Origin of the sequence: Nocardia cerradoensis NBRC 101014 (genome assembly GCF_000308535.1) — a bacterium.
GTDB lineage: Bacteria > Actinomycetota > Actinomycetes > Mycobacteriales > Mycobacteriaceae > Nocardia > Nocardia cerradoensis.
This window is the reverse complement of record NZ_BAFW01000097.1, coordinates 1-41,369: the sequence shown is the minus strand read 5'-3', so window position 1 is coordinate 41,369 and position 41,369 is coordinate 1. Positions and strand designations below refer to the sequence as shown.

Here is a 41,369-nt window from a genome sequence, read left to right as displayed (position 1 = left end):
CCCGAGCCGTCCGCACCGGCGCCGTCGGCCCGGGCCCGCGCCTCGCGCACACCCAGGGTCGCCGCGCCGCGGTCGATCGCTTCGAGTTGCTCCTTGATCACCTTCAGCGGCAGATACTGATCCCGCTGCGCGGTCAGCACGAACTTCAGCCGCTCGACATCGGCGACCGAGAATCTGCGATATCCCGAAGGCGTGCGCTCCGGGCGGATCAGCCCCTCGGATTCGAGGAAGCGGATCTTGGAAATGGTGATGTCCGGAAAATCCGGACGCAGCAGGTCCAGCACGGAGCCGATCGACATTCCTCCGCGTGTCCATTGCGCTGCGCCAGTCATCAGTGGAATCCGCCTCGGCCGTTTATGCGCTCGGCTCGTTGACCTGCGGCCGCGGTCCGGTCAGGAAGACCAACCGGAACTTGCCGATCTGTACCTCGTCGCCGTTCTGCAGCTCCGAGGAATCCACCGGCTCGCGGTTGACGTAGGTGCCGTTCAGGCTGCCCACGTCGACGACCTGGAAGGTGTCCTCGTCCTGCCGGAACTCCGCGTGCCGACGGGACACGGTGACATCGTCGAGAAAGATGTCGCTGTCGGGGTGACGGCCCGCCGACGTGGTGGGCTGATCCAACAGGAACCGCGACCCCGCGTTGGGACCGCGCTTGACCACCAGCAGGGCGGCACCCGCGGGCAGCCCCTCGACCCCTTGCACCGGCTGCTCGCCGGTCTGCTCACCGGAGCGCGACGCGTCGACCTCGTTGAGGAAGTCAGCGCGGAACACCGAAGTCGTTTCGGCCGCGCTCTCCCCGTATCCCGGGTCTTTGTTCTCGCTCACCCTTGCTCTCCTCCTCGAACCGATTTTCCGTACCGGTATCCGGCGCCAATTCCGAGCGCACTGCCCTCGACCCGCGCCACCCATCGCGACCGGCTGTCGCGCTGTCAGGTGTCACCGGCAAGTTCCGGCAGAGTTCCCGGCACCGGCCGCCGGCACATCTGTTGGCATTGACCGTACCCTGCTGGGCCGCACCCGTGCAGGTAGAACTGGGAAGGCTGACTCAGCCCTCGATAACTCCTTGGTAACCTGCGGCATCGAGCAATGCGCCGAGGGCGGTTTCGAGTGCCTCCGCGTCGTCGATCTGCAGCTCGAACATCCAGCCGTCACCATAGGGATCGGTGTTCAACGACTCCGGCTCGGAGTCGAGATCCTCGTTCGCCGCAACGACTTTCGCGTTCAGCGGAGCGTAGATCTCCGAGACGCTCTTGGTCGATTCCACCTCGGCGATCGCCTCGCCGGCAGACACCACGGTGTCGACCGCCGGCAGCTGCACGAACACCACATCACCGAGCTGCGACTGGGCGTAGTCGGTGATACCGACCCGGACACGGTTCGGCGCGATCCGCTGCACCCATTCGTGTTCCTCGGTGTAGCGAAGGTCCTCGGGAAGGTTGGTCACAGGCTGATTCCTCTCACGGGGCGTCCTTTCACGGGCGTCGGCCAACCGGCGTTCGGCACAACTCTATCGACCCGGACCGACACCGCGGATCGCCACACCCGCTACGAAGTTGCTCGCGGCGCAACAGGTATGGTCCGGGCGACCGCGAAGGCCTTGCGCAGATACAGCAGACCCGTCCACACGTAGACCGCGGTTCCCCACCACAGCAGCGCCCAGCCGAAGGCCCGGCCGAAACCGGCGGCCGCCCAATCCATCTGGCCGGCCAGCATCCACGGCAGCGCCGACATCAGCGCGAAAGTGGCCGCCTTGCCGAGGTAGATGACCTCCGGCGGATCGAGGTTGCGGCGGCGATAGATCGGCAGCGTCGCGCTCAGGATCAGGTCGCGCCCGATCAGCACGACCACGAACGGCCACGGCAGGATTCCGCGCACCAGCAGACCGAGCACGGTGGCGATGAGATACAACCGGTCCACCAACGGATCCAGCAGCGCGCCCAGCCGCGAGTACTGGTCGAGCAGCCGAGCCAGTTTGCCGTCGAGGTAGTCGGTGACGCCGCTGGCGACCAGGAGCGCGAACGCCCAGCCGTCGGCATGCAGGACCAGCAACAGCCACAGGAAGACCGGCACGCCGATCAGCCGCAGCACACTCAGCACGTTCGGCACGGTGAGAATGCGGTCGGTCTCCGTGCCGGCCGCGGGGTCCGCGGGTTCGCGCGCGGGCTCCGAATGCTCGGAGGCCTGATGGTCGGGGCCGGACCCGCCGGCCGGTCGGTTGCTCACGCCTGTTGCTTACCCGAACCGGTCGCGCCGCGCCATTCGGGCACGCCGCGACGCGCGCGGCGGCACGATAGGTTTATCAGTCGCATCCGGCCGGGTGGCACACTAGCGAGTGACACAATGAGTCGTAAATCGTTTCATTGTGAATGCGGGGACGAGAGGAAGACATGCCCGACTTCGACTACGACGTGGTAGTGATCGGCTCCGGTTTCGGTGGCAGTGTCAGTGCGCTGCGCCTCACCGAGAAGGGCTATCGGGTGGCTGTGCTGGAATCCGGCCGGCGCTGGCCCGCGGAGTCCATTCCGAAGTCGAATTGGAATGTGCGCAAGTCGATCTGGGCGCCGCGCCTGGGCCTGACCGGCCCGCAGCGGATCAGCCTGCTCGGCAAGTGCGCGGTGTTCTCCGCCGCGGGCGTCGGCGGCGGCTCACTGATCTACGGCAACACCCTCTACGAACCGCTGCCGAACTTCTACACCGACAAACAGTGGGCTCATATCGCCGACTGGCGCAGCGAACTGGCACCCTATTACGACCAGGCCAAACGGATGCTGGGCGTGGCGCCCAATCCGCGCGTGACGCCCGCCGACGAAGTGATTCGTTCCATCGCAGACGATCTCGGCGTGGGTGATACCTATCACCCGACCAACGTCGGCGTGTTCTTCAACGAGGAACAGCCCGGTGTCGAGGTCGACGACCCGTACTTCGGCGGCGCCGGCCCGCGCCGCAGCGGCTGCATCCACTGCGCGCGCTGCTTCACCGGCTGCCCGCACAACGCCAAGAACACCACCCCCACCAACTACCTGTATCTCGCCGAACAGGCCGGTGCCAAGGTCTTCGAGCTGACCACGGCGACCCGCGTCCGGCCGATGGTCGGCGGCGGCTACGCGATCGAGACGCAGCGCGCGGACCGCTGGGTTCGCAAGGGCCGCAAGACCTTCACCGCCGAACAGGTCGTCTTCGCCGCCGCGGCGCTGGGCACCCAGAAGCTGTTGCACAAGATGCGCGACGACAAGGTGCTGCCGAACCTCTCGCCCCGGCTCGGTGAGCTCACCCGCAGCAATTCCGAGGCCATCCTCAATGTGGTCAGCCGGCAGCGGCGCGATTTCGCCGAGGGCATCGCCATCACCTCCTCGATCCACCCCGAGCCCGACACCCACATCGAGGTCTGCCACTACGGCAAGGGGCAGAACGCGCTGTTCCCGATGTCGGTGCCGATCGTCGACGGCGGCGCGTTCCGATTCCTGCGCTTCCTGCTGGCCATCGTGCTGCACCCGCTGGTGTTCGCGCGCAGTCTCAACGCCCGCCATGCCTCGGAGAAGTCGGTGATCCTGCTGGTGATGCAGTCGCTGGACAATTCGCTGACCTCGTTCCGCCGCTGGGGGCAGCTGAAGACCAGGCAGGGCACCGGCCGGCCGAATCCCACCTGGATTCCGCTCGCGCACGAGGTCGGCCGCCGATTCGGCGAGAAGGTCGACGGCGACGTGCACGGTCTGGTCATGGACGTGTTCGACATCCCGGCCACCGCCCACTACATCGGCGGCTGCGTGATCGGCGAAGGTCCCGAAAGCGGTGTGGTGGACCCGTATCAGCGCGTCTTCGGCCACCCCGGACTGCATATCGCCGACGGATCCGCGGTCACCGCGAATCTCGGGGTGAATCCGTCGCTGACGATCACCGCGCAGGCCGAACGCGCGATGGCGTTCTGGCCCAACAAGGGTGAGGCCGATCCGCGCCCGGAACTCGGCACGGCCTACCGCCGCATCGACCCGGTCGCCCCGTACTACGCCACCGTGCCGGACAGCGCGCCCGGCGCGCTGCGGCTGCCCATCGCGCCGATCGATCCCGCGCCCGCCGAACGCTGACCGCCGACACCGGCGCGTCGAAGTCTCCCCCGGACCCGTAGTGCCCCTTATGCTTTCCGGTATCGAGTGTCGACGGAAGGGCGGTCGCCAATGCTCGTGCGAGTGCAGAACGCGGCCGGAACCCTGGCCGAGCGCAACCTCATCGATTGGTTGCGCACCTGGAAGGGGCCGGGCGACCCGCAGGGGGTGGCAACGGTCAACTGCAGTCTGTTCTACGCCGACCGGTTGCATCAGTTCGACGCGGTGATCTGGACGCCGACCACCTGCGTGGTGATCGAGGCCGAGGCCTTGATCGAGCGGGTGAGCGGCGACCTCGAGGTCCCGTTGAACGGTCCGTGGCGGGTCGGCGGGCATGTGGTGAGTTTCGAGGGCGGCGAGCGCGGCACACCGCTGGACCGCTCCCGCGAACACACGCACGCGCTGCAGAACTGGCTGGCCGAACGCGGACTGGGCCAGCGCGTGGTGCAGGGCGTGGTCGTGGTGGTGCCGCCGCACGGCGCGAACCCGACGATCCGCCAGCTGTGGAACGATCCCGGCTTCCAGGTGGTGCTCGGCGACGACCCCAGACGGCTCGCCGACTGCCTGACCGCGCTCACCTCACAGGGCCGGGCGCAGTGGACGGTGAACGAGGTCGCGCTCACCTTCCGCGGATTGGGGATCCTGCCGTATCTGCCCGCCCCGCAGGATCTCGTCGCCGAGGGTTTCGGCGGACCGGTGGACACCACGCTGTGGTACGGCGGCCCGCAGCAGGCGCAGGCGGAAGCGTTCCTGGAGGAACAGGCCCACGCCGATCAGTCCTACGGGCTCCCGGCCGCGATCACGATGCCCTGGTACAGCCCGTGGAATCTGTATCCGAAGGAGGCCGACCGGATCGATCCCGGGCGGGCGGTGCTGCGCATCCTGCTCGCGATCGGCATGCTCGTCGGTGCGGCCTGGGTGGTGTGGTTCGTGATCTCGCTGGTCCTGAACTTCGGGCCCGGCTGAGCCGGACCGGCTGCGCCCGCCGACTCAAGCCGCGGGCGTGCCCGCCGTGCGATCGGTGTCCCCGACGGCATCGTCGCCACCCGATTGCGCCCGTCCACCGGTTCCGGTCTCGTCGGCGATCCGTGCCCGAAGCCGCCGGTTCTCGTACCGCAGGCGCAGTGTCGTGGTCACCGTCCAGCACGCGGTCACCGCCGCGATCGCGAACGCGGTGCCGCCGACGACATCGGTCGGATAGTGATAGCCGCGCCCGACCATCCCCACCGCCACGGCCGCCAGCGCGAGCGCTGCGAGCACGCCGATGACGATGCGCCAACGCACGGTGGCGGCGACGAGGAGCACACCCGTCGCGATGGCGACGAATTGGACGGTGTGCCCGCTCGGATAGGCGAGGTAGTGCTGTAAATGCCTGTCCCACAGCGGTTTCAGCGCCCACGTGTTGATCGCGACCACCAACTCGGGGACGACCACCAGAAATCCGGCACCCCACCGGTCGCGCCGCCGGACGCAATAGAGCACGCCGATCAGCAACAGCGGCAACACGATATAGGCGTCGCTCGGCACCACCAGCGCGTCGTAGACACCTCGATGCGCGTCCAGGCCCTCGTGCACCCGATCACCGATCGCGCTGTCGAACGTGGTCGGTCCCCCGCCGGCAGGAAAGCTCAGGGGGAGCGTCACGGTGATCAGCAGGCCGATCAGGGTGACGGCGGCGGCAACGAGACGCGCTCGATATCGAGCGACCGGCGGTGGAGCGGACACCTGTCGACCATAGCCGCGTCCGGCGACTGCCCCACTCTCACCGGCCGCCGACAGCGAGCACGGGTTCACGCGCCCTGGTGCACGCTCGCGTCGTCGAGCATCGCCGCGCGCAACATGGCCTCCGGCACACCGAGTGCCTCGACCAGTGTGGCCGACTCCGGTCGCAACCGGTCCACGAGTTCGTTGACACCGCGGCGCACCGACTTGGCCCTATCCACCGACATGAAGCGGTGCATGATGTACCAGGCCTGATTCTGTTCGATGGTGGAGTACACGAACAGATCGCAGACCGTGTCGGCCAGCGCTCGCGCGTCCGGATCCTCGATATCGGCGATGCCCTCGATGAACGCCTCCAGCACCAGCCGATCGATATGCGCCTCACCAGCGGCGAGGATGTGGTCCTGCGCGTTGTTGAACGCCTCGAACGGGCCGGTCTCCTCGGCCCGCGCGCGCAGCCGGTGCGCGGCGGTGCGGGTCAGATAGTCCTCGCGGTCGGCGAACAGCTGCAGCTGCACCGAACGCCGGGACAGATCGCCCTCGTCGACGCCGTCGTCGGAGCGGTCGCGCAGGCGCTGGATGAGCTGGCGCACACCCGAGGTCTCGCGCACCACGTCGCGGGCCATGGTGGCCGCGAACTTCACCCAGCCGAGGGCGTCGAGATCCCGCACCTCGTCGGAATAGGCGGTGAGCAGTTCCTTGGCTACCAGCTGCGTCAAGACGACGTTGTCGCCTTCGAAGGTGGTGAACACGTCGGTGTCGGCCTTCAGGGTGACCAGCCGGTTCTCGGTGAGATAGCCTGCGCCGCCGCAGCATTCGCGGCATTCCTGGATGGCTCGGGTGGCGTGGCGGGTCTGCGCGACCTTCAGGCCAGCGGCCCGCTTCTCCAGCGCGCGCTGCGCCTCCGGGTCCAGATTCTGCCCGGTCTGTATCAGGTGCATGCGCCGCACCAGATCGTTCTGGGCGAACGACAGGGCGAACGCGCGCGCCACATGCGGAAACAGCCGACGCTGATGGCTGCGGTAGTCCAGCAGCAGGGTTTCGCTGCCGTCGTCCGGATCGGAGAACTGGCGGCGCTTGTCGCCGTAGCGCAGCGCGATACTCAACGCCACCCGCGCACCGGCGGCCGCCGCGCCACCGACACTGATCCGCCCGCGCACCAGCGTGCCCAGGGTGGTGAAGAACCGGCGGCTCGGGTTCTCGATGTCGGAGTGGTAGGTCCCGTCGGCGTCGACGTCGGCGTAGCGGTTGAGCAGGTTCTCCCGCGGGATCCGGACATGGTCGAATTCGATGCGGCCGTTGTCGACACCGGGCAGACCGCCCTTGAGACCGCAATCCGAGGTGGTCACGCCGGGCAGGTCGTTGCCCTCCTCGTCGCGAATCGGGACGAGGAAACAGTGCACACCCTTGCTCTCGCCGCCGGTGATCAGCTGGGCGAAGACCGCCGCCATCCGGGCGTGTTCGGCGGCGCCGCCGATGTAGTCCTTGCGAGCGGAGGCGGTGGGGCTGTGCACCACGAATTCGCCGGTCGCCGGATCGTAGGTGGCGGTGGTCTCGAGATTCGCCACATCGCTGCCGTGCCCGGATTCGGTCATCGCGAAACAGCCGAGCAGATCCAGCGACAGCAGTCGTTTGACGACGTCGGTGTGGCGATCGGTGCCGAGATTTTCCACCGCGCCGCCGAACAGTCCCCACTGCACGCCGGCCTTCACCCACAGCGACAGATCGGTGTAGGCGAGCATTTCCAGGCCGGTGACGGCACCGCCGGGATCGCCGGTACCACCGTGTTCCAGGCTGAACCCCTTTTCGGCATAACCGAATTCGGCGATAAGGCGCATCTGTTCCAGCACCCGCGCACGGGCCTGGCGGTAGTCGAGATAGGGATCGCCGAACAACCGGTCGTCGGCCAGCTGCCGGCGCGCCTGCTCCCTGACCTCACGCCACGGGCCGTCGAGCGCGGCCCCCAAATGGTCGGCGGTCGACTTCCCGGTCTTCGATGGTCCGGTCTTCGATGTCCCGGCCTCCGGCTGCGCGGAGTTCGATCTCACGGAATCTGCTGCTTCGGTACCCGTAGCCGTATCGGTGCCCATGGTTATCGACTGTAGCGGGAGTGCGGACACGCCGGTGATAACCAGCAGATTGCCCCGCTCGTCACTCCCGCCGGGGAGAGGGAGCTGACCCGCGACCGCGTATCGGCGCCGACTACCGTGTGTCGTGTGACAGATGAGTTGGAGCCCGAACTCGTCCGCACGGGGCCGGAGACCCAGCCCAGTTCGTTGTGGCATCGGGCGATGGGAGCGGTAACCGATCGGCTGGTCGCGCAGCGGCGCGCCACGGTGGACTCGGTGGTCGAGGCGCCGGCCCCGCTGAAGCCGATCGATCTCACCGACGACGCCGCGGTAACCGAGGTACTCGACCTGGCCGAACGGGTCGGCGAGGTGGTGCTCGCCTCGGGCACCGCCGTGACCGACACCAGCACGCAGGTCGAATTCATCGCCGCGACATACGGTTTGGCGCAATGCGATATCGACGTGACCTACAACTCGATTCGCATCTCCGCCGACCGGGGTCCGTCGCTGCCACCCGCCAGCACCATGCGGGTGGTGCAGTACCGCTCGCTGGACTTCACTCGCCTGACCGCCGTCGACCGTCTCACCCGCCGGATTCGCCGCGAGGTGGTGCCGCCCCAGGAGGCGCACGCCGCGCTCGACGCGATCACCACCGCGCCGCACCCCTACAACCGGTGGATCGCCACCTTCGGCTGGTCGCTGCTGGCGGCGTCGATCGCGCTGTTGCTGGGCGGTGGGGTGCTGGTCGCGACCGTGAGTTTCGCCACGACGTTGCTGATCGACCGCTGCAACCGCGAACTGAACAAGCGCGGCCTGCCCTTCTTCTTCCAGAACATGATGGGCGGCATCATCGCCACCCTGCCCGCTATCCTGATACAAACCTTCGGCGAGGGTTTGGACACCAATCCCAGTCTGATCGTCGCGGCCGGAATCACCGTGCTGCTCAGTGGTTTACAGCTGGTCGGCGCGGTCGAGGACGCGATCACCGGCGCACCGATCACCGCCGCCGCCCGCATGTTGGAAGTACTGGTCATGACCGGTGCGATCATCGGTGGCGTCGGTTTGGCGCTGCGTGGAGCCCAGGCCTTCGGCGCCCAGGTGCCGCCGATCGACATGTCGCCGTCCTACGACATCACCAATCTGCCGCTGAAGATCACCGCCGGTGCGGTGGCGGCGGCGGCATTCGCCCTGGCCTGTTATGCCGAACGCCGGGCTCTCACCGTCGCCGCCCTCAGTGGTGCGGGGATCACGGTGTGCTATCTGTTCGTGCAGCACGCCGGTTTCGGACCGGTGATCGCCGCCGCGGTCTCGGCGACCGCGATCGGTCTCGCCGGTGGTCTGCTCGCCCGCCGTGCGGTGACGCCCCCGCTGGTCGTCGCGATCGCGGGCATCACTCCGCTGCTTCCCGGTCTCAAGGTCTATCGGGGCTTGTTCGCGCTGATCAACGACGATCTGCTGGTCGGGCTGAATCAGATGTTCGCCGCGCTGGTGGTCGGGTGTGCCCTCGGCGGCGGTATCACGCTCGGTGAATGGTTCGCCCGGTGGCTGCGCCGGCCGCGGATCCTGCGGCGGGTCACCGGGGTGCGCCCCGACGACTTCACCTGAGACCGCCGAGTGCGCGGCCCCGAGCCGGAGGATCGGTGTCGCCCGGGATGCCTCAGGCCGCGAATCCGATGGAGCGGGCCAGATCGGCCAGCGTCGCATCGAACAGGGCGTCCGGATTACCCACCGGCATCGGGTAGTTGCCGAACACTTCGAGCGTGACGTGCCCGTACAGCCGCGCCCAGAACTGGATCATCAGATAGGTGACGCCCAGGTCCAGCTTCTCGGCCGGGAATTTCTGCCCCGATTCGGCGAGCACGGCCAGCAGTTCGGTCTGGAATCCGACGAGGTCTTCGCGCAGCGCGTGCGGGATCACGTCGGTCGGCGGGGTGACGATGTCGTAGGTGGTCAGCAGCCGGCCCGCCGCCTCCAGGAAGATGCGGCCGAACGGTTCGTCGAATTGCCGCATCGCGCTGGCCGAACCGCCGGCGGGCGAGGCGAAGACGAGGGTGAACTCGTGGGCGTGGGCCAGGGCCCACTGCCGGAAACCCTTGCAGATGGCGAACAGCTGGACCATGCCGTCCTCGGGCAGCTCGGCCACCTGCTCGGCGAGCTCGTGGGCCAGGTCGGCGCAGATATCGCTGCGCAGCGCACCTACCAGATCGTCGCGGGAGGCGTAATACCGATACAACGCGGGTGCGGTGATACCCAGCTCACGCGCGATGGCGCGCAGGGTCACCGCCTCGGGTCCCTGCTCCACCAGGAGCGTGCGGGCCACGCGCCGGATATCGGCGTCGCTGACCGCGGGCATCCGGCCCCGTCGTGCGGCTGTCATGCGTCGTCCTTCGTCGCATGCGCACCGGCCCCGACGTCACGGGTACGTCGAGGCCGGTGCGCACACTGTGTCCTGGGCCGCCGGAGACCGGGGTCGCCGAGGGCGCTGCCCCGGCGGCCGCGGCGCTCACTCGTAGGCGACCTGCCAGCTCTTGATTCCGTTCAACCAGCCCGAGCGTAGCCGGACCGGCTCGGAAACCTCACGCAGGTTGGGCATCACGTCGGCGATCGCGTTGAAGATCAGATCCAGCTGCAGCCGGGCCAGGTTGGCGCCGACGCAGTAGTGGGTGCCGGTGCCGCCGAAACCCACGTGCGGGTTCGGGTTTCGCATGATGTCGAATTCGAACGGCTTGTCGAAACGTTCCTCGTCGAAGTTCGCCGAGGAGTAGAACAGGCCGACCCGCTGGCCCTTCTTGATGGCCTGGCCGCCGATTTCGGTGTCCGACAACGCGGTTCGCTGGAACGCGATCACCGGGGTCGCCCAGCGCACGATCTCGTCGGGCGCGGTGCGCGGCCGCTCGGCCTTGTAGAGCTCCCACTGCGCCGGATTGTCCACGAACGCCTTCATGCCGTGCGTGGTGGCGTTGCGGGTGGTCTCGTTACCGGCCACGGCCAGCAGGATGACGAACCAGGCGAACTCCTCCGAGCCCAGCGCCTCACCCTCGATATCGGCGTTGAGCAGCTGGGAGACGATGTCGTCGGCCGGGCATTTGCGCTTCTCTTCGGCGAGATTCCACGCATAGCCCATGACCTGAGCGTTGGCCATCTTGTAGCTGTCGGCGTACTCGGGGTCGTCGTAGCCCATCATCTGGTTGGACCACTCGAACAGCTTGCCGCGATCCTCCTGCGGCACGCCGAGCAGTTCGGCGATGGCCTGCAGCGGCAGCTCACAGGCCACCTGCTGGACGAAGTCGCCGCCGCCGGTCTTCTTCGCCTCGTGCACGATCCGCTCGGCGCGCTCGCGCAGCGCGGCCCGCAGGCTCTCCACCGCACGCGGGGTGAAACCGCGCGAGATGATGCGGCGCAGTTTGTCGTGCGCGGGCGGATCGGTGTTGACCAGCATGGCCCGCTGGATCTCGATCTCCTCGCGGGTGATCTCGCCGTTGAAGCGGATCACCGCGGTGTTCTCCTGGGTGGAGAAGACCTCGGAGTTCTTCGAGATTTCCTTGATGTCGTCGAGCCGGCTGACCACCCAGTAGCCGCCGTCGTCGAAACCACTCACTCCGTTGGGCTGGTCGACCCACCACACCGGGGCGGTGCGGCGCAGTTCGGCCCATTCGGCCACGGGCAGGCGCTGCGACAGCAGATCGGGGTCGGTGAAATCGAAATCGTGACTGATGGACGGCAGAGACGGCGCGGACACGGTACCTCCTTTGGAACACGTTCCTAGGAGTGAACCACACCACAGCCCGTTTTGTGAACACCTATTAGTAAATAATGTTCACGAGCTTGTTCCGGCGCGCGAGCAAATCTCCGGCACCACCTCCGAACAGCGCGGACAGCCTCCGGGCCGACCCCGACGCGAGGTCGAGGGCCGGCCCGGAGGGAGCGCTCAATCCAGCTGTAGTTGCGGAGAATACAGCTCCAGCCAGGTGTGCAGATCGATGATGCGATCCAATCCGGCGCGCACGGCGCTGTCGAGACCCGCCGGGTCGAGGGCAACCGCCCGCTGCAGCCACTGCCGGTCGATCAGGTCGAACAGCCGTGAATCACTCTCGGCGAGAACGTGTTTCGCCTGCTGCTGCAGCACCGCCGCATAGCCCGGATCCTGTGTCGACGGATACGGGCTCTTGACCCGCTGGACGACCGATTGCGGCAGCACATGCTCGGCCGCATGCCGCAGCAGGCTCTTCTCCCGGCCGTCGAACGTCTTCAACGACCACGGGGTGTTGTAGACGTATTCGACCAGGCGGTGGTCGCAGAACGGGACCCGCACTTCGAGGCCGACCGCCATGGACGCGCGGTCCTTGCGGTCGAGCAACGTGCGCACGAACCGGGTCAGGTGCAGGTGGCAGACGGTCCGCATCCGGTGTTCGACCTCGGATTCGCCGTCGAGATGCTCGACCTCGGCCACCGCCGCGCTGTACTGGTCGGCGACGAACTCCTCGAGCCGCAGCCGTTCACGCAGGGCCGGGTTCAGGATCTGCCAGCGAGAGTCGCCGGTCAGGGCGCTGTTGAACGCCAGCCACGGAAAGTTGTCCTCCTTCAGCGCCACCTCGTCGTGGAACCAGCGATACCCGCCGAACACCTCGTCGGCCGACTCGCCCGACAGTGCCACGGTCGACTGCTGCCGGATGGCCGCGAACAGCAGATACAGCGAGGTGTCCATATCACCGAAACCGACGGGGATGTCGCGGGCGGTGACCACCGCGCGCCGCGCCGCCGGATCGGCCAGATCGGCCGGATTCAACATCACGTCGCGATGGGCCGAACGCACCAGCGCCGCCACCTCCCGCACGAACGGCGAATCCGGGGTGTCGCGCATCTCGTCCGGTACGAAGTTCTGCTCCTGGTTGGCGAAATCCACCGAGAACGTGCGCAACTGCTCGCCGTCGCGGGCCAGCCGTGCCGCGGCCAGCCCGGTGATCGCGCTCGAGTCGAGTCCGCCCGACAGCAGCACGCAGCGCGGCACATCGGAGATCAGCTGACGTTCGACGATATCGGTCAGCAATTCGCGCACCCGCGCGACCGTCTGTTCCTGACTGTCGGTGTGCTCGACGGCTTGCAGCCGCCAGTAGGTGCGGGCGCGAATTCCGTTGCGGTCCACCGTGACCAGCGTGCCGGGCAGTACCTCTTCCATGCCCTTCCACAGCGACCAGCCGGGCTGTTTGGTCATGGCGAACAGCTCGCGCAGGCCGTCGAGGTCGACCGCCTCGGCCGCGAGCGGGTTGGCGAGGATCGCCTTGGGCTCGGAGCCGAACAGCACGCCGTCGGGGGTCGGGTAGTAGTAGAACGGTTTGATACCCATCCGGTCGCGCACCATGACCAGCTTCTGATGGCGCTCGTCCCAGATCGCGAAGGCGTACATGCCGTTGAGATGGTCGACGACCGACTCGCCCCACTGCAGGTAGCCGTGCAGCACCACCTCGGTGTCACTGTCGGTGTCGAAGGTGTGCCCGAGGGCGCGCAGTTCGTCACGCAGTTCTCGGAAGTTGTAGGCCTCGCCCGAGTACACCATGCCGACATCGCCCGCCGGTGTCGGCACGGTCATCGGCTGCGCTCCGCCCGGCAGGTCGATGATGGCCAGTCGCCGGTGTCCCAGTGCCGCGTGTTCACGGACGAAGGTGCCTCGCCCGTCCGGCCCGCGACAGGCCATGGTCTCGGTCATCGCATCGATAACCCCCTGCTGCCGGGTGAGGTCGTTCGAGAACGCCACCCAGCCCGCGATTCCGCACATTCCGCCGCCTCTCCAAAATTTAGTTAGCTTAGTGAACGATGCGTAAAACCGTTGTAACACAAGGAGTCTCGGCCGCGCCACCACGCGCCCGACTTGTCCGAGCTTGTCCGAACTCGCCGCTTTCGCCCGAATAGTTCTCTTCGCGCGCGGCCGGCAAACGTCGGGAAATCGGCCGGTTCCGCCGGACCGGACTGGCCCGGCCGAACGCGCCGCCACTCCTATCGTCACCCCGCCCCTACTTCCGCTACCGGCCGGATTGCCCTCCGGTAGCCCACCGAGCAAAGGAGAGCCGCGGGTCACGGTCTCGACGTCGGCGACCGCCATCACCGAATTCAGCGCGAGGAAGTCGAAATGCTCTGTCGACGGTGCGATTACGACTTCGGCACCGGCCGCGCGGACCTGATCGGCGAGCGGTATCCGACTCGCCTCCGGCGCCCACACCAGCCGATAGCCCAGCCGCTCCGCCAGCCGGCGCACCTGAGCGATATCCCAGTCGAGACACGGCGACTCCGGATGCACCCACCCCAGCGCGACCGGGAGCGCATCCCTCACGACCGCCGACCCCTGCGACGCACCTCGCCACGCAGTGGAACGCGTACCAGCGCGACGGTCAACACGAGCAATCCCACGGCGAGCAGGAACAACATCCACATCGCACATACCCCTCGTTGTCCGGTTCGGAATGCCGCGGCGTCGGGAACCACAGCTCTCGCGGCTGCGACCAGATTCGCGCAGACCACGGCCGCTGGGCGACGACGAAAACGGCGTCAATCGGCACACAAACGGGGCGACATTCAGGCGTCATTGCTTTATGGTGGGCGCATGGGAGCGCCGAACGTCGCCTTGCGCGCCGCCCGCACGGCACGACTGCTGAGCCAGGACGATCTCGCCCGCATGCTGCGCGAGGCCGGATGTGCCAGCGCGACGAAACGACTCGTCCAGCGATGGGAATCCGGCGCGACCGCCAATCCCCGCCCGTCGCATGCGCGCGCCTTGGAGCAGGTGATGCGCCTGCCCATCGAAAGCCTCGGATTCGGCGCGGTGATGGCCGGACGCAGCCTGTCCGGGGACGACACGGGCGGCCACGAAGTCCACTCGGCCATCGGCGATGTCCCACGCGAGCGCCATCCCGGCCAGGCCGCACCGCAGCCCAATGCCGGCACGTACTCCGGAATCTGGTTGTCCCGCTACGAGTACTACTCCTCCGGCCGCGAACAGACCTTCACCTCGTCGCACTACGTGGTCGTACTCCAGCACGAACAGCGGCTCACCGTCCGCAGCCTGCCCAAGTCGGCCGCGGGCACACTCGAACTCGACCTAACCCTCGACGGGCATATCGCGACGGGCACCTGGTCGGAAACCACCGCACCGAGCGGCTACTACAAGGGCGCACGGTATTTCGGGGCGATCCAGCTGCTGTCGGAACTCACCGCCACCCGGCTAGCGGGAAAGTGGGTGGGCTTCGGCAAGAACTTCGACGTGAACGTGGGCCCGTGGGAACTGGTCCTGCAGGACCGATCGACATCGAAAGCCACGATCGAGAAGTTCGACCGCCCACCCCAAAGCGATTGACCTGCAAGGGGTTTACCGCGCCACCGGCATCGCATGCCCGCACCGCCCGAGCGGGAATACCGCGCCCACGAACGATCCGTGTCCATCACCGAGCGCCGATCCGCAGGGGAACACGGGGCCGGCGGCAGTTGTGCTGAACTTTTCGTGCAAACCTCCGCGAAACAGGCGGAAAACTCGCAAAGCCGGTGAGGTTTGCACGATTTGTTCACCGGTCCACCGCCGACGACGAAACGGCAGTTCATCGACCACCGCCAGTCGCCGCGCACACAGCCGCGCGATTTCTCGTCCGACGATTCGGTGGTGGCGCTGCCACCGAGCCCCGCGGAGCCGAGCTCGCGCGCCGCACCGCGGCTGTACAGGCGCCTATTCCGGCGCCGCTGTAGTCCGTTCCACCCAATCGACGTAGGTATCGAGGCACCACTCCACCGGCGTCGCGGTCACTTCGGGACTGTCCCACGGATGCAACTCCCGGATCCGCCCCGCGAGCCGATCCCGCGTCGTTGCCGCCGTCCGGAACGTCACCCGCCATTCCTGACCCTCACCGAGCTCGCCCAGATGCCAGAACACCGACACCGCCGGCCCGGTAATCTCCGCTCCCGCCGCCAGCCGCTCACCGACCACTGTTCGGGCGATACCTCGCGCATCATCCTCGGTCGGCGTCGTCGATGTCACTGCCCATACCCGCGCTGTCGCCATGCGGTCACCATATCGATCAGCGTTGCGCCGCTGAGTGATTCACGTCGCCAGCCGAGTGCACAACTCGCTGTAATAAGTCATCAGTGGTGATGAAACAATCGAGCATATGACCATCGCGCCCCGGATGACCCCCGGGTCCTGTGGCAAGTCAGAGGAGCTGGGGGCGGGAAGACCGCGCCCACGAACGACTCCGTGTCCGCCGCCGCCACCGAGCGTCGACCCACAGGGAATACACGGTCGCAGGCGGTGGTGCTGAACTTTTCGTGCAAACCTCCGCGAAAATGGCGGAAAACTCGCAAAGTCGGTGAGGTTTGCACGATTTGTTTACCCGCCCGCCGCCGACGACAGATGCCAGTTCATCGGCAGCCGCCGGTCGGCGCGCACGTGGGCGCGCGCGGGTTTCTCGTCCGAAAGTTTGATTCCGTCGCGCTCGTCGCCCGGTATCGTCGGAGGCGAAGTTAGGTTACCCATACTTGTCGTCCCACGAAGCGAGGAAATCAGGATCATGCCGGACGCCACCTCTACCGAGCAGCCCGTGCCGTTCTCCGCGCAGATCCGCTCCGCCACCGCCGAACAGCACGAGCGCGCCGAGAACTCCACCTTCATGAGCGACATGCTGGGCGGTGCACTGGACGTCAGCGCGTTCTATCGCTACACCGGCCAGCTCTGGCACATCTACCAGGCACTCGAGGCGCACTGGGACGTGCTCGCCGCCGATCCGGTCGCGGGTCCGTTCATCCGGCCCGAACTCGCGCGCCTGGCCCATCTCGAGGACGATCTGGCACATCTGGGCGGACCGGAGTGGCGCGACGACATCGCCGCCCTGCCCGCGACCGCCGAATACGCCGCCCGGATCACCGAGTGCGCGCTGCACTGGCCCGCGGGCTATGTGGCCCACCACTACACCCGCTATCTGGGTGATCTGTCCGGCGGGCAGGTCATTCGTGGCACGGCGGCGAAGCTGTGGCAGCTGCCCAAGCGTGGCGACGGGGTGCGCTTCTACGTCTTCGATCAGATCGCGAATCCCGCCGCTTTCAAGCGCGGCTACCGCACTCTGCTCGACGAACTGGCCGTCGACGATCTGGAGAAGCAGCGGGTGCTCGGCGAGTGCCGGCGCGCCTTCGATCTCAACAGTGCCGTATTCGCCGATCTGGCAAGCGAATTCCCGGTCCGCCGCGAGGGCTGAACCCTCCCCCGACACTTTTGGACAGCCGACCGGGAGTTTGCTGGTCGGTAGCCAGATGCGTCTCCGAGTTACATCAAAATCGTTGTTACACATACCGATCGGCGCTCCCACGTGGTGACAAGTCCCACACCACATGGGGCGCCGTTTGGTTGCGGGCACAAGTCGCCGCCAGCTAAAGTTACTCACCAGTTAGGTACGCAGGGGTTCCTACAGCGCCCTCGATTCTGATAGAGGCCGCTTCGTTCAGTCCGCATCCACCGACGCATGTCGGACGAACAGCGTTGTGCGACAACATGTTCGACATGCAAGGAGGGGTTATGGCCACCTATATCGTGACCGGTGGAACGGGTTTTCTGGGACGGCGCGTGGTGGAAGGACTGCTCTCCGCCGATACCGACGCCGTGGTGCACGTGCTCGTCCGTGAGGCCTCCGCGGCAAAACTGGCCGAGCTCGCGGCTCGATGGAATGCCACCGACCGGGTGTTTCCCCTGGTCGGAGACCTGACGGCCGACGGTCTGGGGCTGGCGGACGAACCGCCGGCCGCACAGCACGTGGTACATCTGGGCGCGGTCTACGACATGACCGCCGATGAGGAATCCGCCTATGCGGCGAATGTGAACGGCACTCGCGCGGTGATCGCGCTCGCCACCGGACTGGACGCGATGCTGCACCACGTCTCGTCGGTGGCCGTGGCCGGCGACCATCGCGGAAAATTCTTCGAAGACGATTTCGACCTCGGCCAGAACCTCGAATCTCCTTATCACCGAACGAAATTCGCTGCCGAGCGACTGGTTCGCGAGAGCACGGGGCTGCGCTGGCGGGTGTATCGCCCGGCGATCGTCGTCGGCGATTCGCGCACCGGCGAGATGGACAAGATCGACGGTCCGTACTACTTCTTCCCCGCCATCGCGCGACTGGCCGCACTGCCGGGCGGGCTACCGCTGCCGCTGCCGGATCTGGGCGCGACCAATATCGTGCCGGTCGACTACGTCGCCCAGGCGATGGTCGAACTCATCGGCCGCCCGGGTTTGAACAAGCGCACCTTCCACCTGGTCAATCCGCGCCCGCAGCCGTTCACCGAGATCTACAGCGCACTCTCGCGGGCCGCCGGCGCACCCGGTGGCGTGGGCCCGGTTCCGGGTAGTCAGACCGCACTGGCGACGCTGAACCGCCTGCCCGGTGTCACCGCGGCGCGTGATTTCCTGTTGAGCCAGTTCGGCATTCCCGCCGAGGTCGCCCCGCACACGTCGTTCGCGTCGGAATTCGTCTCCGATTCCACCCGGGCGCTGCTGCGCCGCACCGACCTCGAGGTCCCCGCCTTCGACACCTATGCCGAGAACCTGTGGCGGTACTGGCGCGCACATCTGGATCCCGACCGGGCACGCCGGCACGGCGGCGGCGACCGGCTTCGCGGCCGGATCGTGCTCATCACCGGCGCCTCCTCCGGTATCGGCCTGGCGACCTCGCACGCGGTGGCGCGCCGCGGTGCGACGGTGCTGATGGTCGCGCGCGGTATCGCCGAACTCGAGGCAGCGGCGGCCCAGGTGCGCGAGCAGGGCGGTGACGCCTACAGCTATTCGTGCGACATCACCGACGAGAAGGCGGTCGAGCTGCTGGTCAAGCAGGTGCTCGCGGATCATCATCACGTCGACTACGTGGTGAACAACGCCGGGCGCTCGATCCGTCGCTCGGTGCTGAACTCCACCGATCGCATGCACGATTTCGAGCGGACGATGGCCGTCAACTACTTCGGCGCGGTGCGGCTGATCCTGGCCCTGCTGCCGGCGATGCGGGAACGCCGCTTCGGACACGTCGTCAACATCTCCTCGATCGCGGTGCAGACCAAACAGCCGCGTTTCGCCGCCTACGTGGCGAGCAAATCGGCGCTGGACACCTTCAGCGAGATCGCGGCGGTCGAGAACGCCGACGCCGGCATCACCTTCACCTCGGTGCGGATGCCGCTGGTGCGCACACCGATGATCGCGCCGACCGAGATGTACCGATCACTGCCGGTGCACAGCCCCGAACAGGCGGCGGCGATCGTGGTGCGCGCCCTCGAGGAGCGGCCCGCGCGCATCGACACACCGATCGGCACCTTCGCCCAGGTCGTCGACACGGTGATGCCCTCGGTGAAGAAAGCCATTCTGCACCAAGGGTTCCGGCGGACCGGCGAATCCGCAGCGGCCCGGCACGGCCGCACCGCCTCGAGCGATACGGCCGAGACCGGCGGCCGCAGCCCGCTGCTGGCGCTCGCACCGGTGGTGCAGCCGCTGATGGGCTTGCCCACCCCCGCGGCGCGGATCATCAACCGGTTGCCCGGCCTGCACTGGTGAATCCGCACCTACCACAGGACCCGATGTCCGGTGGTAGGTTTCGCCGGTGAAACGCAGGCTTCTGCTCGGCGGCGCGCTCGTCGTCGTCCTCGCGGCGGTGCTGTCGATCGGCACCTACGTCCTGATGAATTCGCGGACGTTCCAGGTCGCCGGCCGCTTGGTCCATCGCGTCGACACCGCCGGAAAGGTCGTCGCGCTGACCATCGACGACGGCCCCACCGACCGCACCCCCGCGATTCTGGAAACACTTGCCGCTGAACACATTCCGGCAACCTTCTATCTCGTCGGCCGTGACCTGGCAGCCCATCGCGACTACGGTGCGCAGATCGCGGCCGCCGGACACGAGCTCGGTAACCACAGCTACACCCATCGGCGGCTCGTGTTCGTCGGTCCCGCCACGGTCCGCGACGAGGTCGAGCGCACCGATGCCGAAATCGAGCGCACCGGATACCACGGCCCGGTGACCTTCCGCCCGCCCTACGGCAAGAAGCTGGTCGCGCTGCCCTGGTATCTGTCCCACCACGATCGCACCACCGTGATGTGGGATGTCGAATCCGATTCCACCGGTGGCGCGAGCACCGATGTCATAGTCTCGGACACGGTGAACCGCGCCCGGCCGGGATCGATCATCTTGTTGCATGCAATGTACCAACCGGCCGCAGCGGCGGCGATTCCGCGCATCGTCGCGGAACTCCGTTCGCGCGGTTACGGTTTCGTGACCGTCTCGCAACTGATCGCTGGCACGAAACCCACCGGAATGTGACCGAACTCCCCGGCCGTTTCACCCAAAACTAGAACGTGTTCTAATAGTCTGTAGGTATGGAGCGATTGACCGGGCTGGATGCCAGCTTTCTGTACCTGGAGACCGACACCCAACTGCTGCACGTGTGCGCGCTACTGATTCTCGACCCGCCCGCCGACGGGACGGACTACGAATTCAGCGCATTGAAGGAGGAACTGGGCCGCCGCCTGCACCTGATCCCCTCCATGCGCCGCCGCGTCCATCGAGTCCCGTTGGATCTCGACCACCCGGTCTGGGTCACCGACACCGGCTTCGACATCGACCGCCACGTCCGCCGCCTCGGGCTGCCCTCCCCCGGGGGGCCGAAGGAACTGGCCGAACTGGTCGGCGACATCGCCGCGCAGCCGATGGACCGTGACCGGCCGCTGTGGGAGATGTGGGTGATCGAGGGGCTGGCCGACGGCAAGGTAGCCGTGGTCTCGAAATACCATCACGCCGCCGTCGACGGCGTCACCGGCGCCAACATGATGGCGTATCTGTGCGATGCCGAACCGGGTGTGCGCTATCCCGATCCACCGGCCGAGACCCACACGGAGTCCGACGAGCCCAACGATCTCGTCCTCGCCGCCGAGGGGCTGGTGCGGATGCCGGCGAAACTCGGCGTGGTGGGCATGGTGCCGAAGACACTGGGCAAGCTCGGCGGGATGGTGCAGCGCCGGCGTGCCGACAAACAGGGCATGGCCCTGCCGTTCACCGCGCCGCGCACGCCGTTCAACCGCACCATCACCCGCCATCGCAGCGTCGCCTTCACCACCGCCCCGCTCGCCGACATCAAGGAGATCCGGGCGGCGTTCGATGTGAAGATCAACGACGTGGTCCTCACCGTCATCGCGGGGGCGCTTCGGCAATATCTGAGCGAACACGACGAACTGCCGGAGACCTCGCTGATCGCCTCGGTCCCCGTCTCCACCCACGAGACCTCACGGCACGAACGCGGCGTCAACAAGGTGTCGACCCTGTTCGCTCAGCTCTACACCGACGTCGAGGATCCGGTGGAACGGCTGCGGCTCATCGCGGAGGCCAACGTCGGCGCGAAGGAGGAACACGAAGTCCTGGGTGCGGACTTCCTGCAGGACTGGGCCGAATACGCCCCGCCCAACACCTTCCGGATCGCGGTGCGCGCCTATTCGTCGTTCAAACTCGCCGAACGCCATCCGGTGGTGCACAACCTCGTGATCTCCAATGTGCCCGGACCGCAGCAGCCGCTGTATTTCCTCGGCCACCGCATCGACTCGCTGTTCCCGTTCGGCCCCGTATTCCACGGCGCGGGCCTCAATGTCACGGTGCTGTCGGCCAACGGCGACCTCGATTTCGGCTTCATCGCCTGCCGTGAACTGGTCCCCGATCCGGACCAGATGGCCGACGCCGTCCACGACAGCATCTCCGCGCTCCTGAAGGCGGCACACGCCCAGCGCTGAGCGCGTCAGCTCTCCCGCCGAGCGGCCACCGCCGCGCAGGCCTCGAGGAGCACAGGGACAAAGGCGTCCGCCTCGAGTACACAGGCCGCATGCCCGGCCGGTACGAGGAAAATCTCCGCTCCGGCAATCATTTTCGCCATCTCCAGCTGCCGATAGACCGGCAGCGCGCGGTCGTGTGTCGTGATCACCACGCCCGTGGGCACATCCAGACTCGGCAGCCACGGCGAGGAATCGAAACGCCCCAGTTCGGCGATCGCCTGCGTCATCGCCCACCCGCTGGTGGTGCGCAGCTCGGCCAGCGCCCACCGATCCATTCGCCCTGTCTCCCAGGATATCTCGGGCATAATCGGCAGCTTGGTCGCCGCCTCCGCCACCCGGCGCCCGGCCGTCTCGGTCATCACCCCGGCCAGCAGGGCCATACCGCCGTGGAACAGCCGCTCCCGCCATTTCTCCCGGAACCGGTAGGTCGTCGCGCACAGCACCAGGCCGCCGACGAGGTCCGGTCGCCGGTGCGCCACCGATTGGGCGACGATACCGCCCATGGAGTACCCGGCCAGGATCGGCCGCTGCACGCCGGTCACCTCGGAGACGGCGACAACGTCGTCGGCGAGATCGTTCAGATCGAAACGCGGCGAACGGATTCCGTGCCCGTGCCAACGCTGGTCGAACAGCACCACCCGATAGTGCTCGGACAACTCCGCCAGCGCCGGGAACCAGTTCAGCATCGCCGTGGTCACCAACCCGTGCAACAGGATCACCGTCGGCGCGCCCTCGGGCCCGGGGATATCGACCAGATAGGTCCGCCCGCGCCCGGGCAGATCCACCATCCGGCCGGCCGGCACCGAGTTCGTGCGCGAGACGCGCGTACCGAAGCGCCCGCCGGCCGCCCCGCGACCGTTGCCCGCCGTCTGCCGCTCTGCCGCCATCGCAACCTCCCGCAATCCCGGCCCGGTCATGAATTAGAACACGTTCCAATTCGATGGTACCGGGTGCCGTGCGACCGCCGGCGCGGTCACCGAACTCCGGGGAGCAGCACCGCCGCCCCGGCGAACCGGCCGTGCGACAGATCGGCCAGAGCCCGGTCGGCGGATTCGAGCGGATAGGGATTGATGCGAACCTGCATCCGATGCTGGGCGCAGAATTCCAGGAACTCGCGTCCGTCCGCGCGGGTATTGGCGGTGACCGAACGAATCTCGCGCTCCTGGAACAGATGGCGCTGATAGTTCAGCGCCGGGATATCGCTGAGGTGGATGCCGGCGATCGACAGCACACCGCCACGATCCAGCCCCGCCAGCGCGGGCAGCACGAGATCACCTACCGGCGCGAACAGGATCGCCGAATCCAGCGGCACCGGCGGCGGGTCGGCCGCACCCTGCGCCGACGCCGCGCCCAGCGCCAGCGCCAGCTCCCGCGCGGCGGCATCGCGGGTCATCACATGCACCTCGGCACCCTGAGCCAGAGCGACCTGCGCGGCCAGATGCGCACTGCCGCCGAAACCGTAGATGCCGAGCCGTCCTCCCGGCGGCAGCGACGCCCGCCGCAGCGCCCGGTAGCCGATGATGCCGGCGCAGAGCAGCGGGGCCAACTCCGCATCGGCGTATCCCGAGGGCAGCGGATACACGTAATCGGCAGGCGCCGTGGCATATTCGGCATAACCACCGTCGGCGTCCCATCCGGTGTACCGCGAATTCGGGCACAGATTCTCCGCACCGCGCCGGCAGTACGCGCACACCCCGCACGTGCTGCGCAACCACGCGATACCGACCCGATCACCGGGCGCGACGGCCGTCGCGCCCGCGCCCACCGCGACCACCTCCCCGACGACCTCGTGGCCGGGCACCACCCGCTGCCGATGCACCGCCAGATCCCCCTCCGCGACATGCAGATCGGTGCGGCACACCCCGCACGCCAGCACCCGCACCAGCACCTCCCCCGCGGCAGGCTCCGGAATCGGGATCCGGGTGCGGACCGGCGGGGATTCGTCGATCGGGCCGGGCCGCACCACCTGCCAGGCGGCCATCGTCGCAGGATTCATCGCACTCCTTCCGACACCGGAACGCCCGCGCCGCGGCGGGAAGATCGATGGTAGTCGTGTGCGCCGACGAACCCGGCCAATCCGGCCGCCGAGGCGGTCACGAGCACCGGAACCCGGCGTTGATAGCGTCGCTGCGTGCCCGCGCCGTCGACCACCTTCACCCTGCCCATCGGACGGGTGCATGCGATCGTCGACCTGGCGCGCCGGCGCGGCTGGGACACCGGGGAACTGCTCGCCGAAGCCGGGATCGCGCCGCAACTGCTCGAGCAGGGACGTGCCCGCGTCACCGTCGGACAGGCCGTGCACCTGGTGCAGCAACTGTGGCGCAGCACCGACGACGAACTACTCGGACTGGGCCGCCATCCGATGCCGCGCGGCACCTTCCGTCTGGTGTGCTTCGCCCTGCTCGGTTCGCGCGACATCGCCGCCGCATTGCAGCGGTTCCGGATGTTCGAGAAGGCCCTGCCCGGATTTCCGCCGCTGCGGTTCGGCACCGACGCGGGCGAGGCGCGAATCGCGTTCGACCTCAGCGGTATCCGCCATCCGCACAGCCTGATCATCGACACCATGCTGATGGTCGTCTACCGCTTCCTGGACTGGTCGGTCGGCGGCTCGCTGCGACTGCTGCGCGTCGAAGTCCCTTATCCACCCAACGATCTCGACGACTACGACCTGATCTTCGGTGCGCCGGTACGCTTTTCGGCACCGCATCCGGCCCTGGTCTTCGATGCCGCCGTCCGCACCGCACCCCTCGTGCGCGACGAGGACGACCTGCTGCGCTTCCTGCGCAACGCACCCGAGGCCGTGATCGGCCGCGGCGACGATGCGGTGTCCACGGCGGCGCAGGTGCGCCGGATCCTGGAACGCGGCGGACCACGGCACTGGCCCGGCGTCGAGCAGATCGCCGGCGAACTGGCCGTCAGCCCCGCGACACTGCGCCGCAAACTGAGCGACGAACACACCTCACCCAGTCGCATCCGCGAACAGATCCTGCGCGATGCCGCGATCGCGGCCCTGGTGCGCGGCGAGACGGTGACGGCGGTCTCGCGACGGCTCGGCTTCTCCGAACCCAGCGCCTTCTCCCGCGCCTTCCGCCGCTGGACCGGCAGCTCTCCCGGCTCCTACCGCGGCACCCCCTGAGCGATCCGGTCACAAGGTCGAGCGCTGCGGTCATTGGCCGGCGCGCGGCGCGCTCCTACCTTGGCGAACGAACACTGTATTCGACCAGAGGAGTTCCCCCGTGCCGGTGCATCGGTCCCCGTGGATGGACGAAGATCTCGACGCGCTCACCGATTTGGCGCGCCGATTCTTCGAGAAGGAATGCGCACCGAACGAGGATCGCTGGGGACGCCAGCACCACGTCGACCGCGAAATCTGGAATCGCGCAGGCGAATTGGGCCTGCTGTGCATCTCCATCCCCGAGGAGTACGGCGGTGGCGGCGGCACCTTCGCCCACGAAGCCGTGATCGCGATCGAGCAGACCCGGGCCATGGCGCCCAGCCTCGGCAACCCGGTGCATTCCACGATCGTCGCGCACTACATCAACGCCTACGGCACCGAGGAACAGAAGCAGGCGTGGCTGCCGAAGATGGCCTCCGGCGAGATCGTCGCCGCCATCGCCATGACCGAACCGGGCACCGGCTCCGACCTGCAGGGCATCCGCACCCGCGCCGTCGCCGACGGTGACCACTACGTCATCGACGGCGCCAAGACCTTCATCTCCAACGGACTGCTCGCCGACCTCGTGATCGTCGCCGCCAAGACCTCCGAAGGCAAAGGCGCGGAATCCGTTTCACTGATCGCCGTCGAAACCGACCGCGAGGGATTCCGCCGCGGCCGCAACCTCGAGAAGGTCGGCCAGCACGGCCAGGACACCTGCGAACTGTTCTTCGACAGCGTGCGCGTCCCGAAGACCAACCTCCTCGGCGCCACCGAAGGCACCGGCTTCATCCAGCTCATGCAGCAACTCCCCCAGGAACGCCTCATCCTGGCCGTCGCCGCCGCGGCAGCGATCGAGAAGACCGTCGAAATGACCGTCGCCTACACCAAGGAACGCCAGGCCTTCGGCAAACCCATCTTCAACTTCCAGAACACCCAGTTCACCCTCGCCGAATGCGACACCATCGCCTCGGTCGCCTGGGCCTTCCTCGACGACTGCGTCGCCAAACACCTCCGCGCCGAACTCGACATCCCCACCGCCGCCAAGGCGAAATGGTGGCTGACCGAACAACAGTGCCGCGTCGCCGACGAATGTCTGCAGTTGTTCGGCGGGTACGGGTATATGGCGGAATATCCGATCTCTCGGGTGTTCACGGATGCGCGGATTCAGAAGATTTACGGGGGGACGAACGAAATTATGAAGCTGATTATCGGGCGTAGTCTGTAGATTGCCTGGTGAGAGGCGGTTTTCGGGGTCAGATAGCAGTGGCGCTCCCGTCTTCCTCCCGTCTGTCGTCGAAATCCACCTCAGAATTTTCCGGTACCCCCCTGGGGTTATCTCTATTCGGGTGGAAGATGTCGTCGATCGCGGAGATCGTGTGGGAGTCGTGGTCGGGCCACAGATGGGTGTAGACCTGCAAGGTGACGTTCGCACTCGCGTGGCCCAGCCGTGCCTGCACGGTCTTCACCGAGGCGCCCTTGGCGATCAGCGCGGAGGCGTAGAAATGCCTCAAGTCGTGCCAGGTGAACCCCCGCGGTGCCCCTGCCTTGGCAGCGATCTCGCGGAACCGCTGGCCCATTCCATCGGCAGACCACGGCCGACCCGCCTTGGTATAGAACAGCAAGTCGCTTCTCCCACGCTCCACCGTGGCGAGGAAGGCGCTGAGTTCACGATGGGCTTCCGCCGGCAGCGGCACGGTGCGCTTGCTTCGCGGCGTCTTCAGTCGCGCTGTCGGGGCTTTTCCGCGAAAGTGGTTGGCCTGCTGCACCACAAAGATCTTCCTGCGAAGAAAATCGACATCGCAGACCCGTAAGCCTGCAACCTCGCTCGGACGAAGACCGGTCTGCGCCGTTAGCAGCATCATGCAGCCGGTCTGCCTGTTCGAGTGGCGGATCAAAGAACGGATCTGCTCAACCGTCAGCAACTCCGCAGGCGACTTTTCCGCGTCCGGACGACTCGGCCGTTCGACCTTCCGGCACGGATTCGCCACGATGACACCATCTTCCGCGGCGATGTTCAACACGGTGAAGAGGAACTGAAACTGCAGCGCGACCGAGTTTTCTCCCAACGCGCGTCCCTGACACCAGGGCCGGCCCAACCGAAGGTGGTCGAGCCAATCCCGGATATCCGAAGGCCGGATCGCGCCGATCGCCATCGAAGCCAGGTCGCCGAGGTTGTTGGCGAAGTTCTGCCGCTGGTAGCGAGTCGTCTCTGTTCGCGCTCGCCGAATCCACTTGTCCACTTCGACTTTCAGAAGAACCTTCGCCAGATCTGGGTCGACGTACATGCCGCGAGCCATACGCGTCTCCAACTGATGCTTGTAGTACTCAGCAGTCCCCGGTTGGTCGTAGCGGCCGCGTTTTGCGAATGACTCCGAGCGTTCGACGCCGTCGGGATCCACCCAACGAACCACGTAGCTCACAGTTCGCCCCCAAGCACGTCGCTGAATGTGTGCCATACCCTTCCGTCCCTTCGCGATTGCGGGCTGCAAATGATTGGACGGCTCCAACCAAGCCTGCCCGGTGATAGATTTCAAGATCATTGGTGTTGCTGGAAAATAGCTGCAGTCTCTGTAAGCTGGCGTGCGCTAACCGCCTGAGAGATCAGGAATTGCCTTCGAGTTGCGTCTGCTCCCACGCGATGAGATCCACGACTCTGTAGCGGCGGTACCGCCCCATTCGTACGTACCGTGGCCCCCGGCCCAGAGAGGCCCAGACCGCGAGCGTCTTCTTCGGGATCTTCAAGCGCGCCGCAACTTCGTCTGTTGTGAGCCAGACGTCGTCTTCCGTCATCGCGAGATCCCCATGGAAACCGGTGTGCGCCTTCGCAATCCAGGCTTTCGACACGCCGGGTTGCGAAGGCGATGGCGATAGCTTGACAGCCAGCCTGGCGAACAGGGCGAGGCCGATGGGAAGTTCGCGACCCTATTCCAGAATGCGGGACCAACTTTCCCGCCGCGAGAGCAGAACACGGACATTACATGCCTCCCGACATGTCATGAGACCGTTCAGTTCCTCGCGACCGCCACCATACGCTCGACGCTCATTCCAGGCAGCGAGGAGACGCAACCGTTACTCGCATCGAGCGCGTTCCTGACGTCGAGCGAAGGGCCTCTCCTGAGCAGACAGCGCACGTCCGACGGTTCGCCGCTATCCGATCGCGACGCGGAACCCGCTGTGGGGCAATCGGGTCCTCGTCTCGCGACATACAACACGGGAACCACGGACGTACCAGCCGGCCCGAACGGATTTCGAACCATACGCCGGACAACTATCCTCACCGCCGCGACACAGCGGCAGTTTGCGGAACGACAGATGCAGTCGCCACGGCCCTCGAGCCCTGCGCACCCTCGGCGATGGCCCGAGGATGTCGGTGCCCCGGATTATGTTCGCCCCATGACCGATGTCCAGATCTCGACGTCGCTGTTGGACTCTTTGTCGTCCGACTTCGACGTCTTGGCGGCCGCCTGCTGGTCCGAGGTCGAGGACACTGCATCACCGGAGACCCTCAGTGCCCTGCACAGCCCGCAACTGCGGCACGCACGCGCCGACGGCTTGCACTACGTGCAGACGATACTCGAGGGCGAGTTGCAAATCCTCACGCTGTCCCACAAGCGGCGCGAACGCGAAACCGTCACCCGCGCGCACCAGCGAGCCCAGGCGTTGCGCGTGGCAGCGATCAAGGAGCTGCGCGCGGAGCGAGGCCATCGGCACCGAGCCGACCAGCCGCCCCGAGACCTCGACCTCATGTCAGCATGGCTGCTGAAACTCGTACTGCCCGAAGACTATTCACACCAATTCGACCTCGCCATGGCATCCACCGGCATCGCACCGGAACGCGGACGATTGCCCAACCATGAGTGGTGGGCATGGGCAGTCGAGCACGGATGGATGGCCGCCGAGATCTCCCCGGATGCGGATCGGCTACTCGCGCTCGCCGACGACGAATTCGACCGGACCGTACGACGCTCCCTCACTGTGGAATACGTCGCCGGCCTCGACGAGAACCCCGTCATCGAGCGGTGGCGGCGCGCACTAAGTCGCGTCGAGGTCCGTGTACGGACCGATATGCAGCGCATCGGCGACCGCGCCCGGCAAGCCCGTCCCAGTCCCTGCCCGGGCCAGTTGAGCCGAGTGCGGGAGTTGTATGAGGAATTCGCGTCACTGCGGGTTCACCGCAGCGTCGCGCAACGCCTGTACAACGAACTCCGTGACGCTGTGGCTACCAATGTGAATGCTGCCGATGCCGGTCTCGTCGACCAGTGCCACGTCCGTGCTGCGGCAGCGCTCGCCGAGGCGAATCCAAGTCTCTGGCAGAGCATTCGAGAAGTAGTAACCGCCCATCGCGCCCGGTGGGAGCGCGACGACTTCGACTTCAGTATGGCAGCCGAACTAGCCGAGGAACTGCTCGCCGAAATACCGTGGGCCACCCCTCATCTCACACCCGCAGACACGAAGGTGACTAGCACTGCCCTCGACAACGAAACCCGGGAGCCACTCGAGGTCGCCGTAGACGCATCAGGCTACGCGGCCACCGGCGGTTACGGCTGGACCGCAGCCGACGGACGCACCGGCAGCGGCCACTCCACGGCGGCGAACTCCGCCACTGAAGGCGAAGTCATCGCGATCTGCGAAGCCGTACTAGCACCCGAGCTCCGCACGCGGCCGCTGCACATCCTCTCCGATTGCACCGCAGCCGTCGACGCAGTGACCAGCGCACTCGCCACCGGATCCGCGGGCGCATTTCCGATCTCGCAACCTGTGCGAGAACGCCTCCACGCCGCCATCCAACGACCCGTCCCGTTCACAGTGCACTGGATCCCCAGCCGGACCGGACACCACCTCCACGACCGCGCCCACCGCCTCGCCCGCACCCGCCGCCACCACTGAACCGCCACCTTGCGCAAGCCGGTTGTCACGGCGACATCCAGCTCAGCCGCCACACCAGCGACGCCTACCGCTGTCAGCGACTGTTCGGTGATGTTGAAACAGCGTCAGCGTTTCATCGAGCATCATCCAGCTGACGGCCTGGCCGAAGCCACGGGGGCAGTACTGTGCTCGACTGCTGCCCCACCCAGCGATCCAGACGATGTGTTTGAATCGCTGACGGCGATGTGGATCGGCGAGCATGTGAAGCGCTGCGCGTCAGCAGTCGTCGTTCGATCGGGCGGGCGGCGCGACTGTGTGCCGAACCGCGCGGTCAGGCGCCTGGGACGCACTGGCCCGACAGCTCGGGCCGTCCCGCGGCGCCCGACCTCCTCGCGGCTGCCACTCACAAGTTCGAGGCAAGGCAGCCTCATAGCGGCAATCGGAACACAACCCGAAACTGACTAAGTCTCGAAATCGCGACGGGTGTCTATCGGGAGGGGCGTGACTGATGTTCCCGCCCGACCAAGCCTGGGGATTTGTTCTGCTTCTTTGGCTGGGATTAGCATTTCGCCGCGTCAGGTGTTGGCTGATTGAAGGGTGCTTCATGGCGAAGAAGGTCATCGTCGAGCTGGTGGACGACTACGACGGGAAGTCCAAGGCCGATGAGACGGTGCGCTTCGGCATCGACGGCGTGGAGTACGAGATCGACCTGTCCTTGAAGAATGCCGGCAAGCTGCGCGCAGCATTCGAACCGTGGACCGAGCCTGCGCGCCGGGTGGGGCGGATCCCGCGAGGTAAGAGCAAGACAATTGAAACCCGGACCAACGCCGACAAGCACCAGACTGCGGCGATTCGGGATTGGGCGCGCGACAACGGCTATGAAGTGTCGCGACGGGGACGGATTCACAAAGACATCGTCGAGGCCTACAACAAGGCGCACTAAAGCCGCCTCAGCAATGTCGGCGCAGTATGTCGATCCTGCTCGAGCCTGATCAGTAAAGGCCATACGGCACTCGCCAGTCTTGGGTGAGCCCGATTTCCGGGGCCAGATCAGCCTCACGGTGCACCTGCGCTTGAGCGATCGTGACTGCGCTGGCCGGATTTCGGACGAGGGCCTCGAGAGACTGGACGGTGAGGGCCCGCAGGATCGCGGCATCAAGTATCCGCCACAACTGGATCGAGATCCCAGCTGCCACGCACCAGGAGGTGCTGCACGCAGCCACTCCGGTATTCAGGCCGAGCACCATCACTTTCCCGCAGTCGCCACACGGGATCCCATGTAGGACGAGGGTTCGATCGGACTCAACTGCCAGGGTCAACAGGTCGTCGTACATCGACCACGCCCTCTGTATTTGCCACCGCAGATCTCAGGTTCTACTAAGGCGCGGCGCATTCGAGCGCACCGGAGGCGTGGCGCGCACTTCATGGATTCATGCGTATGAAGAAGACGCATCCCCGCCAGCCTTCGTGATGTGCGACACATTTCGGTGGCAGATGAGGAGGTACGTGCCCCATGCGTCACACACCTGTGCGATTTACCTATCGACAGGCTCCGGGCAGCGGTGTTCGATGAACGCAACCATCTCGACACCGGCTACGAGCAGAGACGTTGTTGCGCAGCTGCGATCTTCCCGGCGCAACGGCGGTCGGAGGGAATCGGAACCTCATGAGCGTCGATATATCTTGTCCCTCTTGTGGTTACGACGATTGCGTGCAGAGCGTTCCTGCGATCAGCGCTTCGGGGACCTCGACGGTTTATGGCACCGACTACTACTCCGGTGTCGGTGTGAGTTTGTCGGGTCTGGTGCCGGTGATGGGTTCCTCGCTCGTTGAGCGAACCCAATCCAGCTATCTCGCACAATTACTGGCGCCCGAGCCTGGATTCCGGAGTGCCGGGCGCTTGACAGTCTTCGGATTGGTGCTGGTAGTGCCTGCCGCCGTATGCGTCGCCGCCAGCTTCGCAGCGCTTGCCCGCCCCCACCCGGATGTCTCGTCGGCGTGGCTTCTCGCCGTCTCGCTTGGCTTCGCTCTTTTTCTCGCGTTGCCGTCGTTGTCTATGTGGGGGTTCGCGGTTCGGCGGTTGCGACGTTCCTCGCGAATTCGGCGCGGGGCTCCTGCAGCGTATGCGGTGTGGCGGGCTGGGATGTACTGCCATCGATGCGGCGTGTGCTTTTGGCCCTTCGCACCCGCCGCCGGGATCCCGGTGCGACATTCGGTTCCCCCAGGTGGTTTCCAGGGGATCGTATGGAGCGCCGGTGGCTACCTCAACGACGCGTAACCTCGCCTGATACAGGGCCGTAGCTCCCTGCCACCGTAGGCCGGTCCGAGCTTACTTGCGGACCGTCTGTTCGGCGATCCCCTCTGCGGGCTGTTTCCCGGATGCTGGTCACGGCGATTGTTCTGCCGATTCCATAGAACGCTGCGGCGCGTTGAGCGGTGACTCGCTCTCACGATGTGCCGTCTGCACGCCTGGTTCAGGCTTTGCCCGCCCGGCGGCAAGTAGTTGGCGCACGCCCTTGAGGCTGACTTTGAGTAGTTCGGCGATATCGTCGGTGCTACATCCGTGCTCGTTCATGCGCGCCACGGCCGCAGCCTGCTTGGTGTGATGTACCGCGATGTCGGTTGTGGCGGTCTGTTCGAGGTGGCGGATCTTGTCGTGTAACGCTCGGATGCGACGGTCGCGGCGTTGTTCGATCATTGAAATCGCCTGCCACGCTGACCAATACTCCCGCACCGCGTCGCTGACATTCTGTTCGCGGCGACGTTCAAGCGCGCGCCGGCGATCCATTACTTCCCGCGAATGGCGTAGTTGGCCAGCGAGTTTCCCGGCGTCTCGTCCGCGTTTGCTCCTGCTCGCCCGGGGGTCGTTCATGTCGTGATCTCCCAAATTCTGGGTGAGATCAACCCGCGCCTCGCAGTTCAACGATACGCCCACCGCCCGCCATCCAGCGGCCCCGCATCCAGCACAACGCGGTCAGAGGCAGCCGCGTCAGCCGTCAACTCGTGGTCATGTCTCGCTTCCCTTTTTCTCTACTACTCATTGCTGCCGAAAGGAGTCCCCGTGACCGAAAGCCAGCGCGACGAGGTCGCTAATGTGGCATCGGCGGTGTCTCGGTGTCTGTCCGATCTCGAGCCGGTGTTCGAGCAGATCGACTGGGCCGAAGACGAAATCGCCCGGGCGCAACAACGGCACACGCGCCACCGCAACACCGTCTACCACTCGTTCGCGTTGTTGATGCCGACCCATGAGCGGATGCGCCAGGAATTCGTGTACCGGTCGCACTGCCGCGAACTGCTCGACCGCGTCGCCGCAGGCCTGTCTCCTGTTTATGGGACGGCGGCCGAGGTCGCACTCACGGTCATGGAGGCCAGCCAGAAAGCCCCGCTCAACACAGCCGCCTTCGGCCTGTATGTACGCATGTGGATCCAGGCCGGGTTCCCTCACGTGGAGTCGGTGACCGGATCGCACGAGCACTACGAGGCAATCGCGAAGTCTCGCATCGACGATCTCGAAGCCGAGACCCGCACCCGCCTGTCCGTGGCCGACCGCGTCCTGCGGGCCATCGACTGTCCGGGCCGACACCACGGCCAACCGGCCGACGACTGCCAATACGCCCGTCCCAGCCTGGCCGCCTGAACGAAGCCCCCAGGTCCCATCGGCTGACCACCGTTGCTCTTGCTTGCTCTGTTTCCTGCCAGTCTCCCGCGCCGGTCGAGTCCCCTGTCGGCTGGCGCTCTTTTTCTGTTCTGGAGGGTGTGTGCGTTCATGACCGATCCCATCCTGGGCCCACCGTGCGCGGTCTGTGACGGCACGACGTCCGATACGGAGCTATGCATCACGAATGCCGCTGTGTGCGAGTCGTGTTGGCAGCAACTACCCCGCTGCGACTACTGCCGGACACCGTCGCTGCGGCTGACTCACACGGCGGAGGAGTCGCAGTTGTGTGCGCATTGTGTGACCGGGTGGGCGGGGTGTGCGTCGTGCCGGCGGTTGACCGGCCCGCACTTGCGCACCGATACCGATGCTCCGGTGTGCGCGCGATGCGCGGGCGCGCTATACACCGCGTGTTTCAGCTGCGGGCGGTTCAGTGCCGACAGCCGCTACATCTCGGGCGGGCACCGCGCCTGCCCCCGCTGCGCCAGTCGATTTCGCGCCTGCGCGGAATGCGGCACACTCGTCCAACCCGGACAGAGGTGCGAGGCCTGCACTCACCGCGGGAAAGTGTGGAACTACACCTACCGCCCCGATCCCCGCTTCCACGGCACCGGCCCCCTCTACCTCGGGCTCGAGCTGGAAATCATCGTCCCTGAACGCCGCTTCGACACCTGCGCCGTTCTCGCCACCGACAACCTCGGCGACCTCGGATATTTGAAACGGGATAGCTCGATCAGGCCGTGCGGATTCGAGCTCGTCAGTCACCCCATGTCCTACCGGTACGCGATCGACGCGTTTCCCTGGCCGCTGCTCGACCAGCTGCACCGGCTGGGATGTGAGGCCGACGCGTCGGTGGGGCTGCATGTGCATGCGAGCCGGGCTGGGTTCGACAACCCGGCGCATGTGTACCGGTGGCTGAAACTGTTGTACCGCAACGAAACAGCGGTCACACGGTTGGCGCGCCGCCGAACGCACTATGCCCAGTTCGACAGCGCCGCCCGTGCACGTGCCCGCCATACCGCCAAGGGACCGCAGCACGCGCTGGGGTTGGAGCGGTATCAGGCGATCAACCCGTTGCCGCGTAACACCTTGGAGGTGCGGGTGTTCGCCAGCTCGCTGGATGTGCAGCAGGTGCAGGCCGCGCTCGCGTTCACCGCCGCCTCCATCGACTACACCCGTGGCCTGCGGGTCGCCGACATCCGCGCCGGTGCCTGGGACTGGGCCCGCTTCGCCACCTGGGTCACCACCCGCCCCGACTACCAGCCCCTGGCTGCGGAGATGGAGAACCTGCAATGTGCCTGCTGACCTACTACCCCGCCGGCGCCGCGATCGACACGCGCGCGCTGCGGTTCGGGGCCGAGGCGAACCCCGACGGTCACGGCTTCGCCATCGTCGCCAGCGAGCGCATCATCACCGGGCACGGAATGAACGCCCACACCGTCATCGCCACCTTCGCCCGCACCCGCGCCGCACACCCGGACGGTCCGGCGTTGTTCCACTCCCGCTATGCCACCCGCGGCGCGATCGACCTGTCGAACTGTCATCCGTTCCGGCTCGGCGGTGACGTGCGAACCATGTTGGCGCACAACGGCACTCTGCCCAAGCGGGTGCATCCACGCGCGTACGACCGCCGCTCGGATACCCGGATCGCGGCCGAGGACTACCTACCCACTCAACCGTTCGGGCCGATCGACACCGCTGTCGGAGCGCGCGGACTGGCCGGCTGGTTGGGATCGAGCAAGCTGGTGATTTTGACCGTCGACCCCGCCTACGCCCACACCGCCTACCTGTTCGGGGAACGAGCGGGGCAGTGGGTGGCCGGGATCTGGTATTCCAACCGCTCCTACCTGCCGCCCGAGCAGCGGTGGCTGGCCCGCCGCCGGACGGTGTGCGGGTACTGCCTGGACCGCGACCTCGAACGCACCAGCCGCCACTGCCGCACCTGCAGCTGGTGCTTCCACTGCCACCACGCCTTCCCCGACTGCACCTGTCGGCCCACCCCGACCCGGCCAGCTCCCACCGCGGCCCCCGCATCCAGCTGACCTGACCCGACCGCCGGGCCTGCTCGACTCAAGCCGCTTGGCACCGCTTTCCTCTTGCGCCCCGCTTCGCGCCGCTGCCCCGGCGCGCAGCGGGGCGCCGTCGTCTGTCCCTGACTTTTCGGAAGGACGTGAATCCTGTATGCCCGCATCCACTCTCACCGATCGGCGGTGTGAGGACTGTTCACACCCGATCGACGACAACACGACCGTCACCATTGTCGAGGGTGATCATCTGTGCCGCGCGTGCGCCGACCGGCTCGACACCTGCGACGACTGCGCCACCCCCACACGGGAGCGCCGCTCCACCGTGCGCGGCACCGACGTGTGCACGGATTGTTCGATCGGCTGGCGTCGCTGCCGCGACTGCGACCGCTTCGACAGCGACCTGGTCCGTGTCATCGGCCATGGCGAGGTCTGCGACGACTGCGCCGACAGCTACCTGGTGTGCGACGACTGCGGCTCACGCGCGGACGGGCTCAGCGAAACCGAATCCGGGGCGGATGTGTGCGGGCGGTGTGCGGACGCCGACTACCACCGCTGCGGCGGCTGCGACATCCTCATCCGCTGCTGGGAAGACTACTGCGACGCCTGCGCCAACCAACATCCCGACCACCGCGGCGTCCACTCCTACAGCTACAAACCCGAACCCGACTTCCACGGCACCGGACCGCTGTACCTCGGACTGGAACTCGAAATCAAAACCCCCCGAGAGGTTTTCGACGAAGCCGTCGAGCTCGCCATCGACCAGCTCGGAGACATCGGATATTTGAAGTACGACGGCAGCATCCAGCCGTGCGGATACGAGCTCGTCACCCATCCGATGTCGTATGAGTTTGCCCGCCAACGGTTTCCGTGGTCGCTGCCGAATCGGTTGCGGATGCTCGGAGCCTACACCGATACCAGCGTCGGCATCCATGTGCACGTGTCCCGTGCCGGGTTCTCCTCCCCCGCGCACACCTACCGGTGGTTGAAGTTCGTCTACCGCAATGAATCCCACGTCAAGAGGTTGGCGCGTCGCGACTCCGAGCAGTGGGCTGTGTTCGACCCGGGTGCCCGCGCCAACGCCGCCGCCCACGCCAAGGGTGAAACAAGATGCGAGTTCCGCTACCAGGCGATCAACGTGTGCCCCGAGGACACGTTCGAGCTACGGGTGTTCGCCAGCTCCCTGGACACGCGGGAGGTGCAGGCCGCGCTCGCCTTCGCCGACGCCTCCGTCGAATACACCCGCACATTGTCGGCCGCCGATATCGCGCGCCGTCGTGGCTGGGAATGGGCGGCGTTCACCGCGTGGCTGGCCGCCCGGCCCGAATATCGGTGCCTGACCGACGAATTGGAGGCCCTCGCGTGTGCATCCTGACCTTCTACAAACCCGGCCAGGACCCCGACCTCGACGCCCTGCACGGCGGCGCGCTGGCCAACCCACACGGCCACGGCTACGCCATCCACACCGACGACACCATCCTCGTCGGACACGGCATGAACGCCGAACAGGTGATCACCGAATTCGCCGAACAGCGCGCCAAACATCCCAACGGCCCGGCGTTGTTCCACTCCCGCTACGCCACCCACGGCGACCGCGATACCAGCAACTGCCACCCCTTCATCGTCGGCGGCAACCAGCGAACCGTACTCGCCCACAACGGGATCCTGCCTGACAACGTGCACCCCGCCCCCGGGGACTCGCGCTCCGATACCCGGATCGCAGCCGAGGATTTCCTGCCCACCAACCCGTTCGGGTCGCTCGACAGCTGGGCGGGACGGTCGCGGTTCGAGCACTGGCTCGCCTCCAACAAGGTCGTCATCTTGACCACCGATCCCGCCTACAAACACCCCGCCTACATCTTCAACGAACACCACGGACACTGGATCGGCGGCATCTGGTACTCCAACGACAGCTACCTGATACGCGAATGGGCCAGCGCCGACACCGACTACATCGGATTCTGCGAATACTGCGGCGCATTCGAAGACGAGCCCTTCGGCCCGCATTGCGGCTCCTGCGGATACTGCGCCGACTGCATGCACCCCTTCCCCCGCTGCGCATGCCCACAATTCGACGGCGCCGACCGATACGCCGACCTGCTCGGCCTGCAACTCCACTGACCGGCCCCATGGATCGATGCGCGTTCGGCCGCCGCTACATGGTCCGAACGGCAGCGACCGAAAGCCGGGCGTCCCGAAAGGAATAGCACCCGTGGGCAATTCCACCGCGCAACCATTGAGCCGCGACGAGACCGTCGACATTCTGCTCGACGCTCTCGACCCCTACATCGCCTCGACGCGACACGCACTCGGCCTCGCGCACACGATGGCCACCGTCATCGGCGGTGAGCCACTGTACCTACTCAACAACGCCATCACCGACTACCAGCCCCGGGAGCGGCTCGTCCGCAGCGCCTCTCGCGCACTACGCGCGCACCCTTCCCCCGGCTCGGCAAGCGCTGAAGGGCAGTGAACGGTGCCCGCTTGCCCGTGGCGGTGCCTGGACCCGCTCAAAGGCTGTCACGGCCGCAGACAAAGGCCGCCAGGGAACGACGGTGCTCACCGCGAGTCGGCCCGGCTCGCCACAACGCCGCTCCGGCCCTCTTTCTTTTCCCTTCTTTTTCGAATGGAGGTACCCGATGCCCGACACTCCCGCCGGCGCCGCCGGCTCGGTTCCGGTTCCGCAGCGTCTGGCGGACGCGCCTGTCTCGGCTGGCATGGTCGTCCCCTATCTCAGGATTCGACAGGGGCAGAGCCGGATACAGCGACAGAGTATGCGTTAACAACAGCCAGTCATCCGATTCTCAGTAAACCTCGGTGCATCCAGGCCAGTCGGAGGGTTGTTACCGCGCCCAGCCGGATACTCCCACTATGCACGTATTGGTCAATCACTTTTTCATTGAAACGATTGTCCTGAATGATCGTCCCTTCCAAATTCCCCGGAAGCTTGCCGTCACCGAATACCCATTGGAAAGAGTCGGATCTAAATATGGCAATCGTCAGCAACTCCAACTTCCAAGTGAACGGGTCCATCCCGATGCCGAGGCAGTGGTAGCTCAGATCCCCCGCCTTCATCGACTCTCTCAGCTCTTTATAGGGGCGCGCATTCACATAATCTATTTGAAACCCTCCAGCACCCTGAGCGTCAGGATCCCCGAGCAGTTCTTCCGCGAACTCACGATCGATGTTCCTGCGCAAATCGAAGTCTCGTTCAAAAGATTCCAAGCTCACATCGGATGGAGTAAATTCTCCAGCAGGGACGGGGTGGAACATGCCGGCCCCGATCACCACCTTATCGGATCGTTTGTGCATCAGAAACGCGAACTCACCCGGCTTCTTTTCGTACACTGTCAGCGTCAAGATGCCGAGGCCGGCAACTCGATTACGCAGATCAAATGGGTCTTTTAACCTGGCTCGATACCTCCTGTTGGTTCGCGCCACCGCCGAGTATGCCAGTACCTCATTTGTGTCAAGGTGCTCAAAATAATATCCCCTACTGAATTCTATAGTCTTACTGTCTTCCGAAAAGTCGATACCTACCGTGCGATAGATGACGCCATCGTGAAAGTGCGACATCCCTGCAAACTCTGTGACAGCCTGACTGTAGGTTACTTTGCCAGCCAGCGATAATCCGGAGAGCTTTGCAATCTCGGGCACGGGAAACCGATAGCTTTCAGAAGCATCGTGCATGACGAGACTGATCTCGTGGATCGGTATGGGCGCTGACGGTATCCATCCTTCCTTTGCTAACATCGGAAGGTTCGGGTGGCGATAGTTAGTCAAACGGCGGTACGCGTCATACCCTAAATCGGTTTCGTTAGCCTTAAAGTATCGATAATTTCGAAGAAATTTTTGAATGTTCGATTTGATGCGAACTTCAGCATTTGGACGCATCGCAAGTCGTGCTGTAATCGCCCCCACCACGATAGAAACGCCTAATCCAGCGATCGCAATTGGATCCATGATGGCTCGCTTCTTTGGGTCTGAGGAGTGAGATGATCCAACGATAGAGCGCAAATGCACTGCAGTAGAGGAATTTTGCCGTATCGACGCGTGCACCATCGACCTTCACCGCTGCTTCGCGGGTTGCGGTTGTGCTGCTTCGCTGCGCACTACATCATGCCGCCGGACCCGACCCTAGTGAGCTCGACAGCGATCCGGCGCTGCCCGTACGACACCATCGCCACCCGCGGACTCCCTATACCAGCCCAGCCCAAGTGTGTGACCCCGGCGCCGCCGCGCCCATAATCGCGTGCTGGCCCGCTGTTGCCGACGGTTCTGGTTATCGAGTCCACAGCAGACAGTGATCCGCAAATCGCGGCTCACGTTGTGCGCCATCAGATCCGGTGGTCACGCCGCAAGGCGGTAACCAATGCGACGACTGAGCTTCCCCACGAGCCGATCGTCACTGGCCACGCCCGCCTGATCACCAACGGCCACGACATCCACCAGCCCCTAAATGGGTGAGGCCGGGGTGACCCCGCCTCCGATTCATTTCCAGAAGGAGGGATCCTCATGTCTGAGCAGGCGCTGCGAGTATCCGCCCCGGTCGAATTCATCGCCGCCGTGCCGACCCTGCTCGACGCTGTTCGATGCCGCTCGCCCACCCACGAGCTGCATCAATCTCGTCGTCCATCACGACCTCAGTCTCAGCGGCGCAGATGACCGAGGTCGCGATATCGCTGGCTGAGCTCGCGGCGGACGAAAATTCCTCGGCTGTGGCGATTCTCATCATCGACAGCAGCACACAACCCGCGCCCGAACCGCATAGCGGGCACGCTTACATGCTCGACATCGTCGAGCGTCGCACCGGACCCCGACGCGTCCCCCAATGCCCACCTTCGTCCTCGGCGGGCGACCGATCCGCCGGTCGCTGGCCCGCAGACGTCCGCAAGCTGCTCGCTGCCGACACCAGCACCCTCGTGCGAGGCTCGCTCAGCAGGCTACGGCCGGTGGTACCAATCGCCGCGCTGCCGTCAACACGGTTCTCGCGCGGATCGATGCGTTCATGGCAGGCGCGACGTCAACTCCGGCCGATATGGCCGTGCTCGCCGTCTTCCTGCGCGCTGCCGCAGCGCGCCATTGCGTACTCGGGCTGGTGGGCACCGCTCGTGTCGATGCGGCTGAGCGCTTGTGGGCGCTGGCCACCCGCAGACTTCCGGATCCCGACCGCGCCCATGTCGCGGCCCAGCTAGCGTTTTCGGCCAATCGCCGAGGCGATGTAGTGCTGGCCTCGATCGCGCTGGAGGCGGCCCTGAACTCCAACCCACAGCACCGGTTCGCCCAATCCCTCAACACAGCATTGGAATTGGGGACGTCTCCACTCCGGCTCCAGGCTGTCGTCAATTACGCGTACGACATCGCCGCCGCGCTCGGCCTCTATCTGCACCGCTAACCAGCATCGGCTCTTTTCTCGTGTCCTCGTTTTCGTCGCCTATCAGAAAGGTCACTGTTCATGCCGTCTGCGAACTCTGTCCCGACCCTGTCACGCCTGGACTTCGATCGACTCGAACACCGTGGCGCCGCTGGCACTGCGGCCATCCTCGACGAGATGGATTCCGCTGTCGCCGACCGTTGGCGCGGCGAGCATGCCGGCTGGCGGGGCCGTCATTGGGCCTACCTCGATGACGCGCACGGCGGTCTGCGCCTGCACCCGATCAATGTCACCCGTGCGTCGAGGCAGGCAGCCGCCTGAACCACCCCAATCCGGTTCACCGTCCAGATCGGCGCGGCCACACCACCATTCAATCGGTGAGCCGCGCCGTTCGTTATCTCGTAGGAGGTTTCCTTGAGTTCGACCGCCCTCACCGTCGTCCCCGACATCGAACCCGACGCCGAGCCCAATACGTCCACCACGACCGGCGATCTGGCTGGTGATGAGCCCGTCGGTTCACAGCCTGCGCCCACGGTCGCCGGCGACGAGGCATCCGACGGCCGGACGCAGGTTCCGCCGGATG

General features: G+C 66.0%; 38 protein-coding genes. 19 read left to right on the top strand and 19 right to left on the bottom strand.

What is annotated here, in order from left to right; translation table 11 throughout:
• From ftsR to ON23_RS10790, 4 genes are all read right to left on the bottom strand, one after another.
• A partial coding sequence (ftsR, locus tag ON23_RS10805; protein ID WP_039777945.1) for a transcriptional regulator FtsR occupies nucleotides 1-332 on the bottom strand: 332 nt, incomplete at its 3' end.
• Nucleotides 333-354: 22 nt separating this feature from the next.
• Nucleotides 355-825 (bottom strand): oxoglutarate dehydrogenase inhibitor Odhl, encoded by a 471-nt coding sequence (gene odhI, locus ON23_RS10800; protein WP_036500944.1) that lies wholly within the window; start codon nucleotides 823-825, stop codon nucleotides 355-357.
• A 220-nt stretch (nucleotides 826-1,045) separates the two neighbouring features.
• Nucleotides 1,046-1,444 (bottom strand): glycine cleavage system protein GcvH, encoded by a 399-nt coding sequence (gene gcvH, locus ON23_RS10795; protein WP_036500942.1) that lies wholly within the window; start codon nucleotides 1,442-1,444, stop codon nucleotides 1,046-1,048.
• Between the two features lie 101 nt (nucleotides 1,445-1,545).
• Nucleotides 1,546-2,115 carry a CDP-alcohol phosphatidyltransferase family protein gene (locus ON23_RS10790; RefSeq protein WP_039777944.1) on the bottom strand — a complete coding sequence of 190 codons (570 nt, stop codon included), beginning with the start codon at nucleotides 2,113-2,115 and terminating at the stop codon, nucleotides 1,546-1,548.
• 272 nt (nucleotides 2,116-2,387) lie between these two features.
• Here ON23_RS10790 and ON23_RS10785 point away from each other — a divergent pair, with 272 nt between their 5' ends.
• Nucleotides 2,388-4,082: a GMC oxidoreductase gene (locus ON23_RS10785; protein ID WP_039777926.1), complete on the top strand. Its 1,695-nt coding sequence runs from the start codon at nucleotides 2,388-2,390 to the stop codon at nucleotides 4,080-4,082.
• Between the two features lie 90 nt (nucleotides 4,083-4,172).
• Nucleotides 4,173-5,066: a nuclease-related domain-containing protein gene (locus tag ON23_RS10780; protein ID WP_039777923.1), complete on the top strand. Its 894-nt coding sequence runs from the start codon at nucleotides 4,173-4,175 to the stop codon at nucleotides 5,064-5,066.
• 24 nt (nucleotides 5,067-5,090) lie between these two features.
• Here the strand turns inward: ON23_RS10780 and ON23_RS10775 are convergent, their stop codons facing one another.
• Together ON23_RS10775 and ON23_RS10770 are read right to left on the bottom strand one after the other, a co-directional pair.
• Nucleotides 5,091-5,825, bottom strand: coding sequence for a phosphatase PAP2 family protein (locus tag ON23_RS10775; RefSeq protein ID WP_051042375.1), 735 nt, complete (start codon nucleotides 5,823-5,825; stop codon nucleotides 5,091-5,093).
• A 65-nt stretch (nucleotides 5,826-5,890) separates the two neighbouring features.
• A complete protein-coding gene (locus ON23_RS10770; RefSeq protein WP_083903829.1) occupies nucleotides 5,891-7,912 on the bottom strand; it encodes an acyl-CoA dehydrogenase family protein in 2,022 nt (673 codons plus the stop codon).
• Nucleotides 7,913-8,113: 201 nt separating this feature from the next.
• On the opposite strand from ON23_RS10770, the gene ON23_RS10765 reads away from it, so the two are divergent.
• Nucleotides 8,114-9,496 (top strand): threonine/serine exporter family protein, encoded by a 1,383-nt coding sequence (locus tag ON23_RS10765; RefSeq protein WP_039777939.1) that lies wholly within the window; start codon nucleotides 8,114-8,116, stop codon nucleotides 9,494-9,496.
• 52 nt (nucleotides 9,497-9,548) lie between these two features.
• On the opposite strand, the gene ON23_RS10760 is transcribed toward ON23_RS10765, so the two are convergent.
• The 3 genes from ON23_RS10760 to asnB all read right to left on the bottom strand — a co-directional run bounded on the left by ON23_RS10760 (nucleotide 9,549) and on the right by asnB (nucleotide 13,664).
• Entirely contained in the window at nucleotides 9,549-10,268 is a 720-nt protein-coding gene (locus ON23_RS10760; protein WP_039777922.1) for a TetR/AcrR family transcriptional regulator, read from the bottom strand.
• Between the two features lie 126 nt (nucleotides 10,269-10,394).
• A complete protein-coding gene (locus ON23_RS10755) occupies nucleotides 10,395-11,630 on the bottom strand; it encodes a cytochrome P450 (RefSeq protein ID WP_039777921.1) in 1,236 nt (411 codons plus the stop codon).
• 189 nt (nucleotides 11,631-11,819) lie between these two features.
• Nucleotides 11,820-13,664 (bottom strand): asparagine synthase (glutamine-hydrolyzing), encoded by a 1,845-nt coding sequence (gene asnB, locus ON23_RS10750; RefSeq protein ID WP_039777920.1) that lies wholly within the window; start codon nucleotides 13,662-13,664, stop codon nucleotides 11,820-11,822.
• A gap of 822 nt (nucleotides 13,665-14,486) precedes the next feature.
• Between asnB and ON23_RS10745 the strand changes: the two genes are divergently transcribed.
• A complete protein-coding gene (locus ON23_RS10745; protein WP_039777919.1) occupies nucleotides 14,487-15,236 on the top strand; it encodes a helix-turn-helix domain-containing protein in 750 nt (249 codons plus the stop codon).
• 363 nt (nucleotides 15,237-15,599) lie between these two features.
• Here ON23_RS10745 and cutA read toward each other — a convergent pair whose 3' ends face one another.
• On the bottom strand, nucleotides 15,600-15,932 hold the full coding sequence (gene cutA, locus ON23_RS10740; protein WP_039777918.1) for a divalent-cation tolerance protein CutA: 333 nt from the start codon (nucleotides 15,930-15,932) through the stop codon (nucleotides 15,600-15,602).
• 324 nt (nucleotides 15,933-16,256) lie between these two features.
• Complete coding sequence (locus ON23_RS37835) at nucleotides 16,257-16,403, bottom strand: hypothetical protein (RefSeq protein WP_157170202.1); 147 nt, start codon at nucleotides 16,401-16,403, stop codon at nucleotides 16,257-16,259.
• A 34-nt stretch (nucleotides 16,404-16,437) separates the two neighbouring features.
• Here ON23_RS37835 and ON23_RS10735 point away from each other — a divergent pair, with 34 nt between their 5' ends.
• The 4 genes from ON23_RS10735 to ON23_RS10720 all read left to right on the top strand — a co-directional run bounded on the left by ON23_RS10735 (nucleotide 16,438) and on the right by ON23_RS10720 (nucleotide 21,671).
• Entirely contained in the window at nucleotides 16,438-17,118 is a 681-nt protein-coding gene (locus ON23_RS10735; protein ID WP_051042372.1) for a biliverdin-producing heme oxygenase, read from the top strand.
• Between the two features lie 317 nt (nucleotides 17,119-17,435).
• Complete coding sequence (locus tag ON23_RS10730; protein ID WP_039777916.1) at nucleotides 17,436-19,451, top strand: SDR family oxidoreductase; 2,016 nt, start codon at nucleotides 17,436-17,438, stop codon at nucleotides 19,449-19,451.
• Nucleotides 19,452-19,497: 46 nt separating this feature from the next.
• Complete coding sequence (locus ON23_RS10725; protein ID WP_039777914.1) at nucleotides 19,498-20,214, top strand: polysaccharide deacetylase family protein; 717 nt, start codon at nucleotides 19,498-19,500, stop codon at nucleotides 20,212-20,214.
• Between the two features lie 56 nt (nucleotides 20,215-20,270).
• Nucleotides 20,271-21,671 (top strand): WS/DGAT/MGAT family O-acyltransferase, encoded by a 1,401-nt coding sequence (locus tag ON23_RS10720; protein WP_039777913.1) that lies wholly within the window; start codon nucleotides 20,271-20,273, stop codon nucleotides 21,669-21,671.
• A gap of 5 nt (nucleotides 21,672-21,676) precedes the next feature.
• Here the strand turns inward: ON23_RS10720 and ON23_RS10715 are convergent, their stop codons facing one another.
• Entirely contained in the window at nucleotides 21,677-22,597 is a 921-nt protein-coding gene (locus ON23_RS10715; protein WP_039777935.1) for an alpha/beta fold hydrolase, read from the bottom strand.
• A gap of 86 nt (nucleotides 22,598-22,683) precedes the next feature.
• On the bottom strand, nucleotides 22,684-23,691 hold the full coding sequence (locus tag ON23_RS10710) for a zinc-binding alcohol dehydrogenase family protein (protein WP_039777933.1): 1,008 nt from the start codon (nucleotides 23,689-23,691) through the stop codon (nucleotides 22,684-22,686).
• Between the two features lie 150 nt (nucleotides 23,692-23,841).
• On the opposite strand from ON23_RS10710, the gene ON23_RS10705 reads away from it, so the two are divergent.
• Nucleotides 23,842-24,846, top strand: coding sequence for an AraC family transcriptional regulator (locus ON23_RS10705; protein WP_039777912.1), 1,005 nt, complete (start codon nucleotides 23,842-23,844; stop codon nucleotides 24,844-24,846).
• Nucleotides 24,847-24,970: 124 nt separating this feature from the next.
• The gene (locus ON23_RS10700) at nucleotides 24,971-26,092 is read left to right on the top strand and encodes an acyl-CoA dehydrogenase family protein (RefSeq protein WP_039777932.1); all 1,122 of its coding nucleotides are present in this window, start codon (nucleotides 24,971-24,973) and stop codon (nucleotides 26,090-26,092) included.
• Between the two features lie 28 nt (nucleotides 26,093-26,120).
• On the opposite strand, the gene ON23_RS35870 is transcribed toward ON23_RS10700, so the two are convergent.
• Both ON23_RS35870 and ON23_RS10690 read right to left on the bottom strand, forming a co-directional pair.
• Nucleotides 26,121-27,266, bottom strand: a complete 1,146-nt coding sequence (locus ON23_RS35870) for a tyrosine-type recombinase/integrase (RefSeq protein WP_051042366.1) — start codon at nucleotides 27,264-27,266, stop codon at nucleotides 26,121-26,123.
• A gap of 202 nt (nucleotides 27,267-27,468) precedes the next feature.
• The gene (locus ON23_RS10690; RefSeq protein ID WP_039777930.1) at nucleotides 27,469-27,657 is read right to left on the bottom strand and encodes a helix-turn-helix domain-containing protein; all 189 of its coding nucleotides are present in this window, start codon (nucleotides 27,655-27,657) and stop codon (nucleotides 27,469-27,471) included.
• 603 nt (nucleotides 27,658-28,260) lie between these two features.
• Here ON23_RS10690 and ON23_RS10685 point away from each other — a divergent pair.
• Both ON23_RS10685 and ON23_RS10680 read left to right on the top strand, forming a co-directional pair.
• Nucleotides 28,261-29,754, top strand: coding sequence for a ribonuclease H family protein (locus ON23_RS10685; protein ID WP_039777911.1), 1,494 nt, complete (start codon nucleotides 28,261-28,263; stop codon nucleotides 29,752-29,754).
• Between the two features lie 583 nt (nucleotides 29,755-30,337).
• A complete protein-coding gene (locus ON23_RS10680; RefSeq protein ID WP_039777910.1) occupies nucleotides 30,338-30,676 on the top strand; it encodes a histone-like nucleoid-structuring protein Lsr2 in 339 nt (112 codons plus the stop codon).
• A gap of 49 nt (nucleotides 30,677-30,725) precedes the next feature.
• Here the strand turns inward: ON23_RS10680 and ON23_RS10675 are convergent, their stop codons facing one another.
• Both ON23_RS10675 and ON23_RS10670 read right to left on the bottom strand, forming a co-directional pair.
• Nucleotides 30,726-31,067: a hypothetical protein gene (locus tag ON23_RS10675; RefSeq protein WP_039777909.1), complete on the bottom strand. Its 342-nt coding sequence runs from the start codon at nucleotides 31,065-31,067 to the stop codon at nucleotides 30,726-30,728.
• 1,052 nt (nucleotides 31,068-32,119) lie between these two features.
• Nucleotides 32,120-32,668: a hypothetical protein gene (locus ON23_RS10670; RefSeq protein ID WP_143860141.1), complete on the bottom strand. Its 549-nt coding sequence runs from the start codon at nucleotides 32,666-32,668 to the stop codon at nucleotides 32,120-32,122.
• A gap of 126 nt (nucleotides 32,669-32,794) precedes the next feature.
• On the opposite strand from ON23_RS10670, the gene ON23_RS10665 reads away from it, so the two are divergent.
• From ON23_RS10665 to ON23_RS10640, 6 genes are all read left to right on the top strand, one after another.
• Complete coding sequence (locus tag ON23_RS10665; RefSeq protein WP_039777907.1) at nucleotides 32,795-33,370, top strand: hypothetical protein; 576 nt, start codon at nucleotides 32,795-32,797, stop codon at nucleotides 33,368-33,370.
• Between the two features lie 585 nt (nucleotides 33,371-33,955).
• The gene (locus ON23_RS10660; protein WP_039777906.1) at nucleotides 33,956-34,693 is read left to right on the top strand and encodes a hypothetical protein; all 738 of its coding nucleotides are present in this window, start codon (nucleotides 33,956-33,958) and stop codon (nucleotides 34,691-34,693) included.
• Nucleotides 34,681-35,430, top strand: coding sequence for a class II glutamine amidotransferase (locus ON23_RS10655; RefSeq protein WP_051042363.1), 750 nt, complete (start codon nucleotides 34,681-34,683; stop codon nucleotides 35,428-35,430). The genes ON23_RS10660 and ON23_RS10655 overlap by 13 nt, the downstream gene beginning before the upstream one ends.
• Nucleotides 35,431-35,569: 139 nt before the next feature.
• Nucleotides 35,570-36,787 (top strand): hypothetical protein, encoded by a 1,218-nt coding sequence (locus ON23_RS10650; RefSeq protein ID WP_039777905.1) that lies wholly within the window; start codon nucleotides 35,570-35,572, stop codon nucleotides 36,785-36,787.
• Complete coding sequence (locus tag ON23_RS10645) at nucleotides 36,775-37,533, top strand: class II glutamine amidotransferase domain-containing protein (RefSeq protein ID WP_039777904.1); 759 nt, start codon at nucleotides 36,775-36,777, stop codon at nucleotides 37,531-37,533. Before ON23_RS10650 ends, ON23_RS10645 begins: the two co-directional genes overlap by 13 nt.
• A gap of 91 nt (nucleotides 37,534-37,624) precedes the next feature.
• Nucleotides 37,625-37,885, top strand: coding sequence for a hypothetical protein (locus ON23_RS10640; protein ID WP_039777902.1), 261 nt, complete (start codon nucleotides 37,625-37,627; stop codon nucleotides 37,883-37,885).
• A 320-nt stretch (nucleotides 37,886-38,205) separates the two neighbouring features.
• Here ON23_RS10640 and ON23_RS37830 read toward each other — a convergent pair whose 3' ends face one another.
• Nucleotides 38,206-39,375, bottom strand: coding sequence for a hypothetical protein (locus ON23_RS37830; protein WP_143860145.1), 1,170 nt, complete (start codon nucleotides 39,373-39,375; stop codon nucleotides 38,206-38,208).
• A gap of 868 nt (nucleotides 39,376-40,243) precedes the next feature.
• Here ON23_RS37830 and ON23_RS10625 point away from each other — a divergent pair.
• Nucleotides 40,244-40,807: a DUF4192 family protein gene (locus ON23_RS10625; protein WP_083903827.1), complete on the top strand. Its 564-nt coding sequence runs from the start codon at nucleotides 40,244-40,246 to the stop codon at nucleotides 40,805-40,807.
• Between the two features lie 90 nt (nucleotides 40,808-40,897).
• On the opposite strand, the gene ON23_RS37825 is transcribed toward ON23_RS10625, so the two are convergent.
• On the bottom strand, nucleotides 40,898-41,065 hold the full coding sequence (locus ON23_RS37825; protein WP_157170201.1) for a hypothetical protein: 168 nt from the start codon (nucleotides 41,063-41,065) through the stop codon (nucleotides 40,898-40,900).
• Nucleotides 41,066-41,369: the final 304 nt, after the last annotated feature.

What these genes read in the sequence shown, in the direction of transcription:
- ON23_RS10785 (WP_039777926.1), top strand. Translation starts at nt 2,388, where the DNA reads ATGCCCGACTTCGACTACGACGTGGTAGTGATCGGCTCCGGTTTCGGT.
- ON23_RS10780 (WP_039777923.1), top strand. Translation starts at nt 4,173, where the DNA reads ATGCTCGTGCGAGTGCAGAACGCGGCCGGAACCCTGGCCGAGCGCAAC.
- ON23_RS10770 (WP_083903829.1), bottom strand. Translation starts at nt 7,912, where the DNA reads ATGGGCACCGATACGGCTACGGGTACCGAAGCAGCAGATTCCGTGAGA.
- ON23_RS10765 (WP_039777939.1), top strand. Translation starts at nt 8,114, where the DNA reads ATGGGAGCGGTAACCGATCGGCTGGTCGCGCAGCGGCGCGCCACGGTG.
- ON23_RS10760 (WP_039777922.1), bottom strand. Translation starts at nt 10,268, where the DNA reads ATGACAGCCGCACGACGGGGCCGGATGCCCGCGGTCAGCGACGCCGAT.
- asnB (WP_039777920.1), bottom strand. Translation starts at nt 13,664, where the DNA reads ATGTGCGGAATCGCGGGCTGGGTGGCGTTCTCGAACGACCTCACCCGG.
- ON23_RS10745 (WP_039777919.1), top strand. Translation starts at nt 14,487, where the DNA reads ATGGGAGCGCCGAACGTCGCCTTGCGCGCCGCCCGCACGGCACGACTG.
- cutA (WP_039777918.1), bottom strand. Translation starts at nt 15,932, where the DNA reads ATGGCGACAGCGCGGGTATGGGCAGTGACATCGACGACGCCGACCGAG.
- ON23_RS37835 (WP_157170202.1), bottom strand. Translation starts at nt 16,403, where the DNA reads ATGGGTAACCTAACTTCGCCTCCGACGATACCGGGCGACGAGCGCGAC.
- ON23_RS10735 (WP_051042372.1), top strand. Translation starts at nt 16,438, where the DNA reads ATGCCGGACGCCACCTCTACCGAGCAGCCCGTGCCGTTCTCCGCGCAG.
- ON23_RS10730 (WP_039777916.1), top strand. Translation starts at nt 17,436, where the DNA reads ATGGCCACCTATATCGTGACCGGTGGAACGGGTTTTCTGGGACGGCGC.
- ON23_RS10720 (WP_039777913.1), top strand. Translation starts at nt 20,271, where the DNA reads ATGGAGCGATTGACCGGGCTGGATGCCAGCTTTCTGTACCTGGAGACC.
- ON23_RS10715 (WP_039777935.1), bottom strand. Translation starts at nt 22,597, where the DNA reads ATGGCGGCAGAGCGGCAGACGGCGGGCAACGGTCGCGGGGCGGCCGGC.
- ON23_RS10710 (WP_039777933.1), bottom strand. Translation starts at nt 23,691, where the DNA reads ATGGCCGCCTGGCAGGTGGTGCGGCCCGGCCCGATCGACGAATCCCCG.
- ON23_RS10700 (WP_039777932.1), top strand. Translation starts at nt 24,971, where the DNA reads ATGGACGAAGATCTCGACGCGCTCACCGATTTGGCGCGCCGATTCTTC.
- ON23_RS10690 (WP_039777930.1), bottom strand. Translation starts at nt 27,657, where the DNA reads ATGACGGAAGACGACGTCTGGCTCACAACAGACGAAGTTGCGGCGCGC.
- ON23_RS10685 (WP_039777911.1), top strand. Translation starts at nt 28,261, where the DNA reads ATGACCGATGTCCAGATCTCGACGTCGCTGTTGGACTCTTTGTCGTCC.
- ON23_RS10680 (WP_039777910.1), top strand. Translation starts at nt 30,338, where the DNA reads ATGGCGAAGAAGGTCATCGTCGAGCTGGTGGACGACTACGACGGGAAG.
- ON23_RS10675 (WP_039777909.1), bottom strand. Translation starts at nt 31,067, where the DNA reads ATGTACGACGACCTGTTGACCCTGGCAGTTGAGTCCGATCGAACCCTC.
- ON23_RS10655 (WP_051042363.1), top strand. Translation starts at nt 34,681, where the DNA reads ATGTGCCTGCTGACCTACTACCCCGCCGGCGCCGCGATCGACACGCGC.
- ON23_RS10650 (WP_039777905.1), top strand. Translation starts at nt 35,570, where the DNA reads ATGCCCGCATCCACTCTCACCGATCGGCGGTGTGAGGACTGTTCACAC.
- ON23_RS37830 (WP_143860145.1), bottom strand. Translation starts at nt 39,375, where the DNA reads ATGGATCCAATTGCGATCGCTGGATTAGGCGTTTCTATCGTGGTGGGG.
- ON23_RS10625 (WP_083903827.1), top strand. Translation starts at nt 40,244, where the DNA reads ATGCCCACCTTCGTCCTCGGCGGGCGACCGATCCGCCGGTCGCTGGCC.